The following is a 57671-nucleotide window of genomic DNA, read 5'->3' on the forward strand; positions in this document are numbered from 1 at the left end:
CACCTGCCTGAAGTCGCCTTTGTCCGCACGTGCTCCGGGCTGGTAATCCCGTGTTCACCGACCTTCTCTTCCTGGGCGTTCTACGCGCGTGGTGTCATGCCCACGCTCACCCACCCCCCACACGTGGGCATCAACTCGACCAGGAGTCACGCATGCTGTGGAAGGTCATCGGGCGCGCGGGTGTCGCCCTGGCGGCCGGCGCCGCCGTCGTCACCACCGCCGTCCCCGCGAACGCGGCGAGCTACACCGCGTTCGCCTTCTCCCAGAGCGGCAGCCAGCCGAACATCTACGACTTCATCGACTCGGCCACCACCTCCCTCGACATGACCATGTACGAACTGGAGGACACCACGGCCGTCAACGACCTCATAGCGCTGGAGAACAAGGGCGTCACCGTGCGGGTGATCCTCGACCGCCAGCACAAGACCGCCAACAACTCGGCGTACACCGCCCTGACGAACGCGGGCGTGGGGGTGGTGTGGTCGTCGTCCCGCTTCGTCTACACCCACCAGAAGACGATCACGGTGGACGCCACCAAGTCCCTGGTCCTCACGGGCAATCTCACCTCGCAGTACTACGCGACCGGCCGCGACTACGGCGTCTTCACCGACGACACCCGTGACGTCGCCGCGATCGAGAAGGTCTTCAACGCCGACTACGCCGGCACCTCGATCACCCCGACCGACGGCGACCACCTGCTCTGGTCGCCCACCGACTCCCGCAGCCGCCTGCTGTCCGTGGTCAACGCCGCCACCAAGACGCTCGACGTCGAGGAACTGGAGTTCAGCGACAGCACGGTGGTCGACGCCATCGCGGCGAGAGCGAAGGCAGGTGTGAACGTGCGGGTGGTGCTGGAGAGCCCGTCCAGCTACTCCAGCGAGGTGTCCGAGATCGAGGCGGCGGGCGGCACCGTCGTCGGCTACTCCGACCCCAACGGCTTCTACATCCACGCCAAGGCCATGGTCGCCGACTACGGCCTGTCCACCCAGGAGGTGGAGGCGGGCTCCATGAACATCAGCAGCAACTCCCTCTCCAACAACCGCGAGTTGGGCATCATCCTCACGGGCACCGGGGTGGCCCAGTCGGTGGCCACGACGGTCGAGACGACGTTCAACAGCGACTACGCGGGCGGCGCGGCCGCCTAGAACCCCTCCGGACGGTGCTGGTTCGCAGTCGCTCGTCGAGCACTGCGACCAGCGCAGCCGCACGCCCTGGCCGTCGGTCAGAACTCCGAAGTGTCGAGCTCCAGGCCGAAGGGTTCGGGCAGGGCTACGGGCGTCCCGAACGGCAGGGGACCCTTGATCTCGGTGTAACCGAGCCGACCGGGAACGGAACAAAGGGTGCAGGTCCGCTCCTGACGGTCAACGAGCAGGTAGAGCGGTGCACCGTATTCCGCGTAGCGCTTCCGCTTGACGATGCGGTCCGTGTCCCCGTTACTTTCCGAGGTGACCTCGACGATCAGTAGCGTCTGGTCGGGCACCAAGGCGCCCGCACCCTTGGTGAGTTCCTTCGGTACGACGGCCAAATCCGGCACGTACCAGTTGCTCGTCCCCGGCAGGTCCAGATCGCCGGAGCCAGCGATGCAGCCCAGCCTGTCCAACGCCGGAACAAGCTGCCGACGGACTCGGTCCCCGATATTCTCGTGATCCCAAGACGGCACCACTTGTTCAATGACGCCCTCGACGATCTGCACCCGGTCACCCTTGATGTGCTGGATCGCATACTTGAGTGCTGTTTCGGGGTCACCCACGGCATACGTGTGCGGTTGCGCGCTCATCGGTTCTCCATCGGACATCGTGCCTGCAGCATGACCACCTTCCCCGGTCTACCGCAATCCGTCACACTCTCATGGCGATCCTGTACGGCGATCACTCGAACCGGTGATCCCCACCCCGCGGCGCCACGAGCCCCGACTCATACGCGAACACCACCAACTGCGCCCGGTCCCGTGCGCCCAGTTTCGTCATCGCACGGCTGATGTGGGTCTTCGCCGTGAGGGGGCTGATGACCATGTGGGCGGCGATCTCCTCGTTCGACAGGCCCCGCGCCGCCAGGGCCGTCACCTCGCGTTCGCGGCGGGTGAGACAGTCCAGCCCGGGGGCCGTCGACCGGTCCGGTGGGCGGGAGACGAACTCGCCGATCAGGGTGCGGGTGACCGACGGGGAGAGCAGGGCCTCGCCATGGGCCACGACCTCGATGGCCTGGAGCAGGGCGGCCGGTTCGGTGTCCTTGAGGAGGAAGCCGCTGGCGCCCGCCCGCAGTGCCTCGAAGACATACTCGTCGAGGCCGTAGTTGGTGAGGATCACGACGCGCACGGCCGAAAGGGCGGGATCGGCGGCGATCCGCCGGGTCGCCTCGATGCCCGTCATCACCGGCATCTGTACGTCGATCAGCGCGACGTCCGGCACCTGCGCGCGCACCAGCGCCAGGCCCTGTTCGCCGTCCGCCGCCTCGCCGACCACCTCCAGGCCGTCCTCGGCCTCCAGCAGCGCCCGGAACCCGGCGCGCATGAGCGCCTGGTCGTCGACGAGGGCGATCCGGATCATCCCGTCTCCCCCAGCGGCAGCCGGGCCCGCACCTCGAAGCCGCCCTCCGCGCGCGGCCCTGTGTGCAGGGTCCCGCCGAGCGCCGTCACCCTCTCACGCATGCCCGTGAGCCCCACTCCGGGCGCGGGCGGACGGTCCGGGTCGGCCGTGCCGTCGTCCTCCACTCGTATCGTCAAGTCGTCGTCTCCGTACACGAGTTGGACGCCGATCTTGGCCGCTGACGCGTGCCGGGCCGCGTTGGTCAGGGCCTCCTGGACGATGCGGTACACCGCACGGTCGACCGTCGCCGCCAGGGGCCGTTCCGCACCGGTCACCGTCAGTTCCACCGCGAGGCCGGCCGCGCAGGCCCGCTCCACCAGCAGCGCAGGCGTCCCGGTCGGCTCGTCGGTGCGCAGGATCTCCAGGGTGGCGCGCAGCTCCCGCATGGCCTCGCGGCTCGCGTCCTGGATGGCGAGCAGCGCGGGCGGTATCTCCTCGCCGCGCTTGCGGGCGAGGTGTACCGCGACTCCCGCCTGGAGCTTGACGATCGAGATGCTGTGGGTGAGCGAGTCGTGCAACTCGCGGGCTATCCGCAGGCGTTCCTCACCCGCACGGCGCAGGGCCGCCTCCTCCCGGGTGCGTTCGGCCTCCAGGGCGCGCTGTTCGGTCTGGCGCAGATACGCCTGCCAGTTGCGGTCCGCCATGCCCGCGACCACCGCGGCCAGGAACCAGCCCGCGAGCAGCGCGGTCCGCTCGACGACCTCGTGGGTCGTCGGCCCGGTCGCGAAGTCGGCCGCCAGGAACAGCCCACTCGTGGCGGCCGCGTACCCGCGGTGCCCCAGGCGGACGGCCCCGAGCGCGGCCGCGAACACGGGCAGCGCGGAGACAGGTCCAGGGTGGGCGTGCAGGACGTATGCACCGCCGCTCACCGCCGCCGCGGTCAGCACCGCGCGCGGAGCGGCACGGTGGAACGCCAGGGCGGCCGAACTCACCGTGATCAGCGCATAGTCGACGGCGGTGGTGTCCGAGTCGAAGGCGGCCGTGGTCATGACGAGGGCGCCGACGGCGACCGCGAGGGCCACGTCGGCCAGGTACCTGCGTGAGACCGGGTGCCCGCCCATGCACGCACGGTAGACGGCGCCACCGACAACGGCGTCAGACCTGTGGACGGCTCTCCCGCTACTCCTCCCGCAGTAGTGCCGGGGCCCGCCGCGCCCGCAGTCGCAGTGCGGACTGCCTTCGGCCGTACGACGACCGCGGCCGCCCCGAGGCGCACGCTGCTGCCATGTCCACACCCTTCCGATTCACCGAACCCCTGCCGCCCAAGGCGGCCACCGGCCGCGTCGCCGAGGTGTACGAGCAGCTCGCCCGCGACTTCGGCATCGACAGGGCGGCCACCTTCGTGGTGCTGTCCTCCGCACCCGAGATCCTCGCCCCCACCTGGGCGTTGATGCGTGAGTCGCTGATCGCGGGCGCGGGCAGCCGCACCGGCAAGGAGCTGGCGGCCTACGGGGTGTCGCGTGCCAACAAGTGCCCGTTCTGCGTGGACGCGCACACGGTCCTGCTGCACGCCACCGGCGACCACGCCCTCGCGGAACGGCTGGCCCGGGGCGAGCGGCCGGAGCGCGAGGAGCACGCGCGCGTGCTCGCCTGGGGGCAGCACACGCGCGTGCCGGGCGCCGGGCTGATGCCGTACCCGTTCCCGCACGAGCACGCCCCGGCCTACATCGGCACCGCGCTCGCCTTCCACTTCATCAACCGGATGGTCTCGGCCCTGCTGACCGACCAGTTGCTGCCGGGCCACGCACAGCGGCTGCGCGCGGTACGGAGCCTCGCGGGCCGCTCGCTCGCCCGGACCGTGCGCCGCAGGGCAGTGCCGGGAGCGGCTCTCGCCCTGCTCGACGATCCGGCCCCGGGACCGGCGTGGGCGGCCGGCACGACGGTGGGCCCGGCGTACGCGGCCCTCCGGTCGGCGACCGCGGCCGGAGCGGGCCTCCTCGACGACGATGAGCAGGCCTTCGTACGGGAGGCCCTGTGGGACTGGGACGGCTCGCACCCGCCCCTCGGGTGGGCCGGGCTCCCGGACCGCCGGGAGCACCCCGGCGCGCGGCTCGCGCTGCTGGCCGCCCTGGCGCCGTATCGCATCACCGAGGAGGACGTGACGGCCTGGCGGCGGCCGGAGCACACCGACCACTGCCTCGTCCATCTCGTCTCCTACGGCGCCTTCGCCGCAGTGGACCGCATAGAGAGCTCGTTCAGTCTGCACGCCGCCCGGGAGACGTCATGACCGTGATCGCCGGCATTCGGCAGTCACTCACGTGGAACGGCGTCGACGCTGCGCTGTTCGCGGCGGCGGCCGTCAAGCCCGCCGACCGGGTCCTCGACGTCGGCTGCGGCACCGGGGCCACGACACGGATCGCCGCCCGGCTGGCCTCGCGCGGTCACGCGGTCGGCGTCGACATCTCGGCGCCGCTGCTGCGCACGGCCCAGAAGCTGACGGCCGCGGAGAAGATCGCGAACGCCTCGTACCAGGTGGCGGACGCGCAGGTCCACCCGTTCCCGGCGTGCGGCTACGACGTGATCGTCAGCCGGGGTGGCGTGCTGTCCCTCGCGGACCCTGCTGCGGCCTGCCGCAATCTGGCGCGGGCGCTGATGCCGGGCGGCCGACTGGTGTTGGTGAGCTCCCGGTCCGACCCCGACCGCGTCCGGGCGGTGCTGGACGGCTGGGAGAACGTCGAGGTCGTGCGGCATGAAGGCATCCGGCTCGTCACCGCCGGCCGGCCGCGCCGGATGCCCACCGATGCCGGCTGAACAGTAACCGCGCGGCCACGGAGCGAGTTGACACTTCCGTCTCACAGGGACTCATGTGAGACTGGCGCCCCGTCCGCAGTGCGGACCCCCTCCGCACACCGTCCCCCACCGAAAAGTGTGCCGTGCGCGATTTTCCTCTGCCGCTCGCCCTGACCGCGCGTCTGTCCCCGGTCGTCGTGCTGGCCGCGGCGGGCTGGGCGCTGACGTCCGGCCCCGCGGCGACGCCGACGGCCGAGCACAAGGACGCACCGCAGACCGGCAACCAGTCGGCCTCCGCCCCCTCCACGGCCGCGCAGACCAAGACGTACGCCGCCTCCCCCGCGCCGTGCGGCAGCGTGGCCGTGAAGACGCTCAAGGCGCTCGTTCCCGGCGCGAAGACCGCGGGCAAGGAAATCCAGTCGACGGACGCGAAACTGCGCCGCACCTGCTCCTGGAACGCGCTCAAGGGCTATGACTACCGGTGGCTCGACGTCTCCTTCGAAGTCATGAAATCGGACGAAGCGGCACAGAGCGCCTACAAGCAGCGAATTACGGAGAAGAGCGGCGGAGGTGCCGTTCCCGGACTGGGTGACCAGGCCTATTCCATCGTCAACCTCACCACCGAGGACAAGCAGCAGACCCGCGAGGGCATGGTGTTCGCGCAGGTCTCCAACGTGCTGGTGGTCGTCACGTACAACGGCAGCGACTTCGAGACGAAGAAGGCGCCCAGCACGGACGAGATCAACAAGGGTGCGATCGAGGCGTCGAGGGACGCGGTGACCGCCCTGAAGGGCAGCCGGTAGGACCGGCTGCCCTCCCAAGGCGAAGGCTCAGGCCTCCAGGCGGTCCCTTCCGCGCAGCAGCATCAGCACCACGTAGAGGACCATCGAGGTGCCGAGGCCGACCGCCCAGCCGTAGTCGGCGAGAGGTTCCAGCGCCGGAATGGGCCGCCCGTCGATCAGCGGCTTGAAGCTGGCGCCGCCGATCGCGAGGACACCGCCGGCCACGAAGGCGACGACGGCCCGCCAGTTCCAGCCGCCCTCGTACCAGTAGCGGCCGCCCGCCCGGTACAGGTCGACGAGGTCGAGCCTGCCGCGGCGCAGGATCCAGTAGTCGGCGATGAGGATGCCGGCGACCGTGCCGAGCAGACCGCCGACCAGTCCGAGCCAGGTGAAGATGTAGCCCTGCGGGTCGGAGTACAGCTTCCACGGGAAGATCAGCACGCCGATGACGCAGGTGGCGAGCGCACCGGCCCGGAAACTGACCTTGCGGGGCGCGATGTTGGAGAAGTCGAAGGCCGGCGAGACCAGGTTGGCCGCGATGTTCACGGACAGGGTCGCCACCAGCACGGTCACCAGCGCGTACAGCAGGCCGAAGACGTTGTCCGTCTTGGCGGCGAGCTGGACCGGGTCCCAGACCGCCTGCCCGTACACGGCCTGCGAGCCGGAGGTGACCAGCACGGACAGCAGCGCGAAGAGCGTCATGGTGGTGGGCAGACCGAGCGCCTGGCCCCAGGTCTGCGCCTTCTGCGACTTCCCGTAGCGGGTGAAGTCCGGGATGTTCAGCGACAGCGTGGACCAGAAGCCGATCATGCCCATGAGGGAAGGCCAGAACAGCTTCCAGAAGCCGCCGCCCCAGCCCAGCTTGGAGGGCTGGTCGAGCAGCGGGCCGAAGCCGCCGGCCTTGTTGCTCATCCAGATCAGCATCACCAGCGCGCCGACGATGACGAAGGGTGCCGCCCAGTTCTCGAAGCGGCGGATCGTCTCCATGCCCCGGTAGATGATGGCCACCTGGATGACCCAGAAGATGGCGAACGACAGCCACATCGTCCAGGCGTAGCCGCCGACCTTCCCGGCGTCGGACCAGCCGTTGCCGATCAGCTTGCCGGCGAGGAAGTAGATCGCCTCACCGCCGATCCAGGTCTGGATGCCGAACCAGCCGCACGCCACCAGCGCCCGTACGACGGCGGGGAGGTTGGCACCGCGGATGCCGAAGGAGGCGCGGGCGAAGACCGGGAAGGGGATGCCGTACTTCGGTCCCGCATGCCCGGTGAGCAGCATCGGGATCAGCACGATCACATTGGCCAGGGCGATGGTGAGCACCGCCTGCTTCCAGTCCATGCCGACGGCGATCAGACCGGAGGCCAGGGTCCAGGAGGCCGTGTTGTGGGCCATGCCGACCCACAGGGCGGAGAAGTTGTACGTGGTCCAGGTGCGCTTCTCGACCGGGACCGGGAGCAGGTCCTCGTTGGCGTACGGGCCGCTGGGCTGCGGGGACCCGGGGGCGATCTCCACCCGCCCGTCGGCGAGAGTGACTTGGGCTGTCGGCGGTATGGCCGTGGGAGCGGTGTCGGTCATGGGCAGGCCAATCAATGAAGGGTGGGTCCGGAAAGGCCGTGCGGGTCTCCGGCCCCCTCCCCGGGGACGGCCGGGGAGGGGAGAACTGGAGTGGGGGGATGGGGAGTTGAGCGGTTGCTACGAGGGTCTTGTGCGCGTCAGGCGTTGACTGCCGGGATGACCTGGGCGCCGTACGCGTCGATCGTGCTCTCCTGCGCGTCGTGCATGTCGTAGACGGCGAACTGGTCGACGCCCAGCTCGCGCAGCGCGTTCAGCTTCTCGATGTGCTTCTCGACCGGGCCGATGATGCAGAACCGGTCGACGATCTCGTCGGGCACGAAGGCGGTGTCGGGGTTGTCGGCGCGCCCGTGGTGGGAGTAGTCGTACCCCTCGCGGGCCTTGATGTAGTCGGTGAGCTCATCGGGTACGGCCGCGGAGTGCTCGCCGTACTTCGACACCAGGTCGGCGACGTGGTTGCCGACCATCCCGCCGAACCAGCGGCACTGCTCGCGTGCGTGGGCGAGCGCCTCGGGCGAGTCGTCCTCGGTGACGTAGGCGGGGGCGGCGACGCAGATCTTGACGTCCCCGGGGTCCCGGCCCGCCGCGACCGCCGCGTCCTTGACCGCCTTCACCATGTACTCGGTGAGATAGAGGTCGGCGAGCTGAAGGATGAAGCCGTCGGCCTCCTCGCCGGTCATCTTCAGCGCCTTGGGGCCGTACGCGGCCATCCAGACGGGGAGTTCGGCGTCCTCCTTGATCCAGGGGAACTTGATGACCGTACCGCCGAGGTCGGCCTCCTTGCCGGAGCCGAGCGCCCTGATCACCTTCATGGCCTCGCTGATCCGGGCGAGGGTGTTCGGGGTGCGGCCCGCGACGCGCATGGCGGAGTCGCCGCGGCCGATGCCGCAGACGGTGCGGTTGCCGAACATGTCGTTGAGGGTGGCGAAGGTGGAGGCGGTGACCTCCCAGGTGCGGGTGCCCGGGTTGGTCACCATCGGGCCGATCTTCAACTTCGTGGTGTTCGACAGGATCTGACTGTAGATCACGAACGGTTCCTGCCACAGCACCGCCGAGTCGAAGGTCCAGCCGTAGGTGAAGCCGTTGCGCTCGGCGCGCTTCATCAGGCTGATGACCTTCGAGGCCGGCGGGTCGGTCTGCAGGACGAGTCCGAAGTCCATGTGCGCCACTCCTAGTTGAGGTACTGACAGGTGGAGCGCGGGGTGTAGACACCGTGCCCGGCGTGTCCGGTGTACTCCCGCTCGGTGATGACGAGTTCGCCGCGCGAGAGGACCGTCTCGACCCGGCCGGTGGTGCGCTTGCCCTCGTAGGCCGAGTAGTCGACGTTCATGTGGTGCGTCTCGACGGACATGACCTGCTCGGCGTTCGGGTCGTAGATGACGACGTCTGCGTCGGCGCCGGGCGCGATGGTGCCCTTCTTCGGGTACATGCCGAACATGCGGGCCGGGGTGGCGCAGGCGATCTCGATCCAACGACGGCGGGAGATATGGCCCTCGACGACGGCCTGGTGGAGCAGGTCCATGCGGTTCTCGACGCCGGGGAGGCCGTTGGGGATCTTGGAGAAGTCGCCCCGGCCGAGCTCCTTCTGGCCCACGAAGCAGAAGGGGCAGTGGTCGGTGGAGACCACCTGGAGGTCGTTGGTCCTGAGCCCCTGCCACAGCTTGGCCTGGTGCTCCTTGGGGCGGAGCGGCGTGCTGCACACGTACTTCGAACCCTCGAAGTCCGGCTCGGCCAGGTTGTCGGTGGACAGGAACAGGTACTGCGGGCAGGTCTCGCCGAAGACGGGGAGCCCCTCGTCACGCGCGCGCGCCAGCTCGGCCACTGCCTCCATGGCCGAGACGTGCACGACGTAGAGCGGGGCGCCCGCGACCTGGGCGAGCTTGATGGCGCGGTGGGTGGCCTCGGCCTCCAGCAGGGCCTTGCGGACCTCGCCGTGGTAGCGGGGGTCGGTCTCGCCGCGGGCCAGCGCCTGCTCGACCAGCACGTCGATGGCGATGCCGTTCTCGGCGTGCATCATGATCAGGCCGCCGTTCTCGGCGGAGCGCTGCATGGCGCGCAGGATCTGGCCGTCGTCGGAGTAGAAGACGCCGGGGTAGGCCATGAACTGCTTGAAGGAGGTGACGCCTTCCTCGACGAGGAGGTCCATCTCCTTGAGCGTCTCCTGGTTCACATCGGAGACGATCATGTGGAAGCCGTAGTCGATCGCGCAGTTGCCCTCCGCCTTGGCGTGCCAGGCGTCGAGGCCCTCACGCAGGGAGTGGCCTACGCTCTGCACGGCGAAGTCGACGATCGTGGTCGTACCGCCCCAGGCGGCCGCCCGGGTGCCGGTCTCGAAGGTGTCGGAGGCGAAGGTGCCGCCGAACGGCAGCTCCATGTGGGTGTGGGCGTCGACGCCGCCCGGGATGACGTACTTCCCCGTGGCGTCTATGGTCCGCTCGGCGGTCCAGGCCTCGGCGGCCGGGGTGCTGGACGCGGCGAGGGCGGCGATGCGGCCGTCCTCGATCAGGACGTCGGCATGGAGTTCGTCGGACGCCGTGATGACGAGGCCACCACGGATGACGGTACGGCTGCTCATTCTCCCTCTCCTTATGACGGACGGTGCTGAAATCCCCCTGTGCCCCGCAGGCCCGATCCCCGTACACCGGGCCCGCGGAGGCTCACGGCGTCGGTCAGGGAGCGGTCAGCGGTGCGTACGCGTCGGGACGGCGGTCGCGGAAGAACTGCCAGCGGTCGCGGACCTCGCGGAGCTTGGCCAGGTCCAGGTCGCGCACGACCAGTTCGGTCTCCTTGTCGCTCGCCACCTCGCCCACGAACTGGGCCTCCGGGTCGACGAAGTACGTCGTCCCGTAGAAGTCGTTGTCGCCCAGCTCCTCGACACCGACCCGGTTGATCGCGCCGACGAAGTACTCGTTGGCGACGGCCGCCGCCGGCTGCTCCAGCTGCCAGAGGTAGGCGGACAGTCCGCGCGAGGTGGCCGACGGGTTGAAGACGATCTCCGCACCGGCCAGGCCCAACGCCCGCCAGCCCTCCGGGAAGTGGCGGTCGTAGCAGATGTAGACGCCGATCTTCCCGACCTTGGTGTCGAAGACGGGCCAGCCGAGATTGCCGGGGCGGAAGTAGAACTTCTCCCAGAACCCCGGGACCTGGGGGATGTGGTGCTTGCGGTACTTGCCGAGGTACGAGCCGTCCGCGTCGATCACCGCGGCCGTGTTGTAGAGGACGCCGGGCTGCTCCTCCTCGTACATCGGCAGGATCAGGACGATGCCCAGTTCCTTGGCGAGCGCCTGGAAGCGCTTGACGATCGGGCCGTCCGGGATCGCCTCCGCGTACTCGTAGAACGCCTTGTCCTGGACCTGGCAGAAGTAGGGCCCGTAGAACAGCTCCTGGAAGCACAGGACCTGAGCACCCTGCGCGGCCGCGTCCCGGGCCGCCTGCTCGTGTACCTGGATCATCGACTCCTTGTCGCCCGTCCACGCGGTCTGGAAGAGGGCGGCACGAATCACTCTGCTCATCGGGACCTCCGGTCGCTCGGTGTGCGAGAAGACTAGGAAGTCCGAAAACCGGCTTTGAGTTGCACGCTGTCACGTCTGCGGGCCTTGCGCGTGCCACGGTGTCACCCTCTTCCAAGCCCATGTTTCACCGCCGTTTTCCCAGGTCGTGGCATGTTTCAGCCCTGTTGCGCGTCGTGCGCGAGGAGCGCGATGTGCACCGAGGCGGCCTGTTCGAAGTCGTCGAGGTCCACGCCGAGGCGGCCCTGTATGGCCTCCAGCCGGCGGTACAGCGCGGGCCGGGAGACATGGTGGAGCTGGGCGGTGCGGGACTTGTTGCGGCCGGTGGCGAGATAGGTGCGCAGCACGGACAGCAGGTCCTCGTCGGCCGAGCACAGCAGCCCGTCCAGCTCCCGTTCCGCGAACGACTGCACATGCGGATCGTCCCGCAGCAGCCGGATCAGACCTCGCAGGTGTACGTCCCTGAGGCGTACGACGGCCGGGAGGTCGAGGGCGGCCGAGGAGTCGGCGACGGCGTCGGCGACATGCTGGGCCTCGCGCAGCCCGGCGGGCACGTCGTCCCAGACGGTGCGCGGATCGGCGGCGGCCACCACGGCTTTCGTGGATCCCGATTCCGTACGCAGCCTTGCCGCGAAGTGCACGGTGAGCGCCTCGGCGTCCTGGTCGCGTGCGAGGCTGAGCAGGACCGCGGTGGCCGCGTCGGCCAGCTCGGCGACGAGACCGGGCAGCCCCAGCATCCGCAGGACCCGGTCGAGTTGGGCCGGTTCGCCGTCCCGCACGACCAGGGGCACGAAGGTGCGCCGGTTGACCGGCAGGCCTGCGGCACGCGCGCGTGGCAGCAGTTGCCTCGCCGGTACGACCCCGCTGACCAGGTCGGTGAGCAGGCTCTGCGCGGACTGCTCCTCCCAGGTGTGGGCAGAGTTGCCGCCGAGCATGCGGTGCAGGACGAGGGACTCGGCGGCCCGGTCGGCGAGCAGGCGTCCGGTGGCGGTGTCGCCCCGGTAGCCGCACAGCATGATCTGTCCCCAGCGTTCGCCGCGCCCGCCGAGTTCGGCGCGGATCCAGCCGTCGCCCTCGCTGCCGCCGGCCTGCCGGGCGATGCGCTCCCAGTCGCGCAGCACGTCGTCCACCGCCGACCGCTCCCCCGCGGTGGCGAGGACGCGGTGGGCGAGATTGGTGACGACGACCGGGCAGGCGCTGTGCTGGGCGATCTCGTCGAGGAGCCGTTGCAACGGGGCGCCCGCGGTGATGAGCCCGGTGAGCGCCGTGCGGACGGACTCCGAGAGGCTCACGGCGGCGAACTTCCGCCGCACCAGCCGGGCCTGCACCTCCTCCGTCAGCTCCGCGAAGGGGAAGGGGCGGTGCAGGACGACCATCGGCAGCCCGCACCGCTCGGCGGCCCGGCGCATCACGTCCGGCGGGGAGGGGAAGGCCCGCCCCAGGCCGAGCACGACGGCCGCGGCCTCCGCGCGGTGCAGGGACTGGATGTACTCCGCCTGCTTCTCCTCGTCGCCGGCCAGCAGCACCCCCGTGGTGAGCACCATCTCGCCGCCGCTGAGCATCACCCCCACGTCGGGCGCCTCGGCGACATGCACCCAGCGCACCGGCCGGTCGAGCTGGGCCGCACCGGCCACCACCTCGGGCTCCCCTGCGAGGACCCGTTCCAGGGTCAGCACCTGGCGCACCGACAGGGCGGGTTCGGGGATCCCGAAGGTGGTCATGGCGGTCTTCCCTTGCTCAGTCCACTACTGCGTGAGGCTCCTCAGAGCGCGTTCGAGGATCGCGGCGCCCTCCTCCGCCTCCGCGACCGTCAGGGACAGCGGCGGGGCGATGCGCAGCGCACTGGTGTTGTGGCCGCCGCCCTTGCCGATGAGCAGCCCGTCCGCGCGGGTCGCCTCGAGCACCGCGGCCGCGGCGTCCGGGTCGGCCTCGTCGGTGCCCGGTTTCACCAGCTCGACACCGAGCATCAGGCCGCGGCCGCGCACCTCCCGTACGTGCGGGACCTGCGCCGCGACGGCCCGCAGCCGCTCGATGAGCAGCCCGCCGACGCGCCGGGCGTTGCCCTGCAGATCGTGTTCCAGCAGGTAGGTGAGGTTGGCGAGGCCCGCGGCCATGGTGATCTGGGTGCCGCCGAACGTGGAGATGCTGTTGGCGTCCAGGCAGTTCATGATCTCGGCGCGGGCGACGACACCGCCGATGGAGCTGCCGTTGCCGATGCCCTTGGCGAAGGTGAGGATGTCCGGCGGCCCGCTCTGCCCGTGTGCCTGCCAGCCCCAGAAGTGGTCGCCGGTGCGGCCCCAGCCGGTCTGCACCTCGTCGGCGATCCACAGGATGCCGCGCTCGGCGAGGACGTCACGGAAGGCCGCGTACAGGCCGTCCGGCCCGGAGGTGAAGCCGCCGACGCCCTGGATGGGCTCGGCGATCAGCGCGGCGGGCGGGCGGGTGTGGCCGAGCAGGTCCTTCAGGTCGTCGACGCAGGCCGCGATGAAGTCGTCGTCGCTGAGGGAGGCGTAGGGGCCGCGCGTCCGCACACCCCCGTGGACGTACAGGGTCTGCAGCGGCGACAGCGAGGTCGGGGACCAGCCGCGGTTGCCGGTGATGCCGACCGCGCTGAAGGAGCGGCCGTGGTAGCTGTTGCGCATCGCCAGGATCGTGTTGCTGCGCCGGTAGGTGGTGGCGAGCAGCAGGGCGGTGTCGTTGGCCTCGGTGCCGGAGGTGGTGAAGAAGACCCGGGCGTCCGGGATGCCGCTCAACTGGGCGATGCGCTCGGCGAGTTCGACCATCGGGCGGTTGAGGTAGAGCGTGGACGAGTGGAGGATCCGCCCGGCCTGCTCGCTGACCGCCTTGGTGACCTCGGGCAGCGCGTGCGCGGTCATCGTGGTGAGGATGCCGCCGAAGAAGTCGAGGTACCTGTTGCCGTCGGAGTCCCAGACATGGCGGCCCTCGCCGTGCGTGATCTCCAGGGGGTCCTCGTAGTAGAGGGCGAGCCAGTCGGGCAGTACCGACTTGTGGCGGGCGTAGAGGTCGGTCACGGCTGCACCAGTCCTTCGTAGGCGTCGGGTCGTCGGTCACGGTAGAACGCCCACTGCTGCCGCACTTCCTCGATCAGGTCGAAGTCGAGGTCGCGGACGAGGAGTTCCTCGGTCTTGTCGCTCGCGGTGTCGCCGACGAACTGGCCGCGCGGGTCGACGAAGTACGAGGTCCCGTAGAAGTCGTTGTCGCCGTACTCCTCGACGCCGACCCGGTTGATCGCGGCGACGAAGTACTCGTTGGCGACGGCTGCCGCCGGCTGTTCCAGCCGCCAGAGATAGGACGAGAGACCGCGGTGGGTGGCGGAGGGGTTGTAGACCAACTGGGCGCCGTTCAGCCCGAGTTGACGCCAGCCCTCGGGGAAGTGGCGGTCGTAGCAGATGTAGACGCCCACCTTCCCGACGGCGGTGTCGAAGACCGGCCACCCCACATTGCCGGGCTTGAAGTAGTACTTCTCCCAGAAGCCCTTGACCTGCGGGATGTGGTGCTTGCGGTACTTGCCGAGGAAGGTGCCGTCGGCGTCGATCACGGCGGCGGTGTTGTAGTAGAAGCCGGACTGCTCGACCTCGAAGACCGGCACGACGATCACCATGCCCGTTTCGCGGGCGAGGTCCTGCATACGACTCACGGTCGGCCCCTCGGGCACCGGCTCGGCCCAGCGGTAGTGCTCGGGTTCCTGGACCTGGCAGAAGTAGGGAGCGTTGAAGACCTCCTGGAAACCGATGATCTTCGCACCCTGTCGGGCCGCCTCGCGGGCGTGCTCCTCGTGTTTCGCCACCATGGACTCGGTGTCGCCGGTCCAGGTGGCCTGGACCAGAGCGGCACGAACGACGTTGGCCATGAGCTGCTCCTTCGGCGGGTCGTCAGAGCCTCTACGCCCGTAGAACAGGACGTAGAGGGATGAACGTAAGCCTCCGGGAGAGCCTTGCCAAGACCATCGCCGTTAACCCGCGGAGTCGATCACGTTTCGCACTCCTGTGGAGGAGCGAAGGGGCCGGTGGGGGGGGTGGTGGGGTTGTGTCAGGCGGTGAAGCCGGCGACCCGGAGAGCGTGCACCAGATCCCAGTGTCGCTCTTCGGAGACGCCCTGCGCGGCCTCCAGCAGGAGCGGTACGAGGGTCCCCGGGTCGGCCTCGGCGCTGCGGGCCGCCTCCTCGGGGGTGCGGACGCGGACGTATGCGTCGAGCAGCGCGCGCACCTCGCGATCGCGTCCCTCGCCGGACAGTGCCAGTACGGCCTGGCCGATCTCGGTGGCGGGCCGGGCGACGCCCTGCCGCAGGATCTGCTCGCCGTCGTCGCCGCGCCCGGCCGCCACCAGGGCGTCCGCGGCGGCCACGAGCCGGTCGGCGGGCAGCGAGGCAGCCTCCCACAGCAGGGTCGCCCAGTCGGCGCCGAGCCCGGCGCGCTGCAGTTCCGCGGCGAGCAGCGGGAAGCGGGCGGCGGGCCAGTGCGCGGCGTCGACGAGCAGGGCGTGCGCCTCGCCGCTGCGGCCCTCCTGACGCAACCGCACCAGCCGCTCGACGGCCCCGGCGACCTCCCGCGGCCCCGCCGTGTCCAAGGGCTCGGCCTGCGGCTGCTGCGGCCTCTCCGCCACCTCGGCGGCCCCGGCGAACCGCGCTCCCCGCGGGGTACGGCCGGTGGCCTTGGGAGCGGGCAGGACGGGCGCGGCGGTCGGCGGTACGGCGACGGGGGCGGCCTCCTCCTCGACCATCCCGGCAAACCGGGCACTGCCTCGACGGCGCTTCCGCTGTTTGGGGGCGGGGGGCTCAGGGGCGGGCTGCTCCGCGCCGGAGGGGGCAGCGTGCTGCTGGGGCTCGTACGCGACAGGAGGCGCCGTCTCGAACGGGCCACGGGGCTGTGCCGTCCCGCGGGCAGCGGACTGTTGGTCCACGGCACCCGGGCGCGCCCCCGCCGAGCCTTGCCCCGGCCCTGCAGGGCCGTACGAGTCGTACGCCGGCGCCGCACCGGAGGTGGCGGCCTCGTAGGGGCCGCCCTGCTGCCCCTCTGCGACTCCGCGGTCGTACGGGCCGCTCCGGACCCACGCAGGGCCACCGCCGTGCGAGTCCGTCGGCTGTGTGCCACCCGGGGCGCCCGACCCGAACCGCTCCCGTGGTGCGTCTGCGGGACCGGCGTCGTACGCGCCGCGCTGGCGCGGGAAGGCCTGACTGCGGGCCTCGTCGCCGTCCGTGGGGGGTGGCTCGTCCGGGGTGAACTCCCTGTCGATGCGGTAGACCGCGCCTTCCGCGATGCGGGCCCGGCGGATCGCCGCCGCCCTGCCGTCTGCCGTGCGGCTGTCCAAGTCGGCCATCCGGGCCCGGAGTTCGGCGCAGCGGGCGGTGGCCCGTTCGTGGTCGTCGCGGGCCCAGGCCAGGTCGAGACGGAGGGCGTCGGCCTCCTCCCGGGTGGCGGCGGAGGCGAGCCTGCGGCCCAGTTCCGCCTGGCGTTCGGCGGCGTAGCGCTGCTCGCGGAGCATGACGTCGAGCCGGTCACCGAGCGCGTCCCGGCCGCCGGGCCGGGCGTCGTGCGCCGCGAGCGCGGCGGTGTGCAGCCCGCGGGCCCGCTCCTTCTCCTGGGCGGCGGCAGCCGGACCGTACTCCGCGGCGAGGTCGTGCAGAAGCGCTTCCACCACGTCCCAGGGCGGCACTTCACGCCCTTCGAGACAGGCCCGCATCCCGTCGGGGTCGCGCTGCCAGAAGACGGCGCACCAGCCGCCGCCCTGATCCAGCCGTGCCAGCAGGCCGTTCAGGTAGTTCACGAACTCCCGCACCCGGCCCGGGAGTTGATCCACAGCCATCGCCCAACTCCCGCCAGACCGGAGCACTCCGGTCCGTTAGACAACACGAGCCGTGTTACGGGAGCGCTACGAGAAGTTTTCCGACGGGACGCAGAGTACGCCTCGCATGCCGGAACGTGACGTGCGCGGGGGTACCTCTTGACGTACTCACACCGCGAGCGGCGCGCAGGCCCCCGCGAGTTCGTCCATCGAGAGGCCGAGGGCACGGGCCAGCGCGGCGACCGTGAAGAAGGCCGGTGTCGGGGCCCGGCCCGTCTCGATCTTCCGCAGGGTCTCCGCGGAGATCCCGGCGTCCGCCGCGACGTCCGTCATGCTCCGCCCGCCACGGGCCTCGCGGAGCAGCCGCCCGAGCCGCTCGCCGCGTTCGCGTTCTTCGGGGGTGAGAGGGGTGCGCACCATGCCGTCATTCTAATACCGGTATAGTAATTGGCATGGTGGAGCTGAAGACAGACACATCGATCGACGCCATGTACGAGGCGGGGCAGGTGGTCGGGCGCGCCCTGACGGCCGTACGAAACGCAGCCGACGTGGGCGTTTCCCTGCTGGAGCTGGACGAGGTGGCCCGCGGGGTGCTGCGCGGGGCGGGGGCGTCCTCGCCCTTCCTCGGATACCGTCCCTCCTTCGCCCCGGTCCCCTTCCCGGCCGTCATCTGCGCCTCGGTGAACGACGCGATCGTGCACGGCATCCCCACCGGCTACCGGCTGCGCGACGGCGACCTGGTCTCCATCGACTGCGGCGCCGAACTCGGCGGCTGGGTCGGCGACTCGGCGACCAGTTTCGTGGTCGGCGAGCCGCGCCCGGCGGACGTGAGGCTGATCGAGACGGCGGAGCGGGCACTGGCGGCGGCCATCGAGGCGGCGGTGGTCGGCAACCGCATCGGCGACATCGCGCACGCGATCGGCTCGGTGTGCCGTGCGGCGGGCTACGGCATCCCTGACGGTTTCGGCGGCCATGGCATCGGGCGCCGTATGCACGAGGACCCCGGGGTCCCGAACGAGGGCCGCCCGAGGCGTGGCCTGCCCCTGCGACACGGCATGGCCCTCGCCATCGAGCCGATGCTCATCGCGGGCGGCCGGGACGACTACCACGCGGCGCCGGACGGCTGGACCCTGCGCACGAACGACGGGTCACGCGCGGCCCACGTGGAGCACACGGTGGCGATCACGGACTCCGGACCGCGGATCCTCACCGCGCGGGAAGCTCTTTGAGGGAGCCGCCCACCTCTTTGGGGGAGCCGCCCACCGGCCCCGCCGACGCCGGACATGGTGCGTGCCGACTGCCGGCCACGCGCTCCGGCGGCTCTCTTTCCGGCTTCTGTGCGCGGTATGCGCCGGTCGGAGCGAGGCACAGATGGGAACGATTCTTCGCGCGCGCGTACGGCAGATCGCCAACAGCCGCACGCCCTCGCACCCGGCACGTGCGCCGACGACAGACCAGAGGCATCTGCTTTTTCGTACCGTCATACTTTCACGCTGCGCCTTGCCCCTTCCTCACGTTCCGCAGCTAGCTGGTGCTGCGCCCGCTGCCCACCCGGGGAGTGGGACTCCACCCGCAGTGAGGAGAAGTCATGAAGAAGGCATACGAAGCGCCGACGCTCGTCCGGCTCGGTACGTTCCGCAAGGAGACAGGGCTCCTGGCACGCCACGGCAACGACCGGCTGATCCTGAGCAAGAACTGACGGGCGACGGCACTGACCCGACGTCATGACTGAACTGCACGAAAGTGCGGGGACGGGCCCCGGCGACGCGGACTTCGCGGTCTTCACCGACTGCGCGGACGCGGCCGCCGTGGCCCGCTCCTTCGCCCCGCCCGGCTGCCGCACCCTGACCCACGCGTCCGGCCGGCCCTGGCTGGTCGGCCACTGGCACGACGAGGACGTGGTCACGGCGAGTGCCGGCGGCGCCGCCCTCGCGGTCATCGGCTGCTGTCCCGTCGAGGCGGACGCACTGCGGCGCAGGGCCGCGCGGCTGACGGACCTCGCCGAGCTCGACGCCCTGGCCCGCTCCCTCCCCGGCAGCTTCCATCTCGTCGCCGCCCTCGACGGACAGGTCCGGGTGCAGGGCACCGCCTCGGGCCTCAGGCTGGTCTTCCACGCGGAGATCGACGGCGTACGGGTGGCCGCGAGCCGCGCCGACACACTCGCCGCCGCGCTCGGCCTCGACCCCGACCCGCAGGAACTGGCCGTCCGGCTGCTGTGGCCGGCCCCCTACCCCCTGTTCGAGACCTCGCTGTGGCCCCCGGTCACCGCCGTGCCCCCGCACGACGCCGTGATCGTCGCCGCGGACGGGCGCTCCGCACGGCACACCCGCTGGTGGACCCCGCCGGAGCCGGTCCGTTCCCTCGCCGAGACGGCGCCGATCATCCGGACGGCGCTGCGGGAGGCCGTCGACGCCCGGACCCGGCAGGGCGGTGTGGTCAGCTGCGATCTGTCCGGCGGCCTCGACTCCACCTCCGTCTGCTTCCTCGCCGACCGCTCCCCCGCCCGCGTGGTGGCCAGTACCTGGCCGGGCCGCGATCCTGCGGACACCGACCTGTACTGGGCCGAGCTGGCCGCGGGGCACCTCCCGGACGTCGAGCACATCGTCTGGGACGCGGACGCCTCGCCGCTGGTCTACGAGGACCTGCTCGGCATCGACGACCTCCTCGACGAGCCCACCATCGGTGTCATGGACCGCTCCCGGGCCCGGCACCACCTGCCCGCCCTCGCCGCACGCGGCAGCCGGGTGCATCTGACCGGCATCGGCGGTGACCACGTGGCCTGGTGCTCCGAGGCCTACTACCACCGGCTGGTGCGCACCCGTCCGCTGTTCGCCCTGCGGCAGCTGCGCGGGACACGGGCGCTGTGGCACTGGCCACTCGGCGGTACGGTCCGCGCCCTCGCGGACTCCCGGCCGTACGGAAGGTGGCTCGCCGACGCGGCCGGCCGGCTGCGCGACCCGTCCCCCTCCTCCGTGTCCTGCGGGCTCGGCTGGGGCATGGCACCGCGGCTGTTCGGCTGGGTCACACCGGACGCCGAGCGGCTGGCGCGCCGGGCGCTGCTCGACGCCGCCGCGACAGCGGCACCGCTGCATCCGGACCGGGGGATGCACACGGACCTGGAGCAGATCCGCTCGACCACCCGCATCATCCGCCAGTGGGACCGGATGGCGGCCCGCGCCGGTCTGCCGATGGCCCACCCCTTCCTCGACGACCGCGTCATCGAGGCGTGTCTCGCCGTACGGCCCGGTGAACGCGTCACACCGTGGGCGTACAAGCCGGTGCTGACCGCCGCGATGCGCGGCCTGGTGCCCGAGGAGTGTCTGCGGCGCACCACCAAGGCCGCGGCCTCGATGGACGCCGCCAACGGGCTGCGCGCACACCGCGCCGACCTGCTGGCGCTGTGGGAGGACTCCCGGCTGGAAGGTCTCGGCCTGGTGGACGGCGCACAGCTGCGCGACCTCGCCCGGCGGCCCGCCTCCCCCGGCCTGTCCGACGCCATCCTCTACTCCACGATCGCCGCCGAGGTGTGGCTGCGCGGGCTCCGCCGCAGCCGTGCCACCCATTCCTGAGAACCCACCGCGTCAGAAAGGCGAGCGCATGCCCTTGCGGTTCGACGCACACATCTCCACGGCCGAGACCGACTACGGCACCGTCCTGCTGGACGAGCGGGCCGGCACCTACTGGGAGTTGAACCCGACCGCCACCCTGGTGGTCCGCACGCTGCTGGACGGCGGCGAGGAGGCGGACGCGGCCGCCGCACTGGTCCGTGAGTTCGACATCGACGGGGCGCAGGCCCTGCGGGACGTCGAGGTGCTGGTCGGCCACCTGCGCGAGGCGGGGCTGGCCTCATGACGACACCCAGCGCGCTGGAGCGCCCCACCGGTGTGTCCCTGGGCCTGCGCCTGGCCGCCCGCCTCGTGCTGCTCCCCGCCGTCGTGCTCGCCCTGCTGCCGCCCCGCCGCATCCGTGCCGTCCTGGGTGTCCTGCGCCGCGGGGCGAATCCCGCCACCGCCCCGCAGGCCCGGTCCGCCCGGGACGCCATGTGCGCCGTCAGCCTGCGCTGCACCGGGCCGAAGGGGTGCCTGCCGCGTTCGCTCGGGGCCGCGCTGCTGTGCCGGCTCCGGGGGACGTGGCCCACCTGGTGTGCCGGGGTCCGTGTCGTCCCGCCCTTCACCGCGCACGCCTGGATCGAGGCGGAGGGCCACCCCGTCGGCGAGGGCGTACCGGACGGCTACTTCGCCCGGCTGGTGGCCGTCGAGCCGACGCACCGGTGAGCGGCGGTACGGCGCCGGACGAGCCCCCTGGCGAGGACCGGTCGACCCGCGCGGCCGTGGCCACGCTGTTCCGGCTCACCGGCGGGCACCGGGCCGCCGTGGCCGCGGCCACCGCCCTGACGCTGGCCGGCTCCGTCCTGGGGCTGGCACAGCCGCTGGTGGCCCGGCAGGCCGTGGACGCGAGCGGCCGCGGACAGCTCCTGTGGCCACTGCTGGCACTTCTCGGCGTGCTGTTCCTGGTCGAAGCGGCCATCGGGTCGGCGGGGCGCTTCCTGCTGGAGCGGATGGGCGAGGGTGTCGTACGGCAGCTCCGCATGGGCCTGGTCGGACGTCTGCTCCGGCTGGAGATGCGGGAGTACGACCGGCACCGCAGCGGCGATCTCGTCTCGCGGGTCACCGCGGACACGACCCTGTTGCGCGAGGTCGTCTCACAGGCGCTCGTCGACCTGGTGACCGGAAGCCTCGTCGCCGCCGGGGCGCTGGTCCTGATGGCGTGGCTCGACCCGCTGCTGCTGCTTCTGGTCGCGCTCACCGTGGCCGTTGCGGCAGCCGTGGTCACCTCGCTGCTCCAGGGCATCCGGCGCGCCTCCGAGCGTATGCAGGACTCGGTCGGCGCCGTCGCCGCGGACCTGGAACGGGCGCTGGGGGCCCTGCCGATGGTCCGGGTGCACCGCGCCGAGGACCGCGAGGCGGCCCGCATCGGCGCCAGGGTCCAGGAGGCGTACGAGGCGGGGGTGAGCACCGCGCGGCTCGCGTCCGTCATGAGTCCCGCCGTCGAACTCGCCGTCCAGGGCTCCTTCCTCGTCGTCCTCGTCGTCGGGGGCCTGCGCGTCGGCGGTCACAACGGCTCCCTCGGAGATCTCGTCGCGTTCCTGCTGTACGCCTCGTACCTGGTCATGCCGCTGTCCTCCGTCTTCCACGCGGTGGGACTGATCCAGCGCGGCATGGGCGCCCACCGGCGCGTCGACCAGGCTCTGCACCTCCCCACGGAGCGCACGGACCCACCGGTCGCGCAGGGCCGCCCCCGGCCCGTCGCATCCGCGGCACCCGGCTCGCCCGCGCTCACGCTGGACGACGTCCGGTTCGGCTACGCTCCGGGCCGCCAGGTGCTGTCCGGGGTGTCCTTCACCGTGCCCCACCACCGGCACGTGGCCCTCGTGGGTCCCTCGGGCGCCGGCAAGAGCACCGTCTTCGCGCTGGTCGCGCGGTTCTACGAACCGGACTCGGGGGCCGTGCTGTTCGACGGGCGGCCCGCCACCGAGCTCGGCCGCGACGCCTGCCGCCGGCGCATCGCCGTGGTCGACCAGAACACCCATGTCGTCCACGGCACCCTGCGGGAGAACATCACCTACGCCGTCCCCGACGCCCCGGCGGCCGAGGTGCGGCGGGTCCTCGCGCTGGCCCGGCTGGAGGAACTGGTCGACCGGCTGCCCGGCGGCCTGGACGCCGTCATCGGTGAACGCGGCAGCACCCTCTCGGGCGGCGAACGCCAACGCGTCGCCCTGGCCCGCGCCCTGCTCGCCCGCCCCGCCCTGCTTCTGCTGGACGAGCCCACCTCGCATCTCGACGCGATCAACGAAGCCGCGCTGACCGGCGTGATGAAGGAGATCGCCCAGGATTGCGCCCTGTTGGTCATCGCCCACCGTCTCTCCACCGTGCAGCACGCCGACCGCATCGTCGTGCTCCATGAGGGCCGCAGTGTCGCCGCCGGCGACCACGAGGAACTGCTCGCCCACAACCCCCTCTACCGCGACCTGGCCACAAGCCAGATGCTGCGCCCCGGCGCACCGTCCACCGATCGTGCGGGCCGTCGGACGAACGGCTGAGGAAGACGGGCCGGGCGGGCGCTGGAGGTGCCCCGGCCCACCCTTCGTGCGAAGGTGTTCTACGGGCGTGCGCCAGGGTGTAACCGGCTCCCACCCGGGTTACCCGACTGCGGCACGTCGATCAGCGAGGGCGTCCCGGGCCCCGCAGGGACGCCGGATGGGAAGGCCATGACCAGCGGCTTCAGCAGCCCCGAGGGCTACGACCCCTTCGGAGAATTCCTCGCCCGCTTCTTCGGCGGCCCGCGCCCGGGCCCCCGGCAGATCGACATCGGGAGGCTGCTCAGTCAGCCCGCCCGGGAACTGGTCCGCGGAGCCGCCCAGTACGCGGCCGAGCACGGCAGCCGGGACCTCGACACCCAGCATCTGCTGCGGGCCGCCCTGGCCAGCGAGCCGACCCGTAGTCTGCTCAGCCGGGCGGGCGCCGATCCCGACTCGCTGGCGTCGGAGATCGACGAACGCTCCGGCCCGGTCCAGCACACGGCGGAGGAGGCGCCGCCGCCCACCTCGCTCTCCCTCACCCCGGCCGTCAAGCGGGCCCTGCTCGACGCCCACGACCTGGCGCGGGCCAGCGGCGCCGGTTACATCGGCCCGGAGCACGTGCTCAGCGCCCTGGCCGCGAACCCCGACTCGGCGGCCGGGCACATCCTCAACTCGGCCCGTTTCGCGCCCACCGGACTGCCGCCCGAGGCGCCGGACGCCACGCAGACCCGTACCGAGCACGCGCGCGCCACCGGCACGCCCACCCTGGACAAGTACGGCCGCGACCTCACCGAGCTGGCCCGCGAGGGCCGTATCGACCCGGTGATCGGCCGCGAGGACGAGATCGAGCAGACCATCGAGGTGCTGTCGCGGCGCGGCAAGAACAATCCGGTGCTGATCGGTGACGCGGGCGTCGGAAAGACCGCCATCGTGGAGGGGCTCGCGCAGCGCATCGCCGACGGGGACGTTCCCGACGTACTGATCGGGCGGCGGGTGGTCGCCCTGGACCTCACCGGTGTGGTCGCGGGCACCCGCTACCGCGGTGACTTCGAGGAGCGCCTCAACAACATCGTCGGCGAAATCCGCTCGCACTCCGACCAGTTGATCGTCTTCATCGACGAGCTGCACACGGTCGTCGGCGCCGGCGGAGGCGGCGAGGGCGGCGCGCTGGACGCCGGAAACATCCTCAAGCCCGCGCTGGCCCGCGGCGAACTCCACATCGTCGGCGCCACCACGCTGGAGGAGTTCCGCCGGATCGAGAAGGACGCGGCACTCGCCCGCCGCTTCCAGCCGATCCTGGTGCCCGAACCCTCCGTACCGGACACGATCGAGATCCTGCGCGGTCTGCGCGACCGCTACGAGGCCCACCACCAGGTCCGCTACACCGACGAGGCCCTGGTGGCCGCCGTCGAGCTGTCCGACCGCTATCTCACCGACCGCCGGCTGCCCGACAAAGCCATCGACCTCATCGACCAGGCCGGCGCGCGGGTGCGGCTGCGGGCCCGTACGAAGGGCACCGACGTACGGGCCCTGGAACGCGAGGTCGAGCAGCTGACCTGCGACAAGGACCAGGCGGTCGCCGACGAGCAGTACGAACAGGCGACCCAGCTGCGCGACCGCATCGTGGAGTTGAAGAAGCGCATCACGGACACCACGGGCGGCGACGAGGCCGACGAGGGACAGCTGGAGGTGACCGCCGAGGCGATCGCCGAGGTGGTGTCCCGGCAGACGGGCATCCCGGTCGCCAGCCTCACCCAGGAGGAGAAGGAGAAGCTGCTCGGCCTGGAGCAGCACCTCCACGAGCGGGTCGTCGGGCAGGACGAGGCCGTCGCCGTGGTCGCCGAGGCCGTCATGCGCTCCCGCGCCGGACTCGCCAGCCCCGACCGGCCGATCGGCAGCTTCCTCTTCCTCGGCCCGACCGGCGTCGGCAAGACGGAACTGGCGCGCGCCCTCGCGGAGGCCCTCTTCGGCAGCGAGGAGCGCATGGTCCGCCTGGACATGAGCGAGTACCAGGAACGCCACACCGTCAGCCGCCTGGTCGGCGCCCCGCCCGGCTATGTGGGCCACGAGGAGGCAGGCCAGCTCACCGAGGTCGTGCGCCGCCACCCGTACTCGCTCCTGCTCCTCGACGAGGTGGAGAAGGCCCACCCGGACGTCTTCAACATCCTGCTGCAGGTCCTCGACGACGGCCGTCTCACCGACTCCCAGGGCCGGACCGTCGACTTCACCAACACGGTCATCGTGATGACCAGCAACCTGGGCTCCGAGGCGATCACCCGGCGCGGCGCCGGCATCGGCTTCGGGGCGGGCGGTGCCGACGCCGACGAGGAGGCCCGCCGCGAACAGATCCTGCGTCCGCTGCGCGAGCACTTCCGCCCCGAGTTCCTCAACCGCATCGACGAGATCGTCGTCTTCCGCCAGCTCACCGGCGACCAACTGCGGCAGATCACCGACCTGCTGCTGGAGCGGACCCGCCGCCTGCTGCAGGCGCAGGGCGTCACGGTCGAGTTCACGGCCCCGGCCGTCGACTGGCTCGCCGAACACGGCTACCAGCCCGAATACGGCGCCCGCCCCCTGCGCCGCACCATCCAGCGAGAGGTCGACAACCAGCTGTCGCGACTGCTGCTGGACGGCCGCGTCGCGGAGGGCGGCCGCGTGACGGTCGATGTCGAGGACGGCCGGCTGGCCTTCCAGACGGAGGACCTGCCGATCGCCCCCGAGTTGTGAGGGCTGGCTTGCAGCGCCCCTTCAGGTCACGAGCGGGCCTGCAGCGCCCTTCAGGGGCGCGGGGCTGTGTCGATCTGCGGCTCCGCCGCGCGGGCGCGAACAGCCCCCACTTACCCGCAGACGACTACGGCGCCGGATCAACCACCTGCGCCGACCCACCGCCCCTACGGACCGTCTCAGCCGCCGCCAGCCACTTCCCACCGGGCAACCGCTGCACACCGGTGGCCGCACCGATCTCCGGGTTCAACTTGAACGAGTGCCCAATGGCCTCAAGCCGCGCCCGCACACTCCCGGCACCGGTGTCGTTGTACAGCGCGGGCTCCAGCTCGGTCTGCGCGGCATTGCGCTGACTGGCCCGCGGCGCAGCGATCGCATCGACCAGCGGCAGATGACGGTCGAGGAACTCGGTGAGCACCTGCAGCACGGTCGTGATGATCGTCGCCCCACCGGGCGAACCGAGCGCCACCACCGGCTTGTTGTGCTTGTCCAGCACGATCGTCGGCGAGATCGACGACCGCGGCCGCTTGCCGGGGCCCGGCAGGTTCGGGTCGTGCACGGCCGGGTTCGCCGGGGTGAAGGAGAAGTCCGTCAGCTCGTTGTTGAGGATGAACCCACGCCCGGGCACGGTGATCGCGCTGCCGCCGGTCTGCTCGATGGTCAGCGTGTAGGAGACGACGTTGCCCCACTTGTCGGCCACGGTCAGGTGCGTGGTGTTCTCGCCTTCGTACGTCGTCGGGGCCGCCGTACCGCCGGAGGCGCACGCGGCCGGGTTCCGCGGATCCCCGGGCGCCACCGGGCTGGTCAGCACCGCATTGTCCTTGATGAGGCACGCCCGCGAGTCGGCGTACTTCTGCGAGAGCAGTTGCTTCGTCGGTACGTCCTCGAAGGCGGGGTCGCCGACCCAGCGCCCGCGGTCCGCGAACGCGATCCGGCTGGCCTCGATGTAGTGGTGCAGGTACTGGACCTCGCTCGCCTTCGAGAGGTCCGTGTTCTCCAGGATGTTGAGGGCTTCGCCGACGGTCGTGCCGCCGGAGGAGGAGGGTGCGATGGAGTAGACGCCGAGTCCGCGGTACGAGGTCCTGGTGGGCGCCTGGAGCTTGGCGCGGTAGGCCGCGAGGTCCTTGTCCGACAGCTTGCCGGGGCGGGCGTTCCAGCCCGAACTCGGGTCCACCGGTGGGTGGTTCACCGTGCGGACGATGTCGTCGCCGAGGTCGCCGCGGTAGATCGCCCCGACGCCCTTCCTGCCCAACTCCTCATAGGTGCGGGCGAGATCGGGGTTCTTGAAGGTGGAGCCGACCACCGGGAGCTGCCCGCCCGGCAGGAACAGCTTCGCCGTGTCCGGGAAGTAGCGGAACCGGGTCTCGTTGGAGGCGGTCTGCGAGCGGAAGGTGTCGTCGACGGTGAAGCCGTCGCGGGCGATCCGCTCGGCGGGCTTGAGCACCGTGCCGAGTCTTCTGCTGCCCCAGTGGTCGAGCGCGGTCTGCCAGGTGGCGGGCGTGCCCGGGGTGCCGACGCTCAGGCCGCTGCTGACGGCGTCGGCGAAGGCGAGGGGTTTGCCGTTCTCCACGAAGAGATTGGAGTCGGCGGTCAGCGGCGCGGTTTCGCGGCCGTCGATCGTGTGCACCGTACGGGTCTTGGCGTCGTAGTAGACGAAGTAGCCGCCTCCGCCGACACCGGAGGAGTAGGGCTCGGTGACGCCGAGAGCGGCCGCGGTGGCGACGGCCGCGTCGACCGCGTTGCCGCCCTTCTTCAGGACCTCGATGCCGGCGGCGGAGGCGTCCGCGTCGACGCTTGCGACGGCGCCGCCGTAGCCGACGGCGACGGGCACCTTCTGCGGTGTCGTCGCCGTGGTCGGCGGCGCTGCCGCCCCCACCGACACCACGGCGGCCGAGACCGCCAGGACCGAGAGTTTCCGCGCGAGGGGGCGACGCATCCGTACCTCCAGTCAGGGACGTCCGTGCAGCGTAACCGCATCGTCCGGGGCCCCAACAGCCCCATTCCGGCAGCTGTCATACGAATGCCACGGATCGAACACCGGTACGTACCAGTCATGTCGGCCCGCTAGCATGCGCGCCCATGAACGACGACGTGCGCAACATCGTCCTGGGCGTGGTCGCGGCGGGCATCAGTGCCGCGCTCGGCTGGGTGGCCCGTACCTATCTGTGGAAGCGGAAACTCCGCCGCAAGCAGGCGTTCTTCGGGCTGCCCGACCACTCCGAGTCGCTGCTCGTCGTCAACCGTGACGCCGGCAGCCCCGACCTCGCGGTGCACCGCTACGACGTGTTCGCGCTCCTGGAGCTCGCCGCGCTCATCAAGGACTGCGGCGCACATGCCGAGGTGATCACCCAGGACGCGGCCCGGCAGGGCTTCGGCGAGCGGACCGAGTTCTGCGTCGGGGGCCCGGGGTCGAACCGGCGCATGGCGGCCCACCTGAACGCCATGCTGCCCGGAGTGCGGGTGAACACGGACCCGGAGCCGGGCCCGGACCGGCTGGCGTTCCAGATCGGCAGTGAGCGCTACCGCATGGAGAAGGGCCTGTCCGAATATGTGCTGCTGGCAAGGCTGACGGCCGGTCAACCCGGTCTGACCCGCCCCGTCTTCCTGTTCAGCGGCCAGACCGCGATCACCAACCAGGCCGCGACCCGCTACCTCGCGCGCAACCACGAGCGACTAGCCCGCAAGTACGGCAACAACACGTTCGTCCTGCTGCTGAAGGTGGTCAACTCACAGGCGTACGGCCCGGATGTCGCCGAGCTCGTCGCGGACGTGACCCGCGCGGCACAGGCGCCCCTGCCGGCGCCCACTGCTCCCCGCAACTCCCACCGCGCCTCCTGAATTCATTCACATGCCAACAATCGTTACTGCCACGTAACTTACCGACGGGTTACCTCCGGTAAAGGGGCGAGGTTACCGTCTGGTCACTTTGCACTGACACGAGTGAGGAGTGACCCGTGGGAACCCATCGCAAGGCCCTGCGCACGACCGCCGTAGGCGCCGTCTCCGCGACTCTGATCGCCGGTAGCGCCCTCGGGCTCGCCCCCGCCGCCCAGGCGACGGACGCCATACGCTTCGTCGACATCGCCGGCGACGGCGGCACGGTCCTCAAGGCGAACGTCCTCACGCCCGCGGGCGCCGACGGCACGCGCCGCTACCCGCTGCTGGTGCTCCCCACGAGCTGGGGCCTGCCCCAGGTCGAGTACCTCGCCCAGGCCCAGAAGCTCGCCGACTCCGGCTACATCGTGGTCAGTTACAACGTGCGGGGCTTCTGGCAGTCCGACGGAGAGATAGAAGTGGCCGGGCCACCGGACATAGCCGACGCCTCCAAGGTCATCGACTGGGCGCTCGCCAACACCCCGGCCGACTCGGCCCACATCGGCATGGCGGGCGTCTCCTACGGCGCCGGCATCAGCCTGATCGCCGCCGCGCACGACAAGCGGATCAAGGCGGTCGCCGCCCTCAGCGGCTGGGCCGACCTGATCGACTCGATCTACTCCGGCCGCACCCAGCACGTCCAGGCCGGGGCCGTGCTCGACGGCGCGAGCCTGGTCACGGGCCGACAGAGCCCCGAAGTCCGGCAGATCTTCGACAACTTCTACGCCTCCAACCTGTCCAAGGAACAGGAGATGATCGATTGGGGGAAGAAACGTTCGGCCGCAACATATGTGGATCAGCTGAACAAGAACGGCCCCGCGGTCATGATGGCCAACGCCTGGGGCGACACGGTCTTCGCGCCCAACCAGTACGCGGACTTCTACGAGAAGCTGACCGGCCCGAAGAGACTGGAGCTCCGTCCCGGCGACCACGCCACCGCCGAGCTGACCGGCCTGTTCGGACTGCCCAACGACGTGTGGACCGACACCGAGCGCTGGTTCGACCACTACCTCAAGGGCGAGGACAACGGCATCAACCGCGAGGAGCCGGTGCAGCTCAAACCCCGTACCACGGGCGGCTACGAGGGCTACCCGGACTGGAAGTCGATCGCCGCCACCGACCGGAAGATCGCGCTCGCCGGCACGACCACGATCCACACGAACGTCGACTCCGGGGCGGACGGCGGGATCGTCTTCCTGTCGAGCATCCTCGACCAGATCGCCCAGCTGCCCCCGATGGCCTCGATCCCCCTGCTCCCCCGCCGCTGGGCCGCCGTCTGGCAGTCGGAGAAGTACGCCGCCGCCCAGCAGATCCGCGGTACGGCCCAGTTGCACACCACCCTCACCCCGACCAAGGAGAGCGGCACCCTCGTCGCCTACCTCTACGACGTGGGGCCGCTCGGCCTCGGCAAGCTGGTCAGCAACGCGCCGTACACCTTCCACGGGCGCGAGCCCGGAAAGCCGTTCGGTCTCGACCTGGATCTGTTCTCCACGGCCTACGACGTCCCGGCAGGGCACCGGCTGGCCCTGGTCGTCGACACGGTCGACCCGCTCTACATAGAGCACAACCCGTCCGGCGCTCAGCTGACCTTCTCCTCGCCGGCGGACGACCCGTCGTACGTGTCGATTCCGCTGCGCAAGCAGTGATCTCCGGCTGCCGCCGGCCGGGCATGGCTCTGTCGCTCAGTGCTTGAGGATCTTGGGCAGGAGTCTTCGGCGCGCTCGCTGTGCGGGTCGGTGAAGAGCTCCTCCGGGGCGCGGCCCTCGACGACGCGACCGTCGGACATGAGGACGACACGGCTGGCGGCAGAGCGGGCGCAGCCCGTCTCGTGGGTGACGACGACCATCGTCATGCCGTCGCGGGCCGGGTGCCGCATGACCTCGAGGATCCCGCTGATCACCTCGGGGTCGAGGGCGGGGGTGGACTCGTCGAACGGGAGCGCCCTGGGCGCAATGACGAGGACGCGGGCGACGGCCACCGGCCGCTGGTCGCCTGTCGGCTTCCTCCTCCGTCCGCCGGCGGACCTTGACCTGCCCCGCCGAGACGCCCTGCAGGACGGTCCTGTGAGCGAGCGGGGCGAACGACTGGAAGACCCTGCCGGGGTCGGTGCGGAGCCGCGCGAGTGCCCTGCCCTCCCCGGGCAGCGGCTGCCCGCCGAGCGGAATCGTGCCGGACCGGACGGTCTCCAGCCTGCAGGACATGCAACTCCCCGTAGTACTTGTTGACGTCATGCAGCTCGATCAGCGGATCGACGGCCATTCGCAGCCCTACTCACTCTCAGCTGTGTCGTGGTTGCCGCAAACTATCCGGACGCGAGTTGACTTACGTCACGACACGCACTTTTCGGGCATAAGCCGTATTTACGTCGATCTTAGGTCGGCTGCTCCGCTCATGTCTCCGCGACCTCGGCGTACAGCTGCGAGAGCTCGGGCACCCCGCCGGCCGCCCACTCGTGTCCGGAGGTCACGACGTCGAACTCGCGGCCCGAGGCGAGCCGTACGACGGGCTGGCCGTCCGGCCAGAACTCCCAGGCGGCGCCGGGCACGGTGCGCACGATGACGGTGCCGAGATAGAGCCCCGCGTCGTTGCCGAGCCAGTGCAGCACCTCGGGGTCGTCCCGCCAGCGCGGCAGAAGCTGATCGAGAGCCTCCAACGAGGCTGCGGAATCGTCGAGTTGGACGCCCTCCTGGGACGCCTGCGAGCGGAGCAGTTCACACTCGGAGAGGAGTTCGGCGATGCCCTCCGGGTCGGGGATGCCGTGCTTTTCATGCCGGTGGCCCAGAAAAGGGATCTTCATACCTCCCAGCGTGTCATTCGCACCGGCATGCGCACCACAGGCGCGCGGGCCGTCACTTCGGGGCTATTTCGCGGCGACTCCGTGCATGGCGCGTTGACGGGTCCCTCACGTCTCTCTAGCTTCGCGATGCGTCTTTCGTCCCACCGGTGAGCGGGAGGAGTCGACCGTGCGTCGACGTGTGCGGGGATTCGCGGTTGCCATCGTCTCGTTCGCCTTCCTGGCGCCCGTCCTGTCGGCACGGGCCGCTGCCGGCGACGGGACACAACCACAGCCGCTGGAGCGGCTCTTCGACAACGTTGCCGTCAGCGACGACGCCCGTCCGGATCTGGCGAACCTCGACGGCTACGGGGGTTCCCTGTCGGCACAGGACCTGACGGCCGCGGGCTGGACGCCCGGCCGTGCCCTCACCGTGCAGGGTGCCAGGCTGACCTGGCCGCGGCGGCTGCCGGGCGAGCCGGACAACGTGCTCGCCGCCGGACAGTCGGTGCGGGTCGGCGGGCGCGGCGACGCGCTCGCCTTCCTGGTGGCGGGCACGGGCAGGGCCGGTGCGAGCGGCACCGGCTCGGTCTCGTACCGGGACGGCACCCGCTCCTCGTACACCCTGACCGCTCCCGACTGGCGCGCCGGACCGCTCGCCACGAAGGCGGTGGCGCTGCCGCACTTCAACACACCCGGCGGTCAACTCGCCGAGCAGGCACGGCTGTACGTGGTGACCGTGCCGCTGGTTCGGGGGCTCCGGGTGGCCTCCGTGCGGCTGCCGCGCGCTGCCGGTCTGCATGTCTTCGCCCTGGCCGTGCGGTCCTCGGGCGCGGGCTGGACCGGCAGTTGGGCGGCCGCCACCTCCGGCGTCCGGGCCGTGGGGCCGTGGAGCGACCGGACGGTACGGCTGGTGGTGCACACGTCGGTGGGCGGGTCGCGGGTGCGGCTGCGGTTCGACAACACGTTCGCGGCGGCGCCGGTACGGATCGGTGGCGCGACGGTGGCCGTGCAGAAGGAGGGGGCCACGGCGCGGGGCGTGCCGGTGCCGCTGTCGTTCCGGGGCGGGGCGGGGGTCGAGATCCCGGCCGGGGCTCAGGCGTTCAGCGATCCGCTCGGCTTCCTGGTGCCCTCGGACGCGAATCTGCTGGTCAGTTTCCATCTGCCCGGGCCGGTGGCGGCGGCGCCCGTGCACCAGCTGGCGGTGCAGCGGTCGTATGTGAGCACGGCCGGCGACCATACGGCGGAGGGCTCCGGGACCGCGTACACCACGACCCTGACCAGGTGGCCGTTGCTGACCGGGGTGGACGTGGGTGGTGGGCCTGGGTCGGTGGTGCTGCTCGGGGACTCGATCACCGACGGGGACAGGTCCACGACGGACGCGAACCGGCGGTGGCCCGATGTGCTGGCCGCACGGTTGTTGAAGCAGCGTGGCGTCCCGCGTTACGGGGTGCTCAACGAGGGGATCTCCGGGAACCGTGTGGTCACCGACCGGTATCCCGGTGACGGGGTCTCGACGGACATGGCCGGGGTCAGCGCCCTGAACCGGTTCGACCGCGATGTCCTCGCCCAGACCTCGGTGCGCACGGCGGTCGTCTTCGAGGGCGTGAACGACCTGCGGGGGCAGACCACGGCGCAGCAGATCGTCGCCGGGTTGCGGGAGATCGCGGACCGGGGGCATGCGCGGGGCCTGCGGATGCTGGCCGGCACGATCCTGCCCTGTGAGGGCGAGACGCGGTGCACGGCTGCCGTCGATGCGGAGCGCTCCGCGGTGAATGCGTGGATCCGGGGGTCCGGGGTGTTCGATGCGGTGCTCGACTTCGATGCGGTGGTGCGGGATCCGCAGCGTCCGGGGCGGATGCTGGCTGCGTATGACAGCGGGGATCATCTGCATCCGGGGGATGCGGGGCTCGCCGCGATGGCCCGATCCGTGGATCTGCGCGCCCTGGTGCCGTGACCGTCCTGGGGGCTGCGCCCCCAGACCCCCGCTTTCGGCCTGAACGGCCTCGTCCTCGAACGCCGGACGGGCTGATGGGGCTGAGCCCCGCCCTGACTGCGTTGCTCTACACGTCCAGGTCCACCACCACCGGGGCATGGTCCGATGCGCCCTTGCCCTTGCGTTCCTCGCGGTCCACGTAGGCGTCCGTGACCGACTTGGCGAAGGCGGCGTTGCCGTAGACCAGGTCGATGCGCATGCCGCGGTTCTTCGGGAAGCAGAGCTGGCGGTAGTCCCAGTAGGTGAAGGGGTGCTCGTACTTCAGGGGGCGGGGGACCACGTCCGAGAGGCCGGCCTCTCGGAGGGACGCCAGGGCTGCGCGCTCGGCGGGGGTGACGTGGGTGAGGCCCTCGAAGGCGGCCACGTCGTAGACGTCGTCGTCCGTCGGGGCCACGTTGTAGTCGCCGAGCACGGCGAAGGGGCGGCTGCCGCCCGCGTCGCCGGCGACGGCGGCCTTGAGGGCCTCGAACCACTGGAGCTTGTAGGCGTAGTGGGGGTGGTCGACCTCACGGCCGTTCGGCACGTACACCGACCAGACGCGGACCGGGCCGCAGGTCGCCGAGATGGCCCGGGGCTCCGGGGCGCCGTCGTATCCGGGATCGCCGGGCAGGCCCTTGACCACTTCCTTGAGGCCGACGCGGGAGAGCACCGCCACGCCGTTCCACCGGCCGGTCGCGTTCACCGCCGCCTCGTAGCCGAGGTCGCGCAGTTGGTCGAACGGGAACTGCTCCTCGGCCAGCTTGGCCTCCTGGAGGCAGAGCACGTCCGTGCCGCTGCTCTCCAGCCAGGCCAGGAGCCTCGGCAGGCGGGCGGTGATCGAGTTCACGTTCCAGGTCGCGATGCGCATGCCTCACAACCTACCGGGCCGGTCCGACAACGCGGCCGGCCCGGCCGCCGTGCACGCGTGCTCAGACCTCCGCCGACTCTCCGGGTGTCAGCCGCAGGTGTTCCGAGCCGCCGAGGGTGCCGATCTGGCGGTCGTAGATCGGGCGGGCGAGGTCGGTGAGCAGGGCGTCGTGGATGTCGTAGGCACGCTGCGGTTTGACCTCGCGGACGTACTCGATGACCTCGGCGATCTTGTTCCAGGGGGCCATGACCGGGAGCATCAGCGTCTCGACCGGGTGGTCGGGGACGGTGAGGGCGTCGCCGGGGTGGAAGACCTTGCCGCCGTCGACGAGGTAGCCGACGTTCGTGATGCGCGGGATGTCCGGGTGGATGACGGCGTGCAGCTCGCCGTGGACCTGGACGTCGAAGCCCGCGGCGGTGAACGTGTCGCCGTGGCCGACGGTGTGCACACGGCCCGGGAAGGCGGCCGAGATCTGCTCCGCGACCGAGGCGAGGGTCCAGATCTCGGCCGCCGGATCGGCCTCCAGGGCCGCTCGCAGCCGGCCCTCGTCGAAGTGGTCGGGGTGCTCGTGCGTGACGAGGATCGCATCCGCGCCGAGCGCGGCGTCCGGCTCGCTGAACCCGCCGGGGTCGAGGACGAGCGTGCGCCCGTCCTTCTCCAGACGGACGCAGGCGTGCGACTTCTTCGTGAGCTTCATGGCTTCCATCCTGCCCCGTTCACAGGCGGCTCGGGCGGCTGAGACTGGTGCTCTCGCTGCCCGGCTGACGATCACTCGCTGGGCGTCGTTTCCTCTCTTATGACCTGCTGGGCCACCTTGAACGCGCTGTTCGCCGCCGGCACGCCGCAGTAGACGGCCGACTGCATCAGCACTTCCTTGATCTCGCTCGGGGTGAGGCCGTTGCGCAGGGCCGCTCGGGTGTGGAAGGCGAGCTCCTCCAGATGGCCGCCCGCGACCAGGGTGGCCAGCGTCACGCAGCTGCGGGCACGCCGGTCGAGACCGGGGCGGTCCCAGATCTCACCCCAGGCATAGCGGGTGATGAACTCCTGGAAGTCCCCGGAGAACTCGTCCGCCTGGGCCAGCGCCCGGTCGACGTGAGCGTCGCCGAGCACCTCGCGGCGCACCTTGATGCCGGTGTCGTAGGGGTCGGGACGTCCGTTCACCGGCGGGGGCACTACGGCGGCCGGTGCGATCTCGGCGATCGGCGCAGGCTGGTGGGGCTGCGGGGACGGCGCGATCACGGGCTTGGCGGGGGTCGCCGGGAGGGCGATCTGACCCGTGGACGACTCGACGTAGCCGGGCTGCCAGGCGGTGGAGAAGTGCCGGACCAGCAGGTCGGTGACGGCGGCGGGCTGCTCGACCGGCACCAGGTGGGAGGCGCCGGGGACGACGGCGAGGCGCGCGTCGGGTATGCCGGCGACCAGGGTGCGGGCCTCGGCGGGGCCGGTGACCTTGTCCTCGGAGCCGACGAGGACGAGGGTGGGCACGCCGACGTGGCCGAGTTCGGGCCGTACGTCGAACGCGGCGAGGGCCTCGCAGGCGGCGATGTAGCAGCCGGGGTCCGTGGTGCGCACCATCTGCACGGCCCAGTCGGTGATCGCGGGCTGCGCGGCGGCGAACCCGCCGGTGAACCAGCGGTCGGGGGAGGTACGGGCGATGGGGTCGAGCCCGTTCGTCCGCACTATCACCCCGCGCTGGCGGAACTCGTCGGCCGTGCCGAAGCGGGGCGAGGCGGCGATCACCACGAGCGAGGCGAGCCGCTCGGGGTGGCGCAGGGCCAGTTCGAGACCGATCGCACCACCGAGCGCACAGCCCGCGTAGCCGAAGCGCTGCACACCGAGCCCGTCGAGCGTGGCCAGCAACCGGGAGGCGAGTTCGCCGACCGAGCTCACCGGGTACGCGGGCGCGCCGCCGTGCCCCGGCAGGTCGAAGCGGAAGACGCGCCACTGCTTCGCCAGCTCGGGCACCTGGCGGTCCCACATGTGCCATGTGGTACCGAGCGAGGGGCCCAGAATCAGCACGGGAGCCTCTTCTGGCCCGTCAAAGCGGTATTGCAGGGTGTTGGACGTACTCTCACTCACCCGACTCACGCTCCCACATCTCACGATTTCTCACGTACCTGGGTGGCATCCCCGTGCAAGCCGTCCCACGTTGTGGCTGACTCGCGAAGATCCTCCACGTCGGGCTTCACATACCACCGCTCGGCGGTGGCCACGTTGCGGCCCGGAGTGACCTCCGACCCCCGCAACGTCTGCGCGATGTCGTCGTCATACGCCTGGTATAGATGGACAGCTGGTGTACTCATGCGGGTGCACGCCGTCGAGGGGCGATTCGGGCATGGTGAGGGGAAGAGCGTGGATGTCCCACTCGATCCGGAGGGACACTGCGCCGCGCCGTCACACGGCGGGGCTCGGTTGGAAGTACGACCGCTGCTGGAGCGCCCGGGCGTGTATGCGAAAGGCGAGGTCGGCGTGAGTACGCGGCCGATGTGGCAGGAAGCCCTCGGCCGGCTGTCACGGCGGAGCGAGAGCTGCCTGTACGTCGAGATGTCCCAGCTGACGTTCATCGACGTGGCCGGGGTGACGGATCTCGCGATGGCCGCACGGTCACTGAGTGGGGATCGTCTGCTCGTCCTTGAGCAACCGCCGCCCCAGGTACCGCGCATTCTGGACTTGTTCTGGCCCAGCCTGGGCGGGATCGAGGTGGCCGCATGACCGGCACCGCCACCGATCCTCAGAAGTTCGTGCATCCGGCGCTGTTCTACAGCGGGGATCAGCAGTATGTGAAAGGTACAGTGCCCTTCGTTCTCGAGGGGCTGGCCAGGGAGGAACCAGTTGCGGTCGCCGCGCCGCCGGACCGACTCCAGCTGATCCAGGACCAACTCGGTGACCAGGCCTGTCGGGTTCACTTCGAGGACATGACGCAGGCCGGCCGGAACCCGGGGCGGATCATTCCCGGAGTGCTGCGCCGGTTCGCCGATGCCCATACCAGTGGCCGGGTGCGCATCATCGGTGAGCCGATCTGGCCCGGTCGCAGCGCAGTGGAGTACCCCGCGTGCGTGCAGCACGAGGCGCTGATCAACGAGGCGTTCACCGGGCGTGCGGTCACGATTCTGTGCCCGTACGACGTCGACGGGCTCGACGAGACGGTACTGAAGGACGCTTGGGCCACCCACCCGGTGGTGGTCGCCGAGGGGAGCGAGACGGCTTCGGTTGCGTACAGCCCCGAGGCGGTCGTGGCCCGGTACAACCAGGCGCTGCCCGTGCCGCCCGCCGCCCAGGAGACGAGCTTCGAGGGCAGTGGCCAATTGCCGACGGTACGTGAGTTTGCCGTACGGCAGGGCGAGCGGCTCGGGTTGGAGAGGGAACGGCTGGATGATCTCCAGCTGGCGGTGGCTGAGCTGACCACCAACAGCGTCGTTCATGGGGCCGGTGGCGGCACGCTGCGGATCTGGGTGGAAGGCGAACAGGTCGTCTGCGAGGTGCAGGACGCGGGGCGGCTCACCGATCCACTGGCCGGCCGGCGCCCCCCGCCACCCGAACGGCCCGGCGGCCGGGGCCTGCTCTTCGTCAACCATGTCGCCGACCTCGTGCGCATCCACACCGGTGAGGCGGGTACCACGATCCGCTTCTACATCGGCCGCTGATCACCACTGCCCCGGCGGCATCGAGACCGCTCCTTCTTCAGCCGACCGCGACAGGGAGCCTGCGGTCGTAGGGCAACTCGGCGTCGGGTCGCCGGTGCGAAGCAAGGCACGGATGTCGTGCGCACTCGGGCCGACCGTCACGGTGGCGAGCTGTTCAAGGCGCTCCGGGCCTATGGTGATTCGGTTGCCGCGGCGTTCGACCATCACGCGCCGAGGGCCCGCCGACCCCGTCGGCGGCCGTCACCAAAACCACTCCGACTACCCCCCAATTCCGGTGTCATGCATGGCTTTTCGTGGCGGATTTCTTCCCGGGTGAGCAGCGGCCGGAGGCTTTGTTCGGCGGGTACCGCGTGGGTTAGCCTGCGGCGTATTTTCTCCTCGCCCAAAGCCGTGAGGTGAGGGAATGCAGAGCGTTTACGGGCCGACCGCGGCCCGCCGGGGTGTTTGAGTCTTCACTGCCGAGGGCTCCAGGGGAGCGGGACGAGGTTGCGCATGACCAGCGACAAGACCGAGCTCATCGACGCCGGGCCGAGCGACGGGGAGCTCGTACAGCTCCTCGCGGGGCTGACGGCCGTGCGGGACGGCGACTTCGGGACCCGTCTGCCGGAGGACGCCGACGGTCTCATGGGCGACATCGCGAGCGTGTTCAACGGCATGGTCGACCAACTGTCCGTGTTCACCTCCGAAGTCACGCGCGTGGCCCGGGAAGTCGGCACCGAGGGCACGCTCGGCGGGCAGGCGGAGGTGCCGGGTGTCTCCGGGACCTGGGCCGACCTGACCGACTCGGTCAACGCCATGGCCGGGAACCTGACCACCCAGGTCCGGGACATCGCCCAGGTGGCCACTGCCGTGGCCAAGGGCGACCTGTCGCAGAAGATCGACGTGCCCGCGCGCGGCGAGATCCTGCAGCTGAAGGACACCGTCAACACGATGGTGGACCAGCTCTCCGCCTTCGCCGACGAGGTCACCCGCGTCGCCCGCGAGGTCGGCACCGAAGGACGCCTCGGCGGCCAGGCCAAGGTGCCCGGAGTCGCGGGGGTGTGGCGGGACCTGACCGACTCGGTCAACTTCATGGCGGGCAACCTCACGGCCCAGGTCCGCAACGTCGCCCAGGTGACCACCGCGGTGGCCAAGGGCGACCTCTCCCAGAAGATCACCGTCGACGCCCGCGGCGAGATCCTCGAACTCAAGAACACCATCAACACGATGGTCGACCAGCTCTCCGCCTTCGCCGACGAAGTCACCCGCGTCGCCCGCGAAGTCGGCACCGAAGGACGCCTCGGCGGCCAGGCCGACGTCAAGGGCGTCAAGGGCACCTGGCGGGACCTGACCGACTCGGTCAACTTCATGGCGGGCAACCTCACCGCCCAGGTCCGCAACGTCGCCCAGGTGGCGACGGCGGTGGCCAAGGGCGACCTCTCCCAGAAGATCACCGTCGACGCCCGCGGCGAGATCCTCGAACTCAAGAACACCATCAACACGATGGTCGACCAGCTCTCCGCCTTCGCCGACGAAGTCACCCGCGTCGCCCGCGAGGTCGGCACCGAAGGACGCCTCGGCGGCCAGGCCGACGTCAAGGGCGTTTCGGGCACCTGGAAGGCCCTCACCGACAACGTGAACGTGATGGCGTCGAACCTGACCGACCAGGTGCGCTCCATCGCCCAGGTCGCCACCGCCGTCGCACGGGGCGACCTGTCCCGCAAGATCACGGTCCAGGCCGAGGGCGAGGTCGCCGCACTGGCCGATGTGATCAACACGATGGTCGACACCCTGTCCGCGTTCGCCGACGAGGTCACCCGCGTCGCCCGTGACGTCGGCACCGAAGGACGCCTCGGCGGCCAGGCCCACGTACCGAACGTGGCCGGCACCTGGAAGGACCTCACCGACAACGTCAACTCCATGGCGAACAACCTGACCGGTCAGGTGCGCAACATCGCCCTGGTGACGACCGCCGTGGCCAGGGGCGACCTGTCGAAGAAGATCGACGTGGACGCACGCGGCGAGATCCTCGAGCTGAAGACGACCATCAACACGATGGTGGACCAGCTCTCCGCCTTCGCCGACGAGGTCACCCGCGTCGCCCGCGAGGTCGGCACCGAAGGACGCCTCGGCGGCCAGGCCGAGGTGGAGGGCGTCTCGGGCACCTGGAAGCGGCTCACGGAGAACGTCAACGAGCTGGCCGGCAACCTGACCCGTCAGGTACGGGCCATCGGAGCCGTGGCCAGCGCGGTGGCCGAGGGCGACCTGACCCGCTCGATCACGGTGGAGGCCTCCGGAGAGGTCGCCGAACTCAAGGACAACATCAACTCGATGGTGGAGTCGCTGCGCGAGACCACCCGGGCCAACCAGGAGCAGGACTGGCTCAAGACCAACCTGGCACGCATCGCCGGCCTGATGCAGGGCCACCGGGACCTGCCGGTGGTTGCCGAGCTGATCATGGAGGAGCTGACGCCGCTGGTGTCGGCCCAGTACGGCGCCTTCTACCTCGCCGAGGACGGTCAGCGCGGCCCGGAGCTGCGGCTTGTCGGCTCCTACGGCAGACCCGACGACGACGAGCGGCCCACGCGTTTCCCCTTCGGCCGCTCGCTGGTCGGCCAGGCCGCGCGCAGCCGTCGTACCATCACGGTCGACGAGCTGCCGCCCGGCTACGTCACGATCTCCTCCGGGCTCGGCCAGGCGGTGCCGACCGCGCTGGTCCTGCTGCCGATCCTCTTCGAGGACCAGGTTCTCGGCGTCATCGAGCTGGCCTCGGTCACCGCCTTCACGCCCATCCACCGGGACTTCCTGGAACAGCTGCGCGAGACGCTCGGCGTCAACGTCAACACGATCGTGGCCAACGCCCGCACCGACGAGCTGCTGGAGGAGTCGCAGCGGCTCACCGTCGAACTGCAGGCCCGCTCGGCGGAGTTGCAGGCCCAGCAGGACGAGCTGCAGCGCTCCAACGCCGAACTGGAGGAGAAGGCCACACTGCTCGCCACGCAGAACCATGACATCGAGGCGAAGAACCTGCAGATCGAGCAGACCCGGCAGGAACTCGAGACCCGCGCCCAGCAGTTGTCGCTGGCCTCGAAGTACAAGTCGGAGTTCCTGGCCAACATGAGCCACGAGCTGCGCACCCCGCTCAACAGCCTGCTCATCCTCGCCCAGTTGCTCGCCCAGAACCCCTCGCGCAACCTCACCCCGAAGCAGGTCGAGTACGCGGGGATCATCCACTCCGCGGGCAGCGACCTGCTGCAGCTGATCAACGACATCCTGGACCTGTCGAAGGTCGAGGCGGGCAAGATGGACGTCACCCCGGAGCGGGTGCCGCTGCGCCGGCTCATCGAGTACGTCGAAGCCACCTTCCGGCCCATGACGACCCACAAGGGGCTGGAGTTCGCGGTCACCACCACGGCGGGCGCGCCCGCCGACCTGCTCACCGATGACTCCCGGCTGCGGCAGGTGCTGCGCAATCTGCTGTCCAACGCGGTGAAGTTCACCGAGCAGGGCAGCGTCGAGCTGGCCATCGAGCCCGCCACGGACGAAGAGGTGCCGCAGGACGTCGTGCGGGGCGGTGCCGTCGTGGCGTTCCGGGTGCGGGACACCGGAATCGGCATTCCCAAGCAGCACCTGGAGTCGATCTTCGGTGCGTTCCAGCAGGCGGACGGCACGACCAGCCGGAAGTACGGCGGAACCGGCCTCGGACTGTCCATCAGCCGGGAGATCGCGCATCTGCTCGGCGGCGCCGTGGCGGTGGACAGCACGCCCGGTCGGGGCAGCACCTTCACGCTGTACCTGCCGGTGGCCCGGAAGGACTTCGAGGAGCTGCTCGACGCCGGTCGGCCCACCCGGAACAGCCCGAAGGAACCGGCCGAACTCGCCTCGGCCGCCACCGGGGGCCGGCCCACCGCTTCGCCGCAGCCGACCGTTCCCGAGCAGCGGCCGCGCCGGCTCCTGGTGGTGGAGGAACGGCCGCGCGGGCTGCTGACCCTGGTCGCCGAGAGCGTGGTCGCGGACGTGGCCCGGCACAGTCCGGACGACGGCTCCCCGCTGCCGGCGGTGGACGTCATCACCGCCGTCGGAGCGCAGGAGGCAGCGGGCGCGCTGGCCACCGAGGCCTGCCACTGCGTCGTACTGGACCTGGACATGCCCGACGGGGAGGCGGCCCGGTTTCTGCGGGCGCTCGAAGGCGACTCGGGGCTGGCGAGCGTCCCGGTGCTCATTCACAGCAGTCACCGGCCGGAGGTGGCACGAGCCGAAGCGCTGCGCTCCCACCGCGACGACGGGTCCCTTGAGTTCCTGTCCAGCCTGGACGAGCTGCGCGAACGCATCGCCCTGCACCTGGCCGCCGAGGCACCCGGGGACGTGCTGTCCCTTGTCCGCGTCGAGGACCCGTCGGACCTCGCACCGCCGGTGGACGACAGCTTCCGGGGCCGTACGGTCCTGGTCGTCGACGACGACGCACGCAACCTGTTCGCGCTCAGCGGGATCCTGGAGTTGTACGGCTTCCGAGTGCTGCAGGCGGAGAACGGACGCAAGGGCATCGACACGCTGCTCGCCAACCCCGACATCGCGCTGGTGCTGATGGACGTGATGATGCCGGAGATGGACGGCTACACAGCCACCGCCGAGATCCGCAAGCTGCCGCAGTACGCCCAGCTGCCGATCATCGCCGTCACCGCCAAGGCGATGCCCGGCGACCGGGAGAAGTCCCTGTCCTCCGGCGCCAGCGACTACGTCACCAAGCCTGTCGACACCGGCGACCTCATCGCCTGCGTCCGACGGTGGCTGTCCGCGTGAGCGCGCCGGTGCCGCCCGCCGACGGGGCGGATCCAGCCCTGCGCGGCGCGACCCGCGTCCCAGCGTCGTCCAGCCGAGGAGCGTGCACATCGTGAAGACGCCCGAGCAGCCACGTGAACCGGACGGCGCCGGGCCGGGCACCGCTCCCCTGGATCTCGCGGGCGTCTCCCCCACCTCCCCCGTCGGCAGGCTGGCCGCGACGGTGGAACGGCTGCGCCGCGAGGTCCGTACCGCGCATGCGGAGGCGGAGGGCCGGGCGCTGATCGAGCTGGCCAAGGGCATCCTGGTCGAGCGGCTGGGCTGCGGTCCGGCGCAAGCCGCCCGGCAGCTCGCGGAGCTGACCGCGCAGGCGAACGTGACGCCACTGGAGTTCGCGGTGGACGTCATCAACCAGGCCGCCCGCGACGGGGTGTCGGAGATCGCGGACGCCTTCCTGAGCACCGCCGCCGAGACGCCCGCGCGCCAGGACACCGCCCTGCGACTGCGGGCGGCGGAGAGCGGCGCGCTGGCCGCGAACGACACCCAGGAGGTCGCCGACGCCCTGCTGGAGCATGCCCTGCGCCCGCTCGGCGCTGTCGCCGTGGCCGTGTGGAGCGCGGGCGGGGACGGCTCGCTCACCCTCAGCGGAAGCGCCGGCTTCTCCCCCGCCGAGGCTGTCCGGTGGCGTTACGTCCCCCCGGACGTGGCGACCGTGGCGCGCCGAGGACTGACCGAGCGCACCGATCAGTGGTTCGAGTCGCTCGCCGACACCGGGCTGCCCACCATCGGCCGGCACCTGCATCCGGCCGGCGGGCGGGTTGCGGTACCCGCCGGCACGGGGGGTCGCATCCACGGCGTCCTGGAGATCGCCTGGCCCGGGCCGCTGGAGCCGCAGCCGCCGCAGATCGTCCGGCAGGTGCAAGCCCTGGCCGAGCTGTGTGCGCACACCCTGGAGACGTCCACGCTCCGCCCGTACCCCGGCCAGGACCCGCGGCTCCTGCCGGACGCCGCCGAGCTGATGGACCTGGCCGATGGACTGCACGACCCCGCCCTGGTGCTGGTGCCGCACCTCGACGACTCCGGGCAGCTGGTGGACTTCCGCATCCAGCACGTCAACAGGCGCTTCCTGGACCCGGCCGGCCGGCCGCGCGCGGTGGTCAGCGGAGCGCTGTTGCTCGAGGCGTACCCCATGGCCGCCGGGGAGAGCGAGCTGTTCCAGCGGGTCGAGCGGGTCTACGCCACCGGCGAGCCGTTCCGCAGCCGCCGGATGCGGCTGACACCGCTCGTCGACCAGGTGCCGCTGTCAGCAGTCGCGGACATCAGCATCAGCCGGCACGGCAGCAGCGTGCTGCTGATCTGGCGCATCGAGGACGAGACGGCGCGGCTGGCGAGCCTGCTCCAGCACGCCCAACGTCTGGGCCGTGTCGGCGGCTTCGAGGAGAACCTGCTCACCGGTGAGATCACCTGGAACGACCAGCTGTTCCACCTCTACGGCCGGTCCCCGACGAGCACGCCCGTACCACTGGAGGAGCTGCCCGCGCACGCGCACCCGGACGACGCGGTGGCCCTCGGCCGGTTCCTGCGGACACTGCTGCACCGCCGCCGGCCGGCCTCCGCGGCCTTTCGGCTGCAACGCCCCGACGGCGTGACCCGGCACATCCGGGTGGTCGCCGAGCCGGCCCTCGACGCCGACGGCCGGCTCTTCGTCGTACGGGGTGCGTACCAGGACATCTCCGCGCAGCACTGGACGGAGGTGGCGCTCGCCGCCACCCGGGACCAGCTCGTCCACACCGAGCAGCAGGCGACCGAACGCAACCGTCTGACCCTGCAGTTGCAGCACGCCATCATGCCGCCCGCGCAGGCCCCTTTGACGGTGCCCGGCCTGGAGGTCGCGGTGCGCTACCGGCCGGCGGAGACCGAGCATCTGGTGGGCGGCGACTGGTACGACGCCGTGGTGCTGCCGTCCGGGCTGGTGCTGCTGAGCGTGGGTGACGTCGCGGGCCACGGCATCGAGGCCGCCACCAGCATGGTCGTTCTGCGCAACGCGTTGCGTGGCCTCGCCGTGACGGGTGCCGGGCCGGGCCAGCTGCTGTCCTGGCTGAACATCGTGGCGCACCACTTGACCGGAGGGGTCACCGCCACCGCGGTGTGCGCCCTGTACGACCCGGAAGAGCGCAGCCTGCGCTGGGCACGGGCGGGCCACCTCCCGCCCGTGCTGGTCCGCGAGCGGGAGGCGGCCCCGCTGCCGTTGGTCAAAGGCCTGCTGCTGGGCGCACTGCCCGAAGCCGTCTACGAGGAGGCCGAGCTGCAGTTCGCGCCGGAGGACGTGCTGCTGATGTACACCGACGGGCTCATCGAGCGCCGGGACCGGTCCGTGGAGGAGTCGCTGACCCATCTGCTGACGACGGCCCGTACCGCGCCGAAGACCCTGGACCAGCAGCTCGACCGGCTGCTGACCTACAGCAGGTCGGACACGGACGACGACACCTGCATCGTCGGCATCTGCGTGACATAGCCACGACTCGGGTCACTGGGCGACCACTTACCCCGCCCCTTTTTTCGGCATGCGGGCAGGGCCCGGCCGTCATATCGGCCGGGCCCTGCGAACAGGCCGCATCCAAGGGTCAGATCACCATCGGTACCAACGGCCGCGACCACCTCCGGTACTGGTGGAGCGCATGACGAAGCCGAGAAGCCACAGCACCAGGACGGCGACGGCGACCCACCAGAGGACCTTGATGGCGAAGCCGGCGCCGAAAAGGATCAGCGCGAGAAGAAGAACCAGCAGCAGGGGAACCATGTTTATCAACCTCCTGGCACCCGAATGCCCTGCAATGTGGCCGCCATGCCCCAACACTGCCTTGTTTATGATGGTAAAGCCGGGGCACGGGCCGGTTGTCGCGACAGCGGAAACGACCGCTTGACCGCCGAGGGACGCGTTGAATTTGCTTTGTGCACTGTGGAAACGGAAGGGCCTTTCCGGGCATCACCCGGAAAGGCCCTTTCCGATGGCGTCGTCCTGATCCACCTGTTGATGAGGACGGTCGCTCGCAGGCACCCCAGCGCCGGACGTCTCCCGCTCAGGCGGTGCTCAGCATGCCTTCGCGCAGGCGCCCCAGGAGACGCGTGATCAGGCGCGAGACGTGCATCTGGGAGACGCCGAGGCGTTCGCCGATCTGGGCCTGGGTGAGTTCCTCGACGAAGCGCCAGTGGATGATCTTGCGGTCGCGTTCGTCGAGTTCGGCGATCATCGGGAGGAGGGCGTGGAAGTCCTCGACCAGTTCGAGGGCGGCGTCCTCGTCGCCGATGAAGTCGGCCAGCGCGGCCTCGCCGTCCTCACTGCCGCTGATCGCCGCGTCGAGAGAGGCCGAGTTGTAGCCGTTGGAGGCCAGTTGGGCCTCGACGACCTCCTCCTCGGACAGGCTCATCAGCTCGGACAGTTCTTTGGTGGTCGGCGTCCGGCCCAGTCGGCTGCGCAGTTCCTCGTTGGCGCGGGCCAGTTGGACGCGGGCCTCCTGCAACCGCCGGGGGACGTGGACAGCCCAGGAGGTGTCGCGGAAGAACCGCTTGATCTCGCCGACGATGTAAGGGACGGCGAAGGAGGTGAACTCCACCTCGCGGGAGAGCTCGAACCGGTCGATGGCCTTGATCAGTCCGATCATGCCGACCTGGACGATGTCCTCCATCTCCTCCGGACCCCGGCTGCGGAACCGTGCGGCTGCGTAGCGGACCAGGGACATGTTCATCTCGATCAGCGTGTTGCGCGCGTACTGGAACTCGGGCGTCCCCTCCTCCAGCACCGCCAGTTGGTCGAAGAACAGCTTCGACAGTTCCCGTGCGTCCTTCGGCGCGACCTTGGACGGGTCCGCCACCTCCGGAAGATCAACCGTACGCTCCGCGGTCTGCACGGTCGTCGTCGCCATCATGCGCCCCTCCCGGTCGGTCTGCTGTGCCAGTGCCGGTCCCTTGTCCGGCAAGCACGCGCGTACCCCTGTTGACCACCGGCATTCTTCCGACGTCTTCAAGTTCCGCTCGGGCTCGGGGCTGTGGCGCATCGAGGAGGAGGACCGTGGCGTCTTCCGGTCACCGCTTCGACGCCGGTGCGGGCGGGACGGAAACCGTGGTGATCGTCATCGGGGTGCCAGTGACGGCGATGAGGCAGTTGCGTGCATCGTGCTGTTCTGGAGGGCGCGGAAGCCTCCCGGGGGTTCGACGACGTATGCGGCGGAGGCGCGCGGGCCGGCACGGCCTCCTGGACAGCGGGCGCCGTGGCCCGGGTCGGAGGCGGCGCCATCAGGTCCGTCCGGGCAGTCCCGGCAGTCCCGGCAGTCCCGGGAAAGCTCCATCACCCGGCCCAACTCTGCCTCGCCCCTCTCACCCTACGGTTTGCAGGGTGAGAGGAAGGGCTCTGCGTCACCTGCGCCTGGTGGGGGCCTCCGAGGGCTCCTGGCCCGAGGCACGCACCGTGGTGTGGCCCGGCTTCGGCTTCGGGACGTGCCGGGGCACGACGTCCTGGGGGAAGGTCAGCTGCTGGTTCATCCACTTCAGGGTGGCCGGCATCTCCCGTACCCAGGTCGGGAAGTTGTGGCTGCCGTTCTCGGGCAGGATCGACACGACGCGCATGGGTGCCTTGACCGCCTTGATGAAGGCCAGCGTCTCGGGGTAACCCTTCTCGCCGTGCTTGCTGTCGGCGACCAGGACGGAGACCTGGGGTGCGGGAAGGTGCTTGAGCCGCCACATCAGGTCGTGCCCGTTGATCCGGTTGACGCGGCCCAGCCCGCTGCCGAAGAGGTTGCCGGTCGTGGCGTCGTCCTTGATCTTGTAGTCGGGCGACAGGGCACCGGCCGTCGTGTACACGTGCGGGTTGCGCATCGTCAGCTGCAGGGCGCAGGTGCCGCCGGAGGAGTAGCCCATGACGCCCCAGGCGGTGGCGTCGTGACCCACCCGGTACGTGGACTTCAGGGCGTCCGGCAGGTCCTTCGCCAGGAAGGTCTCGGTCTGCGGTCCGCCCGGCACGTTCACGCACTCGGTGTCGCGCGGCGGAGCGATCGTCGGCCGGATCATCACCATGATGGTCGGCTGCATCTGGCCGCTCTTCTGCAGTTCTCCGGCGGTCTGTGACACCCGCAGGTACTGCGCGAGGTTGAAGATGGAGCCGGGGTAGCCGCTGAGCGCGACGATCACCGGGAAGCGCTGCCGGTGGTACGCCTTCTGGAAGTACTGCGGCGGCAGGTACACGAAGGCCGGGTCGACGACGCCGGTGCGGCGGCCGATGACCTTCACGGACTCGACCCGCCCGTTCACCGCCGCGGGGCCGGTGGGCAGTCCGCTGACCCGGTTCAACTGCTCGTCGCCGTTGGGCTGTATGAGGGAGCCCTTCACGGAGACGCCGGAAATGGCCCCGCCGTCGTTGTTTCCACCCGCCTGGGTGACACCGACGGGAGCGGTGTCGACGTTGCCGAAGAGCTCACCCCACGATCCGAAGAACTGGTAGGACGAGTTCAGCCAGCACGCGAAGGCGGCGATGATCGTCACCTGGGCCACTCCGACGGCCGCCAGGCGTCCGAGCACCTGCCAGACGCCCTGCTTGGCCAGCCGTGGCCACAGCCAGACCAACAGCGCCACACAAATGGCGGCCACGGCCGCCATCACGTACACAGTCGTCTCGCTGGTCAAACCCATGCCACTCAGTCCCCGGTTTCCTTGCCCGTGGTTTTTCCGTCACCCAGGAGGAGGGTTGCGGGCCCTTCCGCGTTCCCCAAGAAACGCTAATGGGACAAAGCCCATACCTCTTTCTTGATTTCACGGAAGGGCCGTCACCAGAGGTCAGGAGCCGTCAGCCGTTCGGAGGGACCTGCGGTATGTGACGCAGTCCTCATACAGCGGCAGCAGGCCCTGGGCCTCCGCCTCGGCGAGCGTCGGCGCCTGCTCGTCCTTCGGGGACAGCAGTGGCTCGATGCCGTCCGGCCACTGGATGGCGAGGTCCGGGTCGAGCGGGTGGATGCCGTGCTCACGCTCGGGGGCGTAACCCTCGGAGCAGAGATAGACCACCGTCGCGTCGTCCGTCAGGGCGAAGAAGGCGTGGCCGAGGCCCTCCGACAGGTAGACCGCGTGATGGGTCTCGTCGTCGAGCCGGACGGCTTCCCACTGCTTGTACGTCGGTGATCCGACCCGGATGTCGACGATGACGTCGATGACCGCGCCGCGCACGCACTTGACGTACTTGGCCTGGCTCGGCGGAACGTCGGCGAAGTGGATGCCGCGCAGGGTGCCCCGCTTGGAGACGGAGCAGTTGGCCTGGGCCAGGTTGAGGTCCTGGCCGGTCGCCTCGCGGAAGTCGGCGCCGCGGAACCACTCGTGAAAGCTGCCGCGGTCGTCGGGGAAGACCTTGGGCTCCAGTACCCAAGCGCCGTCAATGCCCAGTGGTCGCACGTATCGATCCTAGTTCGCGTGATTCGGTTACTTCTTCAGAGCCCGACGGAGCCTGCCCGCCGCGCGGCGCAGGAATGTCCGCTTCGCCTGGCGAGAGGCGGGCTTGGGCCGCCCGGGGGCCTTGGCCACCAGTTCGGCGGCCGCGGCCGCGAGGGGTTTGACCTCGGCACCACCGCTCGCGGAGACATCGAGCACCAGCGGCAGTGCCACCGGCTTGCCTGCACCGGCCGACGGCAGGATCAGCTCCAGCCGCCACTGGCCGCCCTCCAGTTCACCAAGCGCAAGGCCGGCCCTCAACTCGGCATCGCCGGTCGTACGGGCGGCCACGGTGGCGGGAAGCTCCACCGAACGGCTGGTCGCGACCTTCGTCAGCTTCACGGCCGCCTCGCTCTCGCCCTGGACGTGGAAGGGCAGCGCAACGGTGAGGCGGTCGGGGCCCGTGGTCACGGTGACGTCGGCGGCGGTGTGACCGGCGAACTCGTACGAGATCCGGTTGGTCTTCCGGTCCACGTCGAGCGAGAGGTTGCCGTGCGGGTCGGTCCAGTACGGCAGGACCAGGTGCGCCGGGGAGCCCACCACGGCAGCGCGCCGTCCGTGCCCGGCCGCCTCGCTGCGAACGGAACCCAGGCGGGTCTCCTTGGTCCACCCGCAGGAGTGAATACGGATGAGGACGTCCCAGATGCCCGCATCCAGTCCGGCGCCGTTCGCCGCCGTCAGCGGGTCGATGCGCGAGGTGGCGTGCAACACCTGGCGGAAATCCCCGTCCCGGCCCGCCACGGCGACCTTCTCCCGGGTGAACTCCACGGGCTGGAAGAACTCCGCGGCCGTCGCGCGCTCACGTACGACGAGGTCCACCTTGGACTTGCCCAGCGGGGCGGAGGTGTCCGCGCCGAGCAGGGCGATGGCGTCCAGGCTGCTCTGCGGCAGCGGCGGGACGAGCAGGTCCTTGTCGCCGTCGGCACGGAAGGTGATGGGCTCGCCCGCCGACTTGTACTCGGCGGTGAAGCCGATCGACAGCTTGCCGTCCTCCCAGTCGAGGCTCTCCAGGGTGCCGGTGGGCTTGATCCCCGACTCCCACTGGGCGAACTCCTCGACATCGGCGAGCCGGTTCGCCGCGATCAGGCCGGCGACGATCTGCTGCGTGGGCTGCAGACCGGCCGCGACGCCGGGCCCGAAGCGCTCGACGACCACCTTGTGGATCTCGTCGAACAGCTCCTGGCGGTAGTCCTCCGGCAGCTTCAGCAGGCGCTGTCCGCGCATGCGCTCGACCATCTCGTTGCGCAGCCAGCGGCGGAACAGCCGGTCACGCAGCGGGCCGGGCTCGGTGAGCTTCTCGACGACGTCGAGGGCCTCGCGGAGGTTCTTGAAGTAGCCGACCGGGTCGAAGCGCTGGAAGCCGGCGTTGGACGCGTCCTCGCGCTTGACGTGGTAGTAGCACAGGTAGTCGCTGAGCACGGAGACGTTCTCGGCCCGCAGATAGGCCTCCGCGACGAAGACGTGGTCCTCGAGGCGCCGGCGCCCCTCCATGAAGCGGAGGTCGTACTTGTCCAGGAACGACTTGCGGAACATCTTGTGCGGGGTGAGGCTGTCGATCAGCGGGGCGTTCTCGACGTTCGCGTGCGGGCGGTTCTTGCGGAACAGCTCCAGCGGGACCGGGCGGCCCTTTCCGGCCATCTTGCCGACGATCACATCGGCGCCGTTCTCCACGCCGTAGTTGTACATGCGTTCGAGGGCTTCATCACCCAGCCAGTCGTCGTTGTCCACGAACTGGATGAACTCGCCCTTGGCGGCGGCGATGCCGACGTTGCGCGGCTTGCCGGACCAGCCGGACCCCTCCTGGTGAATGACGTGCATGTGGGGGTACTCGGCGGCCAGCCGGTCCAGGCGCTCGGGCGTCTCGTCGGTGGAGCCGTCGTCGACGAAGATCGCTTCGTACTCGTCGTCCGGCAGGCTCTGACGCAGAAGAGAGGCTATGCAGTCCTCGATGTACTTGCCCGGGTTGTAGACCGGGATCACCACGCTCACCTTGATGGGCATGTCTCTTCTTCCGCTTAAGTCACTGGGGAGTCATGAAGTCATGACACGGCGTACACCGCCGCTGGCTGACGGACAAGGCTAACGCGTTGGCGGTCACACCGTGGTCACGTCAAGCGGGGGCCGCGGCCACAAACAGATCACAAAGTCCACACGATGGTTTGGCCAACTGTGATGAAACGCACGGAGCGGTGCTTGCCCCGGAGCCCGGTTAGGATGCGCCGCATGAAGGCTCTCGTTCTCTCAGGTGGCTCGGGCACTCGCCTGCGTCCGATAACCCACACATCGGCCAAGCAGCTGGTGCCCGTCGCCAACAAGCCCGTCCTGTTCTACGGGCTGGAGGCGATCGCCGACGCCGGCATCACGGATGTCGGAATCATCGTCGGCGACACCGCCGAGGAGATCCGGGAGGCCGTCGGCGACGGCTCCAAGCTCGGCATCGACGTCACGTACATCCCGCAGGAAAAGCCGCTCGGCCTCGCGCACGCGGTGCTCATCGCGCGCGAGTTCCTCGGCGATGACGACTTCGTCATGTACCTCGGCGACAACTTCATCGTCGGCGGCATCACGGGCCTCGTCGACGAGTTCCGTACGGAACACCCCGACGCCCAGATCCTGCTGACCCAGGTGCCCAACCCGACGTCGTTCGGTGTCGCCGAGCTCGACGAGAACGGCCGGGTCAAGGGCCTGGAGGAGAAGCCCAAGCAGCCCAAGAGCGATCTCGCGCTGGTCGGCGTCTATCTGTTCACCCCCGCGATCCACGAGGCCGTCCGCAGCATCGAGCCCTCCTGGCGCGGCGAGCTGGAGATCACCCACGCCATCCAGTGGCTGATCGACCAGCGCAAGGACGTCCGCTCGACGACGATCTCCGGCTACTGGAAGGACACCGGGAACGTCGCCGACATGCTGGAGGTCAACCGCTCCGTCCTGGAGACCGTCGAGCCGAGCGTCGAGGGCAGTGTCGACGACTCCAGCGAGATCATCGGCCGTGTGCGCGTCGAGGCCGGCGCCGAGGTGCGCGGCTCGCGCATCGTCGGCCCCGCGATCATCGGCCCCGGTTCGGTGATCAGCGACTCGTACGTCGGCCCCTTCACCTCCATCTCCGAGGGCGTCCGGATCGACGACAGCGAGATCGAGTACTCCATCGTCCTGCGCGACTCCTCCATCACCGGCGTACGGCGGATCGAGACCTCGCTCATCGGCCGCGACGTCCAGGTCACCCCCGCGCCCCGCAACCCCGCAGCCCACCGACTCGTCCTCGGCGACCACAGCAAGGTGCAGATCTCTTCATGACCACGCGAATCCTGGTGACCGGCGGTGCCGGTTTCATCGGCTCCCACTACGTCCGTACGCTGCTCGGCCCCGAGGGGCCCGGGGACGTGGCGATAACCGTCCTGGACAAGCTCACCTACGCGGGCAACCCGGCCAACCTCGACGAGGTGCGCTCCCACCCCGGCTTCGCCTTCGTGCAGGGCGACATCTGCGACCCCGAACTGGTCGGCAAGCTGATGGCCGAGCACGACGAGGTGGTGCACTTCGCCGCCGAGTCGCACGTGGACCGCTCCATCGACGGCGGCGCGGAGTTCGTCCGCACCAACGTCGTCGGCACGCACACCCTGATCGACGCCGCGCACCGGGCCGGCATCAAGACCTTCGTGCACATCTCCACCGACGAGGTCTACGGCTCCATCGACGAGGGCTCCTGGCCCGAGACGCACCCGCTGCAGCCCAACTCGCCCTATTCCTCGGCGAAGGCGTCCAGCGACCTGATCGCGCTGTCGTACCACCGCACCCACGGCCTCGACGTGCGGGTGACCCGCTGCTCCAACAACTACGGGCACCACCACTTCCCCGAGAAGGTCATCCCGCTCTTCATCACCAACCTCCTCGACGGCAAGAAGGTCCCGCTGTACGGCGACGGCGGCAACGTCCGCGACTGGCTGCACATCGACGACCACATCCAGGGCATCGAATTGGTGCGCACCAAGGGCCGCCCGGGCGAGGTCTACAACATCGGCGGCGGCACCGAGCTCTCCAACAAGGAGCTCACCGGGCTGCTGCTCGAGGCGTGCGGCGCGGACTGGGACGAGAGCGTCGAGTACGTCCAGGACCGCAAGGGCCACGACCGCCGCTACTCCGTGGACTGCACGAAGATCCGCGAGGAGCTCGGCTACGAACCCCGCAAGGACTTCGCCACCGGTCTCGCGGAGACCGTCGCCTGGTACCGCGAGAACCGCGCCTGGTGGGAGCCCCTGAAGGAGCGGGCGGCGCTGTGACCTCCACCTGGCTGATCACCGGTGCGGGCGGCATGCTCGGCAAGGACCTCCTGGCCCGGCTGGCCGCCGACGGAGTGCCGAGCGTCGGCCTGACCCGGGGGGACCTCGACATCACGGACCCGGAGGCGGTGCACGGGGCCGTCGCGGAACACCAGCCGGACGTGGTGGTCAACTGCGCCGCCTGGACCGCCGTCGACGACGCGGAGACCCAGGAGGCCGAGGCGCTGCGGATCAACGGCGACGGGCCCCGGAACCTGGCCGCGGCCTGCGCCAAGACCGGCGCCAGGCTGCTGCAGGTCTCCACGGACTACGTCTTCGCGGGCGACGGCGTCTCTCCGTACGCGGAGGACGACCCGACGGCTCCCCGCAGTGCCTACGGCCGCACCAAGCTGGCAGGCGAGCAGGCGGTGCTGACCGCGCTCCCGGACGCGGGCTACGTGGTGCGCACGGCGTGGCTGTACGGGGCGGGCGGCGGCAATTTCGTCCGCACGATGATCAAGCTGGAGGGCGTCAAGGACACCCTCGACGTGGTCGACGACCAGCGTGGCCAGCCCACCTGGACCGTCGACCTCGCCGACCGGCTGGTCCGCCTCGGGCGGTCCGCGCTCGCGGGTACCGCCCCGGCGGGGATCTACCACGGCACCAGCGGCGGCGAGACCACCTGGTTCGGCCTCACCCGGGAGATCTTCCGGCTGCTCGGCGCGGACCCCGAGCGGGTCCGCCCCACCACCAGCGCCGCCTACGTCCGCCCGGCCCCCCGGCCGGCGTACAGCGTTCTCGGGCACGACCGCTGGGCGGCCGCCGGGATCGAGCCGATCCGCGACTGGCGCGAGGCCCTGCATGAGGCGTTTCCGGCGCTGCTGGCGGCGGAGCGGCCGTAAGCCGACGTACAACTCGCTACAACTCGCCTTGAAACGAGCGGGGTGGCCGGAACCTTTCTGGTTCCGGCCACCCCGCTCGTCCGGTGACGTGCCGTGCACGTGGATTTCATGCACACGTGATCTGCGGGACCTCTCAAAGGTCGCCGCCCGTTCTCACCGCGAATTTCACTGATTCTCACGAAGTAAGAGATTTCTCAGCGATGGAACCAGGCGTCCGGCTGCTCCCTCATGCAGGGCAGCGAAGGAGGTCGAAATGGGCGACAGCCCCACTCAGACGAGCAACGCGCTCATGCGGCGGTTCGCGCCGAGACTCGATCCACCGCCTCAGCAGCCGCGGTGGCGTATCGAGCTGGGAAAGGCACTGCCGGCACTGACGTTGTTCGTCTCCGTGCGGCTGACCGGGGTGATCATGGCGACCCTGTGGTCGATCCACCTCGGCAGACACCCGCGAACCGTGGCCGGTCTGGAATGGGACGGCCACTGGTACTGGCACATCTCGCAGTACGGCTACGGGCTGGTCGTCCACGCCAAGCACGGCGTCATCTACAACGACCTGGCGTTCTTCCCCCTCTTCCCGGGCCTGATCCACGCAGTGAACACGGTGCTGCCGATCGGCCCGGTCAACGTGGCGCTGCTCATCGCATGGACTGCCGCCCTGGCGGCCGCCTGGGGCGTGTACGCGGTCGGCGAACTGCTGCACGGACCACGCATCGGGATCCTCCTCGTGGCGCTGTGGGCGCTGCTGCCGCACGCGATCATCCTGACGATGGCGTACACCGAGCCCGTCATGACCGCATTCGCGGCCTGGGGGCTCTACGCGGTGCTGACCCGCCGCTGGCTGACCGCGGGGACACTGGCGGTGCTGGCCGGGCTGTGTCGCCCGAACGGTCTAGCCGTGGCGGCCGCCGTCGTCATCGGCGCCGTCGCCCATCTGTGGCAGCTGCGTCGCTCCGGTGCGCCCACCGCGCCACGCGCCTGGGCGGCCGCCGCAGTGGCTCCCCTCGGATGGCTGGGCTACATCGGCTGGGTGGGACTGCGGACCCACAGCCCCCTCGGCTACTTCCACGTGCAGAGCCTGTGGGGCTCGCGGTTCGACTTCGGCCGCTTCACCGCTCACGAGTTCAAGCACCTGGTCGTCGGTCATGACGTCCTCGCCGTCTATGCCACCGCCGCGATCGTCCTCGGCTACCTGCTCCTGTTCGTCTTCTGCATCCTGAACAGGATGCCCCTGCCGCTGCTCGCCTACTGTGCGGTCCTCATCGTGATGGCGGTCGGCGGCACCCACTTCTTCAGCAGCAAGCCGAGGTTCCTGCTGCCGGCCTTCCCGCTGCTGATCCCGCTCGCCCGGCATCTGGCGCGCAGCCGCCTGCGCACCCTGGTCATCCTGCTCAGCTCCCTGGCCGTCGTCTCCCTCTTCTACGGCACCTACCTGCTCACCGTCTCCCACCGGGCCCTGTGACGGCGGGACTGCCGCACAGGGCCGACACCTCGCGTCCGCACGGCAGTTGAGGACGGCGGGTGCTTCCTGCGCTCAGAGGTCGTTCGGTGTGCCCAGGCCCGTGAGGGCGCCTACCGGGTCGAGGTCCGGGGTGCCACGGGGCCACCAGTCGTCGTGGCCCGGCTCCGACTCGTAGGCGTACCACAGGCCGTCGCGGCCGAGGCGGAGCTGGACGTGGCCGCGGGGGTGGGTGAGGTGGTTGCGCCAGGGTCTGAAGGCGGGGAGGTCGGCGGCGAGGAGGAGGGGGCGGGCCCGGTCGAAGCGTCCGGCGGGCGGGTCCCAGGGTTCCTCCAGGACGGCGAGGCCTTCGAGGCCGCCCTGCCGCCAGGCGGCGACCGCTCGGGCCAGCTCGGCGGGGGTGCGGCCGGCGGCCGAGGCGAGCGAGGCATAGAGCGCGCGGGTGCCTGCCGTGAGGCCGGAGCCGGGGCGGGCGGCGGCGAGCCGGACGGCGTCCTGCCACAGCGTCAGCTCCGCCACCGGGTCGCGGCCGGTGCTGAGCAGGGCGTGGGCACGGGCGGCGGCGTCGGTCGCCAGCTGGTCCAGCGCGAAGGGGTCGGGGCCGCCAGGGGCCGCCGGGTAGACCGGGGGCTGCTCGGGGTGCGGCGGGACGGGCAACGGGGCCGGGAGCGGCGGTAGTCGGCGGGGCAGGACGGCTTCGGTCGCGCGCACGCCGGGGAGCGGGGCCGGTTCCTGCTCCTGGGCGGCGCGGGCCGCGCGCGTGGCGCTCAGGCGGGAGAGGGCGTCCAGCAGCTCGCGTTCCCCGCGGCCGCGCAGCAGGAGCAGTACGAAGGGGTCGGCGTCGAGGAGGCGTGCCGTCTGGTAGCAGAGGGCGGCGGCGTGTTTGCAGGGGTGGCCGCGATCGGGGCAGCTGCAGTGCGGGTCGAGGTCGCGCGGGCCCGGCAGCAACGGCACTCCGCAGTCGACGAGGCCCTGGGGCAGCTCCTTGTCGAGCAGCGCCGCGATGTGCCCGGGCCGCTCGGCGGCGGCGTCCAGGAACCGCGCCCAGTCGGCGTCTTCCAGTGTGCGCAGCCGCACCTGCACGCGGTACGGGCGCGGGCGGCTGCCCTGCACATACGCGAGCACAAGTCCGGGCGTCACCGTGATGGCGTCCACATGGCCCTGCTCGGCGTAACTACGGCCACGCGCCAGCCGCTTGGCGTCCAGCGCCCCCTCTTCCAAGGCCGTGACCCAGGCATTGCCCCACCACGTCTCCGCGAACCGGGCGTCGGCGGGAGGCCCCGGGGAGGCCTGGGCGGCCGAGGAACGGGAGGGGCGGGCCGGGAGTGCGGGGAAGGTACGGCGCAGTTCGCTGTCGCGGCCGGGTGCGGCCATGGAGTGGGTGCGGGACTCGCCGGGGAACAGGGGCGGGGTGGAGCTGGGGGTGCCGGGGTCCTCGGCTTCGACGAGGTGCTCAGTGGCCGCGGCTGCTTGCGGGCCTTCACCGGACAGGTGCGTCCGGGGGTTCGAACTCCGTTGCCTCGCACGGGGGTTGTCGTCCGGGCTCTGTGCCGGCCCGCTCGCCGAGGCAGGCATGGGGAAGGCGTCGGCAAGCAGCCCCTTCAGGTCCCGCGCCTGGACACCGGCAGCGCGTCGAGGCGCCGCCGCCCGCCGCGCACCTACGGCCCGCTCGGCGTCCACCTGGGCCTGCCGCATCTCCGCCCGCGCGGCGCGCAGCGCCTCACGCGCGACATCACCGGGCCGCACACCCGCAGGGTCGGCCCCCGCACCCTGAACCCTCACACCGCCACCCGGCAACCCGGAACCCGGTGCCTCACGCTCCGCGCTCGCCGCCGCGTCAGTGCCTGGTGTGCCGCTGGACGCGACGTCGTCCGGCAAAGGGCCAGGAGCGACACGGCGCAACGCCTCACGCGCGAC

The 57671-nt window shown here is 70.6% G+C and carries 45 protein-coding genes and 1 pseudogene (1 of these 46 running past the window's edge); 22 read left to right on the forward strand and 24 right to left on the reverse strand.

The window, feature by feature from the left end:
* Window positions 1-152: 152 nt before the first annotated feature.
* On the forward strand, window positions 153-1145 hold the full coding sequence (locus tag ACFY1E_RS19815; RefSeq protein ID WP_389077507.1) for a phospholipase D-like domain-containing protein: 993 nt from the start codon (window positions 153-155) through the stop codon (window positions 1143-1145).
* A gap of 77 nt (window positions 1146-1222) precedes the next feature.
* Here the strand turns inward: ACFY1E_RS19815 and ACFY1E_RS19820 are convergent, their stop codons facing one another.
* The 3 genes from ACFY1E_RS19820 to ACFY1E_RS19830 form a co-directional block, all read right to left on the reverse strand.
* Window positions 1223-1777 (reverse strand): Uma2 family endonuclease, encoded by a 555-nt coding sequence (locus ACFY1E_RS19820; RefSeq protein ID WP_389077508.1) that lies wholly within the window; start codon window positions 1775-1777, stop codon window positions 1223-1225.
* 91 nt (window positions 1778-1868) lie between these two features.
* Window positions 1869-2546, reverse strand: a complete 678-nt coding sequence (locus tag ACFY1E_RS19825; protein ID WP_389077511.1) for a response regulator — start codon at window positions 2544-2546, stop codon at window positions 1869-1871.
* Window positions 2543-3646, reverse strand: coding sequence for a sensor histidine kinase (locus ACFY1E_RS19830; protein ID WP_389077513.1), 1104 nt, complete (start codon window positions 3644-3646; stop codon window positions 2543-2545). Before ACFY1E_RS19830 ends, ACFY1E_RS19825 begins: the two co-directional genes overlap by 4 nt.
* A gap of 164 nt (window positions 3647-3810) precedes the next feature.
* Here ACFY1E_RS19830 and ACFY1E_RS19835 point away from each other — a divergent pair, with 164 nt between their 5' ends.
* The 3 genes from ACFY1E_RS19835 (at window position 3811) to ACFY1E_RS19845 (ending at window position 6118) form a co-directional block, all read left to right on the forward strand.
* Window positions 3811-4812 (forward strand): carboxymuconolactone decarboxylase family protein, encoded by a 1002-nt coding sequence (locus ACFY1E_RS19835; RefSeq protein ID WP_389077514.1) that lies wholly within the window; start codon window positions 3811-3813, stop codon window positions 4810-4812.
* The gene (locus tag ACFY1E_RS19840) at window positions 4809-5336 is read left to right on the forward strand and encodes a class I SAM-dependent methyltransferase (RefSeq protein WP_389077516.1); all 528 of its coding nucleotides are present in this window, start codon (window positions 4809-4811) and stop codon (window positions 5334-5336) included. The genes ACFY1E_RS19835 and ACFY1E_RS19840 overlap by 4 nt, the downstream gene beginning before the upstream one ends.
* A 122-nt stretch (window positions 5337-5458) precedes the next feature.
* Window positions 5459-6118: a hypothetical protein gene (locus ACFY1E_RS19845; RefSeq protein WP_389077519.1), complete on the forward strand. Its 660-nt coding sequence runs from the start codon at window positions 5459-5461 to the stop codon at window positions 6116-6118.
* Window positions 6119-6145: 27 nt separating this feature from the next.
* Here ACFY1E_RS19845 and ACFY1E_RS19850 read toward each other — a convergent pair whose 3' ends face one another.
* The 9 genes from ACFY1E_RS19850 to ACFY1E_RS19890 form a co-directional block, all read right to left on the reverse strand.
* A complete protein-coding gene (locus tag ACFY1E_RS19850; protein WP_389077521.1) occupies window positions 6146-7672 on the reverse strand; it encodes an NCS1 family nucleobase:cation symporter-1 in 1527 nt (508 codons plus the stop codon).
* Between the two features lie 137 nt (window positions 7673-7809).
* The gene (locus tag ACFY1E_RS19855; RefSeq protein WP_389077523.1) at window positions 7810-8829 is read right to left on the reverse strand and encodes a TIGR03842 family LLM class F420-dependent oxidoreductase; all 1020 of its coding nucleotides are present in this window, start codon (window positions 8827-8829) and stop codon (window positions 7810-7812) included.
* Window positions 8830-8840: 11 nt separating this feature from the next.
* Window positions 8841-10244 carry a dihydropyrimidinase gene (hydA, locus tag ACFY1E_RS19860; RefSeq protein WP_389077525.1) on the reverse strand — a complete coding sequence of 468 codons (1404 nt, stop codon included), beginning with the start codon at window positions 10242-10244 and terminating at the stop codon, window positions 8841-8843.
* Window positions 10245-10338: 94 nt separating this feature from the next.
* Entirely contained in the window at window positions 10339-11181 is an 843-nt protein-coding gene (locus ACFY1E_RS19865; protein WP_344397978.1) for a nitrilase-related carbon-nitrogen hydrolase, read from the reverse strand.
* Between the two features lie 155 nt (window positions 11182-11336).
* Complete coding sequence (locus ACFY1E_RS19870; protein ID WP_389077528.1) at window positions 11337-12899, reverse strand: PucR family transcriptional regulator; 1563 nt, start codon at window positions 12897-12899, stop codon at window positions 11337-11339.
* 24 nt (window positions 12900-12923) lie between these two features.
* Window positions 12924-14210 (reverse strand): aspartate aminotransferase family protein, encoded by a 1287-nt coding sequence (locus ACFY1E_RS19875; protein WP_389077531.1) that lies wholly within the window; start codon window positions 14208-14210, stop codon window positions 12924-12926.
* Window positions 14207-15049: a nitrilase-related carbon-nitrogen hydrolase gene (locus tag ACFY1E_RS19880; RefSeq protein ID WP_389077532.1), complete on the reverse strand. Its 843-nt coding sequence runs from the start codon at window positions 15047-15049 to the stop codon at window positions 14207-14209. The genes ACFY1E_RS19875 and ACFY1E_RS19880 overlap by 4 nt, the downstream gene beginning before the upstream one ends.
* Before the next feature lie 179 nt (window positions 15050-15228).
* Window positions 15229-17001, reverse strand: a complete 1773-nt coding sequence (locus tag ACFY1E_RS19885) for a hypothetical protein (RefSeq protein WP_389077535.1) — start codon at window positions 16999-17001, stop codon at window positions 15229-15231.
* A 147-nt stretch (window positions 17002-17148) separates the two neighbouring features.
* Window positions 17149-17400, reverse strand: coding sequence for a helix-turn-helix transcriptional regulator (locus tag ACFY1E_RS19890; RefSeq protein WP_344397973.1), 252 nt, complete (start codon window positions 17398-17400; stop codon window positions 17149-17151).
* A gap of 32 nt (window positions 17401-17432) precedes the next feature.
* On the opposite strand from ACFY1E_RS19890, the gene map reads away from it, so the two are divergent.
* From map to ACFY1E_RS19925, 7 genes are all read left to right on the forward strand, one after another.
* A complete protein-coding gene (gene map / locus ACFY1E_RS19895) occupies window positions 17433-18209 on the forward strand; it encodes a type I methionyl aminopeptidase (protein WP_389077537.1) in 777 nt (258 codons plus the stop codon).
* A 359-nt stretch (window positions 18210-18568) separates the two neighbouring features.
* Window positions 18569-18679 (forward strand): keywimysin-related RiPP, encoded by a 111-nt coding sequence (locus ACFY1E_RS19900; protein WP_107416017.1) that lies wholly within the window; start codon window positions 18569-18571, stop codon window positions 18677-18679.
* Between the two features lie 25 nt (window positions 18680-18704).
* Window positions 18705-20549: a lasso peptide isopeptide bond-forming cyclase gene (locus ACFY1E_RS19905; RefSeq protein WP_389077540.1), complete on the forward strand. Its 1845-nt coding sequence runs from the start codon at window positions 18705-18707 to the stop codon at window positions 20547-20549.
* A gap of 28 nt (window positions 20550-20577) precedes the next feature.
* The gene (locus ACFY1E_RS19910; RefSeq protein ID WP_389077541.1) at window positions 20578-20832 is read left to right on the forward strand and encodes a lasso peptide biosynthesis PqqD family chaperone; all 255 of its coding nucleotides are present in this window, start codon (window positions 20578-20580) and stop codon (window positions 20830-20832) included.
* Window positions 20829-21254 carry a lasso peptide biosynthesis B2 protein gene (locus tag ACFY1E_RS19915; protein WP_389077544.1) on the forward strand — a complete coding sequence of 142 codons (426 nt, stop codon included), beginning with the start codon at window positions 20829-20831 and terminating at the stop codon, window positions 21252-21254. The genes ACFY1E_RS19910 and ACFY1E_RS19915 overlap by 4 nt, the downstream gene beginning before the upstream one ends.
* A complete protein-coding gene (locus ACFY1E_RS19920; RefSeq protein WP_389077546.1) occupies window positions 21251-23080 on the forward strand; it encodes an ABC transporter ATP-binding protein in 1830 nt (609 codons plus the stop codon). Before ACFY1E_RS19915 ends, ACFY1E_RS19920 begins: the two co-directional genes overlap by 4 nt.
* A 168-nt stretch (window positions 23081-23248) precedes the next feature.
* Window positions 23249-25786, forward strand: a complete 2538-nt coding sequence (locus ACFY1E_RS19925; protein ID WP_389077548.1) for an ATP-dependent Clp protease ATP-binding subunit — start codon at window positions 23249-23251, stop codon at window positions 25784-25786.
* Between the two features lie 124 nt (window positions 25787-25910).
* Here the strand turns inward: ACFY1E_RS19925 and ggt are convergent, their stop codons facing one another.
* Complete coding sequence (gene ggt / locus ACFY1E_RS19930) at window positions 25911-27719, reverse strand: gamma-glutamyltransferase (protein WP_389077550.1); 1809 nt, start codon at window positions 27717-27719, stop codon at window positions 25911-25913.
* A gap of 143 nt (window positions 27720-27862) precedes the next feature.
* Between ggt and ACFY1E_RS19935 the strand changes: the two genes are divergently transcribed.
* The gene (locus tag ACFY1E_RS19935) at window positions 27863-28621 is read left to right on the forward strand and encodes a hypothetical protein (RefSeq protein WP_389077552.1); all 759 of its coding nucleotides are present in this window, start codon (window positions 27863-27865) and stop codon (window positions 28619-28621) included.
* 116 nt (window positions 28622-28737) lie between these two features.
* The gene (locus tag ACFY1E_RS19940; protein WP_389077554.1) at window positions 28738-30303 is read left to right on the forward strand and encodes a CocE/NonD family hydrolase; all 1566 of its coding nucleotides are present in this window, start codon (window positions 28738-28740) and stop codon (window positions 30301-30303) included.
* 36 nt (window positions 30304-30339) lie between these two features.
* Here ACFY1E_RS19940 and ACFY1E_RS19945 read toward each other — a convergent pair.
* Window positions 30340-30916, reverse strand: a pseudogene (locus ACFY1E_RS19945) (amino acid ABC transporter ATP-binding protein).
* Window positions 30917-31046: 130 nt separating this feature from the next.
* Window positions 31047-31454 (reverse strand): DUF6278 family protein, encoded by a 408-nt coding sequence (locus tag ACFY1E_RS19950; RefSeq protein WP_389077555.1) that lies wholly within the window; start codon window positions 31452-31454, stop codon window positions 31047-31049.
* Window positions 31455-31620: 166 nt separating this feature from the next.
* Here ACFY1E_RS19950 and ACFY1E_RS19955 point away from each other — a divergent pair, with 166 nt between their 5' ends.
* Window positions 31621-33387, forward strand: coding sequence for an SGNH/GDSL hydrolase family protein (locus ACFY1E_RS19955; protein ID WP_389077557.1), 1767 nt, complete (start codon window positions 31621-31623; stop codon window positions 33385-33387).
* Between the two features lie 106 nt (window positions 33388-33493).
* Here the strand turns inward: ACFY1E_RS19955 and ACFY1E_RS19960 are convergent, their stop codons facing one another.
* The 3 genes from ACFY1E_RS19960 to pcaC all read right to left on the reverse strand — a co-directional run bounded on the left by ACFY1E_RS19960 (window position 33494) and on the right by pcaC (window position 36352).
* Window positions 33494-34273, reverse strand: coding sequence for an exodeoxyribonuclease III (locus ACFY1E_RS19960; RefSeq protein ID WP_389077559.1), 780 nt, complete (start codon window positions 34271-34273; stop codon window positions 33494-33496).
* Between the two features lie 61 nt (window positions 34274-34334).
* Window positions 34335-34970 carry an MBL fold metallo-hydrolase gene (locus ACFY1E_RS19965; RefSeq protein WP_389077561.1) on the reverse strand — a complete coding sequence of 212 codons (636 nt, stop codon included), beginning with the start codon at window positions 34968-34970 and terminating at the stop codon, window positions 34335-34337.
* Between the two features lie 71 nt (window positions 34971-35041).
* The gene (gene pcaC / locus ACFY1E_RS19970; protein ID WP_389077563.1) at window positions 35042-36352 is read right to left on the reverse strand and encodes a 4-carboxymuconolactone decarboxylase; all 1311 of its coding nucleotides are present in this window, start codon (window positions 36350-36352) and stop codon (window positions 35042-35044) included.
* Window positions 36353-36742: 390 nt separating this feature from the next.
* Between pcaC and ACFY1E_RS19975 the strand changes: the two genes are divergently transcribed.
* The 4 genes from ACFY1E_RS19975 to ACFY1E_RS19990 all read left to right on the forward strand — a co-directional run bounded on the left by ACFY1E_RS19975 (window position 36743) and on the right by ACFY1E_RS19990 (window position 45190).
* Window positions 36743-36985, forward strand: coding sequence for an STAS domain-containing protein (locus ACFY1E_RS19975; RefSeq protein WP_389077565.1), 243 nt, complete (start codon window positions 36743-36745; stop codon window positions 36983-36985).
* Window positions 36982-37917, forward strand: a complete 936-nt coding sequence (locus tag ACFY1E_RS19980; RefSeq protein ID WP_389077567.1) for an anti-sigma factor RsbA family regulatory protein — start codon at window positions 36982-36984, stop codon at window positions 37915-37917. Before ACFY1E_RS19975 ends, ACFY1E_RS19980 begins: the two co-directional genes overlap by 4 nt.
* Before the next feature lie 492 nt (window positions 37918-38409).
* A complete protein-coding gene (locus tag ACFY1E_RS19985; RefSeq protein WP_389077570.1) occupies window positions 38410-42696 on the forward strand; it encodes a HAMP domain-containing protein in 4287 nt (1428 codons plus the stop codon).
* Window positions 42697-42787: 91 nt separating this feature from the next.
* The gene (locus ACFY1E_RS19990) at window positions 42788-45190 is read left to right on the forward strand and encodes a SpoIIE family protein phosphatase (RefSeq protein WP_389077572.1); all 2403 of its coding nucleotides are present in this window, start codon (window positions 42788-42790) and stop codon (window positions 45188-45190) included.
* Between the two features lie 114 nt (window positions 45191-45304).
* Here ACFY1E_RS19990 and ACFY1E_RS19995 read toward each other — a convergent pair whose 3' ends face one another.
* The 5 genes from ACFY1E_RS19995 to ACFY1E_RS20015 all read right to left on the reverse strand — a co-directional run bounded on the left by ACFY1E_RS19995 (window position 45305) and on the right by ACFY1E_RS20015 (window position 51144).
* A complete protein-coding gene (locus ACFY1E_RS19995; RefSeq protein WP_389077574.1) occupies window positions 45305-45475 on the reverse strand; it encodes a hydrophobic protein in 171 nt (56 codons plus the stop codon).
* 280 nt (window positions 45476-45755) lie between these two features.
* Window positions 45756-46601, reverse strand: coding sequence for an RNA polymerase sigma factor SigF (locus ACFY1E_RS20000; protein ID WP_389077832.1), 846 nt, complete (start codon window positions 46599-46601; stop codon window positions 45756-45758).
* Window positions 46602-47088: 487 nt separating this feature from the next.
* A complete protein-coding gene (locus tag ACFY1E_RS20005) occupies window positions 47089-48357 on the reverse strand; it encodes an alpha/beta hydrolase (protein WP_389077576.1) in 1269 nt (422 codons plus the stop codon).
* 144 nt (window positions 48358-48501) lie between these two features.
* Window positions 48502-49107: a dTDP-4-dehydrorhamnose 3,5-epimerase gene (gene rfbC / locus ACFY1E_RS20010; protein WP_344397955.1), complete on the reverse strand. Its 606-nt coding sequence runs from the start codon at window positions 49105-49107 to the stop codon at window positions 48502-48504.
* A gap of 27 nt (window positions 49108-49134) precedes the next feature.
* On the reverse strand, window positions 49135-51144 hold the full coding sequence (locus ACFY1E_RS20015) for a glycosyltransferase family 2 protein (protein WP_389077579.1): 2010 nt from the start codon (window positions 51142-51144) through the stop codon (window positions 49135-49137).
* 222 nt (window positions 51145-51366) lie between these two features.
* Between ACFY1E_RS20015 and ACFY1E_RS20020 the strand changes: the two genes are divergently transcribed.
* From ACFY1E_RS20020 to ACFY1E_RS20035, 4 genes are all read left to right on the forward strand, one after another.
* The gene (locus ACFY1E_RS20020; protein ID WP_389077581.1) at window positions 51367-52434 is read left to right on the forward strand and encodes a glucose-1-phosphate thymidylyltransferase; all 1068 of its coding nucleotides are present in this window, start codon (window positions 51367-51369) and stop codon (window positions 52432-52434) included.
* Window positions 52431-53417 (forward strand): dTDP-glucose 4,6-dehydratase, encoded by a 987-nt coding sequence (rfbB, locus tag ACFY1E_RS20025; protein WP_389077583.1) that lies wholly within the window; start codon window positions 52431-52433, stop codon window positions 53415-53417. The genes ACFY1E_RS20020 and rfbB overlap by 4 nt, the downstream gene beginning before the upstream one ends.
* A 32-nt stretch (window positions 53418-53449) precedes the next feature.
* Entirely contained in the window at window positions 53450-54298 is an 849-nt protein-coding gene (gene rfbD / locus ACFY1E_RS20030; protein WP_389077834.1) for a dTDP-4-dehydrorhamnose reductase, read from the forward strand.
* Window positions 54299-54551: 253 nt separating this feature from the next.
* The gene (locus ACFY1E_RS20035; RefSeq protein WP_389077585.1) at window positions 54552-55757 is read left to right on the forward strand and encodes a hypothetical protein; all 1206 of its coding nucleotides are present in this window, start codon (window positions 54552-54554) and stop codon (window positions 55755-55757) included.
* Between the two features lie 72 nt (window positions 55758-55829).
* On the opposite strand, the gene ACFY1E_RS20040 is transcribed toward ACFY1E_RS20035, so the two are convergent.
* Window positions 55830-57671: the 3' portion of an SWIM zinc finger family protein gene (locus ACFY1E_RS20040; RefSeq protein ID WP_389077837.1), read on the reverse strand. Its footprint extends 51 nt past the window's final position; the window shows 1842 of its 1893 coding nt (coding positions 52-1893); its start codon lies off the right edge, out of view; its stop codon occupies window positions 55830-55832.

The organism is Streptomyces sp. NPDC001604 (genome assembly GCF_042893475.1).
GTDB lineage: Bacteria > Actinomycetota > Actinomycetes > Streptomycetales > Streptomycetaceae > Streptomyces.

Bases quoted from the DNA above. Each gene is read 5' to 3' on its own strand.
- ACFY1E_RS19830 (WP_389077513.1), bottom strand. From the start codon at position 3,646: ATGGGCGGGCACCCGGTCTCACGCAGGTACCTGGCCGACGTGGCCCTC.
- ACFY1E_RS19815 (WP_389077507.1), top strand. From the start codon at position 153: ATGCTGTGGAAGGTCATCGGGCGCGCGGGTGTCGCCCTGGCGGCCGGC.
- ACFY1E_RS19900 (WP_107416017.1), top strand. From the start codon at position 18,569: ATGAAGAAGGCATACGAAGCGCCGACGCTCGTCCGGCTCGGTACGTTC.
- ACFY1E_RS19835 (WP_389077514.1), top strand. From the start codon at position 3,811: ATGTCCACACCCTTCCGATTCACCGAACCCCTGCCGCCCAAGGCGGCC.
- ACFY1E_RS19825 (WP_389077511.1), bottom strand. From the start codon at position 2,546: ATGATCCGGATCGCCCTCGTCGACGACCAGGCGCTCATGCGCGCCGGG.
- ACFY1E_RS19910 (WP_389077541.1), top strand. From the start codon at position 20,578: ATGCCCTTGCGGTTCGACGCACACATCTCCACGGCCGAGACCGACTAC.
- ACFY1E_RS20020 (WP_389077581.1), top strand. From the start codon at position 51,367: ATGAAGGCTCTCGTTCTCTCAGGTGGCTCGGGCACTCGCCTGCGTCCG.
- ACFY1E_RS19880 (WP_389077532.1), bottom strand. From the start codon at position 15,049: ATGGCCAACGTCGTTCGTGCCGCTCTGGTCCAGGCCACCTGGACCGGC.
- ACFY1E_RS20005 (WP_389077576.1), bottom strand. From the start codon at position 48,357: ATGGGTTTGACCAGCGAGACGACTGTGTACGTGATGGCGGCCGTGGCC.
- ACFY1E_RS19890 (WP_344397973.1), bottom strand. From the start codon at position 17,400: ATGGTGCGCACCCCTCTCACCCCCGAAGAACGCGAACGCGGCGAGCGG.
- ACFY1E_RS19840 (WP_389077516.1), top strand. From the start codon at position 4,809: ATGACCGTGATCGCCGGCATTCGGCAGTCACTCACGTGGAACGGCGTC.
- ACFY1E_RS19985 (WP_389077570.1), top strand. From the start codon at position 38,410: ATGACCAGCGACAAGACCGAGCTCATCGACGCCGGGCCGAGCGACGGG.
- ACFY1E_RS19885 (WP_389077535.1), bottom strand. From the start codon at position 17,001: ATGGCTGTGGATCAACTCCCGGGCCGGGTGCGGGAGTTCGTGAACTAC.
- ACFY1E_RS19905 (WP_389077540.1), top strand. From the start codon at position 18,705: ATGACTGAACTGCACGAAAGTGCGGGGACGGGCCCCGGCGACGCGGAC.
- ACFY1E_RS19965 (WP_389077561.1), bottom strand. From the start codon at position 34,970: ATGAAGCTCACGAAGAAGTCGCACGCCTGCGTCCGTCTGGAGAAGGAC.
- ggt (WP_389077550.1), bottom strand. From the start codon at position 27,719: ATGCGTCGCCCCCTCGCGCGGAAACTCTCGGTCCTGGCGGTCTCGGCC.
- ACFY1E_RS20000 (WP_389077832.1), bottom strand. From the start codon at position 46,601: ATGATGGCGACGACGACCGTGCAGACCGCGGAGCGTACGGTTGATCTT.
- ACFY1E_RS19980 (WP_389077567.1), top strand. From the start codon at position 36,982: ATGACCGGCACCGCCACCGATCCTCAGAAGTTCGTGCATCCGGCGCTG.
- ACFY1E_RS19855 (WP_389077523.1), bottom strand. From the start codon at position 8,829: ATGGACTTCGGACTCGTCCTGCAGACCGACCCGCCGGCCTCGAAGGTC.
- ACFY1E_RS19960 (WP_389077559.1), bottom strand. From the start codon at position 34,273: ATGCGCATCGCGACCTGGAACGTGAACTCGATCACCGCCCGCCTGCCG.
- ACFY1E_RS19925 (WP_389077548.1), top strand. From the start codon at position 23,249: ATGACCAGCGGCTTCAGCAGCCCCGAGGGCTACGACCCCTTCGGAGAA.
- ACFY1E_RS20035 (WP_389077585.1), top strand. From the start codon at position 54,552: ATGGGCGACAGCCCCACTCAGACGAGCAACGCGCTCATGCGGCGGTTC.
- hydA (WP_389077525.1), bottom strand. From the start codon at position 10,244: ATGAGCAGCCGTACCGTCATCCGTGGTGGCCTCGTCATCACGGCGTCC.
- ACFY1E_RS19915 (WP_389077544.1), top strand. From the start codon at position 20,829: ATGACGACACCCAGCGCGCTGGAGCGCCCCACCGGTGTGTCCCTGGGC.
- ACFY1E_RS19950 (WP_389077555.1), bottom strand. From the start codon at position 31,454: ATGAAGATCCCTTTTCTGGGCCACCGGCATGAAAAGCACGGCATCCCC.
- ACFY1E_RS19870 (WP_389077528.1), bottom strand. From the start codon at position 12,899: ATGACCACCTTCGGGATCCCCGAACCCGCCCTGTCGGTGCGCCAGGTG.
- ACFY1E_RS19935 (WP_389077552.1), top strand. From the start codon at position 27,863: ATGAACGACGACGTGCGCAACATCGTCCTGGGCGTGGTCGCGGCGGGC.
- rfbD (WP_389077834.1), top strand. From the start codon at position 53,450: ATGCTCGGCAAGGACCTCCTGGCCCGGCTGGCCGCCGACGGAGTGCCG.
- ACFY1E_RS20015 (WP_389077579.1), bottom strand. From the start codon at position 51,144: ATGCCCATCAAGGTGAGCGTGGTGATCCCGGTCTACAACCCGGGCAAG.
- ACFY1E_RS19820 (WP_389077508.1), bottom strand. From the start codon at position 1,777: ATGAGCGCGCAACCGCACACGTATGCCGTGGGTGACCCCGAAACAGCA.
- rfbB (WP_389077583.1), top strand. From the start codon at position 52,431: ATGACCACGCGAATCCTGGTGACCGGCGGTGCCGGTTTCATCGGCTCC.
- map (WP_389077537.1), top strand. From the start codon at position 17,433: ATGGTGGAGCTGAAGACAGACACATCGATCGACGCCATGTACGAGGCG.
- ACFY1E_RS19850 (WP_389077521.1), bottom strand. From the start codon at position 7,672: ATGACCGACACCGCTCCCACGGCCATACCGCCGACAGCCCAAGTCACT.
- ACFY1E_RS19995 (WP_389077574.1), bottom strand. From the start codon at position 45,475: ATGGTTCCCCTGCTGCTGGTTCTTCTTCTCGCGCTGATCCTTTTCGGC.
- ACFY1E_RS19865 (WP_344397978.1), bottom strand. From the start codon at position 11,181: ATGAGCAGAGTGATTCGTGCCGCCCTCTTCCAGACCGCGTGGACGGGC.